A 44542-nucleotide genomic window follows, 5' to 3' on the forward strand; every position below is an offset into this window, starting at 1 on the left:
TCAGCCACCACTCCTGAGCCTTGACGTCGCGGGCCTGCGGGGAATCAGAGGAGGCGGATCCCCACACATAGGAGGCATCGCTGTGAGGATCGAAAGCCCGATCAATGCCGGCCTTGTTGGCCATCGTTGTCGCCAGACCGCCGTAAAGGCCCAAGGAGCCATCCGGGTCCTGGGCCCAGTAGCCGGGCATAGCGGCTCCCTGCCGCATGAACGGATAGCCATATGCCACGTCCGAGGCATTGCCACCGCCTATGTTGTAGCGAGCCTTGTTGAGACCAAGACCCTCCTTACCGAAGATGCTCGTATAGAAATCCTCACGAAGTTGCCGCCCATAGGCCAAAGCCTTGGCATCGGTCTGAGGGTCTCCGCTGGATTGACTGATTGAACCGGGTTCTCCATAGTTGCCTGTGGCATTGGCAAACCATGCCAGGGAAGTTCCCCAACCCTGGAAGGGGCCATCGGCATACCAGGGATTCGGCGTCACATTGATTGTTTGTTCATCCTCCGATGCCATGGCTGGAGTCGCCATCGATGCACCAGTCAGAAGAACGGCCCCTGCCATCAATCCTGCAAGGACCTTGTGGGATATGCTCATGTCCTGTACCTTCATTCTTCTCTGAATAGTTAGACTGTCCACCCAACGGCTCATCCCGGGGTCCTGGCATTTAAGGCGCCATTGCTACAAGATAAGGACCCTGTCACGAGACATGATTACGTGCACTGCTCTGTCGCATATCATGCCATGCGGAAGTGGCTAACTTCCAACCACCTACATATGAGCCGGACGGGAAGACTTCCGTTTGCCTATACGGTAAGCCCGGGAATCGGGCATTTCCCCTGCATAGCAAGAAGATGATATTTGTTGCCGAAATCCAGCAATGCCCGCCAACTGCATCCTTAGACCGGTTGAATCTTGGAACCATTCCATACGGAGCTCTGCACAAGGGATCCAGAAAAGCAGCCAAGGCGAGTCCCAGGACCACACCCGGGGGGACATCGAGATGGAATTCAACATCCGCCCGTCCACAACAAAAATCCTGCGGCAAATGGAGACAAATGGACTGGTCATCGACACGCTGGCACCGGTCTCCCCCCCCCCCCCGCTGCTCGGCAGGACCGTACAGAGGTGGGGCACCATCAACGGTTCCAGCACGCCTTGACCTGCTGCTGATCTTGACCGCCCTGCGTCAATCTCAGAAACCGCAACGTGCTTGAGTGATGGTGGCCCTCAGCCCACGTCCAGGAAAACCCTCATCTTGTTTTCGCCACGGTTGGACCAGGCAAAATAGGGGAATCAGAATGGCTTCGGACTGAGGATCATCAAGATACACCCCAGCCTGGAAAGTGAAAGGCTCGACTTTCACGCGGCTTGCATCACCCGACAAGGCGTTGCCGTCCGGATGCTGCAGGTGCAGGTTGGCCCCGTTGTCCCTTTCCTCGGCGCAGTAGACTATGGGTCCCCCAGCCACCGCCACCTTGCCCGCATCCCGGCTGACCAAAGGGTTGGCGGCAACGGCACGCAATGGCATTTCGAAGTGGATGTCGATCCGATCGCCCTGTTCCCAGAAACCGGAAGGGTGGAGGTACAGGTACCCCTAGTCCACCCGTCGGCTGACGGCATCCGAAGAACCTTGGCCTGTGTGATCTGTCACCGCATCTACGGACTGCATGGGGACGTCTATGACATACCCGAGCACCGAGGCGGTGCCCATATCATGGATCGGCCTGTCAAAGGCTATGGGGCATGATTGGCGACCCGGTCGCATCTATCTCCGCCGCCAATATCGAACGCATCACTGAGGGCGTACACCAGACCCGCTACCCCAACGAGTCCATACTGGCTCATGAATTCGGCCACACCATCCACCTGCTGGGCAACATCGAGGAGTACTTCACCACCCCGACCGCAATGTAGTTCAACGTGATGGCCAAAAGCGCCGACGACACCTGGGACGGCGTCCGAGGTCCGCTCAACACCAGGAACGAGCTGCGCGAATACGACCCGACCGGCTACGACCTGCTGGCGGACATCTATCCGCAGACCACACTGCCCTACCCTTGGAACACAAACCCGGTCAACCACGACTACAGCGGACATATGGACCAGCTACCATAAAACGTGTAAATCAACATAAGAGGAGGCAAGAATCACATGCTTGCATTGACTATCGCCAACATGTTGATCACCTATCCTCATACACACCTGTATTTGACAAATATGAAAATCAACAAGCTGGTGTATTTCGCACAGGTTGAATGCCTCCGGATACACAGGCATAGGCTTTTCGACGAACCTGTACAAGCCTGGGAAAGCGGCCCCGTGGAACCGAGCGTTTATGCAGCATTCAAAGAGTATGGCCCAAATCGGATAACTGCCCCCGCTATAATAGATGCGCATGATCAAACCGATTCTTCAGTCGGACTCCGAGCAGCGAAAAACGTAGTTCAAAGAGTTGCCACTTTATACGGGCCATTGGCAGCCTTCGAACTTGTGGACTATTTACATCGCGACGGTTCAGCCTGGAAAGCTGTATATGAATCCGGCAAGAACAAAGAAATTACTGAAGAAGCCATGCTCCGCTCTCACGATGGCATTGATCATCCTGATTTGCGGAGAACCCTAGCCGGAGGTGTTCGTGCAGTCGATGAGCGATTCCCAAATGCGCTGAAACTGCTGGAAGACACATAAGGCAACACTGCAAGGAACAAGCCGACAAAAGAGCCGTCTTGCAAGATTCGTCTTCTTAGGTTTTCAGAATGGGTATCGAATTGGATATTAACGACTCAGACGAACCTAAGCGCAATGGCATGTATCGCTGGGTACAAGAAATGGTCAGTAGACAGACAACATTCAATGAACAGGCCGCACGACTCAGAAATGCAGCCAGACTCATATGAATTTTCTAGCAATTGTTTCTGTATTGGTAAATAGCCGGTAAGAAAACAATGTGACAAGCACACGCCTTCAGAGACTTCCTCAAAGCAGATCACAATTCCTGTTGAGATTTCATGATTAAAGCGGGTAGGAACCGCATGCATGGCGCTATTCGATTAATTAGGAGAATGACGGCTAATCACATAACTATAGCCAGAATTCGACCACGAAAGATACAAACTGGCAAATATTTGTATTTCTTAAATAAAGAGCTAAACTCGTTTTATTTAATTACCGCTCATCTGAGTTATGAAACTTAAATCAATTAACACTGTTGTGAACCCTCCTCTACCTGCCTAAGGAGAACTGATGAAGAAGACAAAGGCTTTTGAGCAGACGGACTTTAATTCGACAGTGGCGCATCAGCGGGATTCCCAAGGACACTTGGTACGGCTCACGGCATCGCCAGCCCGGTTCCATAGTGAAGCAAGAACGGCTGGCGCCATCTGGAAAAAACAAATAATCGCCCTTGTAGCAGTTTTGATGAGTGTGGCCCTGTTCTCAGGCTGCCAGGGATCGAATCGGTCAGAGCCGTCCGTGGAACAGGTCTCCAATTACCTGTCATCTTTGACAAAGTACGACGTTTCTGGTGACGGCAACGTCACAACCATCTCCGCGAACAAGTCGGGAACCCTGTATGTACTCGCACAGCGGGCCGATCTTAAGCAGACAGAAGCCGGGCAATGCAAGGTGAACGGACAAGCCATGCAGCGTTCTTCTTCAAACTTGAATTATCCAGCAGGCGACGGGCAGAATTTCTTCCCCTTCGCAAAGATTGACATTAAACAGGGTAATCCGCACAAACTCTCATGCGACCAGCCGAATGGTGTCAAATTGCTTGCATTGCTCGATCCACATGTTCGGAGTTTGCCGAAGCAGGCCGCATAATTCCGGGGACAGCATCCTACACTGATCCGGCACGTCGCCCCATTGATGCAATGGAGAAAGTACGACGCAAAGCCCTGCGGGTATTCATCACATTCGCAACGGCCGTATCAGCACTCGCTCCAGCAGTAGTGGCCCGCATTCAGTGCGGATCGTCCCCGGTGACAAGCTGCTACCTAAACCCCCGTCAGTGAGATGGCATCAATCAAAAGCGATACGAATCTGAGAATAAATTCTCTCACTTGCGTGGCCTGGGGCCTATTCAAAAAGCCATTGATATCCTTATCCACACCTACAACGTTCAGACGTAGGCCGAGTCATATCGCATTCCCCAGCGAATATAGCAAAGTACTGTGAAGAAGACAGCGTCATGGGCCCCACTAGCAATGCTAGCAGGGTAGAAAATCCTCCAGGCAATCAGCACCTATGGCAGATGTTCAATGCCCAATCAATCAGCCAATGGCACACAAACCATCCGGATTACAACCATGATGCGTTGTATCTAACGGGGGCAATACGGCATGCCCGCCGGTTCCATTACCATCACCTCTTTGTGGAGATGATGGGGCTGTCGGCGCCTGCGAGGATCCGCCGCCTCCGCCGCCTCGATTCCCAGACGGCCGGTATAAAGGCCGACGGGATTGCGCGTTGCTCTTCCGACCATTGTTGGAGGATGTTGGCCGGCTTTGGACGGTGCCGTGCTGTTGCGCCTGGGCAGCGGCCTGCTGGTCTACCTGGCTCTTAGCCTGCATAGAAGCGTTCACCCGATCAGTTGCCACTTGTAACGCGCTCACTGCGTCCTGATAAGCCTTTATCTCGCCTCCCGTAACCTGGTCAGCCTGATCTATGACCTTCTGCAAATTGTCACGAACGGTATTGTCAGCCACCTTCCCATCGCTGTCCTGCAACAGTTTCTTTGCTTCGTTTATTTTGCCACTCAGAGCAGCCTTCGCATCATCGAGGGTCTTGGCGTCGCGGGAAGCCAGAACCGCATTGGCAGCCTTGTATACAGCGTGGTACCCAGCATCTAACTTCTTAGACTTGTTGGCAGTTGCTTCCAAACTCTCTGTTGACATGGATGTCTTGCATTGGAGAGTCTGCGGGCGAAGACTGCCGACAGCCTTGACGCTCCGGTTCATAGTTTTTATGGTCTTCACGTCCTTCACTTGGTCGGCCCGCACAGCTACGGCTTCATGATATCTGGCCAGCTGAGACGGTCTTGTGAGCCCATGTAAATTGCTAACAGCTTGCGAACACGAGGAAAGCGCCGAATCATGTTGGCGATGCTCATAGGCACGCCAGGCGAAAACACCAGCCAAGGCCAGCACCGACACTACTACCACTGCAATTAAGGGAATCATCCATTTCGGACGACGCTCCTTCGCTTCGTCAGAATTAGGTTTGGACTTGTCCTGATTATCCATTTCTGCGAGCCGCTCTATTCCCCGATTCATATCGTTCACAATCAATTCTGTCAATTCACTGTTACCAAATTTAACAATTACCGCAGGCTGGGTGGAGGGTACCTGCATATATCAATTAGCCAATGCCACAAGCCTCACCCTTTTTGCAAGGGCTGGGAGTTTTATGTTGTTCTATCCATTGGCCCCAATCAATACCTCCATTACCTTTTTGTGGGGCTGATAGGGCTGCCGGCACCTGGGAGGATCCGCCGCCTCCGCCGCCGCGGTTGCCGGACGGCCGGTAGGATGGCCTGAGGAATCGCGTAGATCCTTTCCGCCCATTGCTGGAAGAGGCCTGACGGCGTCGGGCGGCGCCCTGCTGCTGCGCTACCTGGGCGGCGGCCTGCTGGTCTGCCTGGCTCTTGGCCTGCATGGACGCGTTTACCTTATCAATGGCCGCCTGTAAGACGTTCGCCGCATCCTTGTACTTCTTGACCTTATCGCCCTTGACCTGGCCACCCTGATCGATGGCCTGCTGCAGGCCGTCCCGAGTGGCATTGTCCGCTACCTTTCCGTCGGAATCGCCGAACAGACTCGACGCTTCGTCCTTCTTTGCATTCAAGGCCGTCTTCGCATCCTCAAGGGATTTCGCGTCCCGAGAGGCTAGAACTGACTTAGCCGACTTGGATACGGCCGCGTATTCACTAGCAAGCTTATTGGCCTTGCTGGCTGCAGTTTTCAACTCACCGGTGGACATCGAGGCTCTGCACTGCAAGGTAGGTTGCTTCAGCTCACCGACGGCTTTCACGTCGCGCGCCATGACCTGCACGGTCTTCGCATCCTTGACCTGCTCCGTTTTCACGTATGATGCTTCACGGTAGCTGGCCATCCTGGACGGATCTGTCTTGTCCTGCAGGGTCTTCACCGCCCGGTTGCAGGAGTCGAGCGCCACACCATACCGGCGGGATTCCACCACACGCCAGCCCACAAGACCAGCCACAACAACCACCACAGCCACCACGACGACAACCACCGGAACCAGCCACTTTGGTCGCGGTCTGCCCGACGGGGCTTTCCCATGATCCGGCATGGTCGACGGAGGCGCCGAAGCCTCACCTTCAACCGAATCGGACACACTCCCCAGGCCCTCAGCCCCCTCATCTTTTTGATTCGTCATGAAACAATCCTTCTTCTCACTTGCGAGCACCATCGCCTTATCCCAGAGTAACCGACCACGTAAAGCTAGAGTGTCCTCACGTATATAAACCAGTCATCCTCAACTCAGCCACTTTCGATGTAAACAGTGATGGTTCGTGGCTGATCAGTATTCGACCAACTAGGAGTTGGGCACGAGCCCCTACCAAAGTCGAGAGAATTTCTTTTTCCCAGTCATCACGCCACCGTATAAAAATTGGGAGTACTTTTCTCAGCCAAAATGCCACACTTGCAATTCAATAAGTGACCGTATTTTGAGCTCAGACACAGAGGACAACTGGATTAGCGTCCTATCTTCCTAGTGTCATCGCTGATGTTTCCTTTTCCATTCCACTACCGTGAAGAGATGCCTTCATGTAGCGTCAGCGGGATGGGAAACCTTGCAAGCAACCGGTCCCGCTGGCAAATTCTCAATCAATCAGCCAATGCCACAAGCCTGACCCTTTTGGCAGACTGGTTTTCCTCCGTTTGTCGTATTCCCTTTTGACCATTCCTCAAACGCTTGTTCCGACCAATTGTCCTGAGCTGGAGCCGAAGCGGATCCGCTGTCTCCGCCGCCCTGGTTGCCGGACGGCCGGTAGGATGGCCGGCGGGTTTGCGTGGAGCCTCTCCGCCCACTGTTGGAGGAGGCCTGACGTCGCTGGGTGGCGCCCTGCCGTTGCGCCTGCTGCTGCGAGGCCTGGGCCTGCGCGGCCTGCTGGTCGGCCTGGCTTCTGGCCTGCATGGAGGCGTTCACCCGGTCGATGGCCGCCTGCAAGGATCCAGTCGCATCCCGGTAGGCCTTCGCCTCATCACCCTTGGCCTGGCCGGCCTGATCGATGGCCTGCTGCAGGCCGTCACGGGTCGCATTGTCGGCCACCCTCCCGTCCGAATCGGCCAGCAGCCTCGACGCCTCGTCCTTCTTTGCGTTCAATGCCGCCTTCGCATCATCAAGGGCCTTCGCATCACGGGACGCGATCACCGCCTTGGCCGCCTTGTCCACGGCCGCATATTCACCGTCCAGCTTTTTGGCCCTGCCGGCCTCCGCGTTCAGCCCGTCGGTGGACATGGAGGGCTTGCACCGGATTATCCGCTGCCTGATCCCTTCGGCGTCCTTCACGCTGCGCGCCATGGCCACCACGGTCTTCGCATCCTTGACCTGGTCGGACTTTATGCCCGCCGCCTCACGGTACTGCGCCAACCGGTCCGGGCCGGTCTTGTCCTGCAGGGCCTTCACCGCCCGGCTGCAGGAGTCCAACGCCGCACCATGCCGGCGTGATTCCACCACGCGCCAGCCCACAAAACCAGCAACAACCACCACCACAGCCACCACCACGGCGACAACCACAGGAACCAGCCACCTCGGACGCCGCCTGCCCGAGGGGGCTCCTCCACCCTCGGGCACGATCGCCGCAGGAGCAGAAACCTCACCCCCGACCGGAGCAGACACACTCCCCAGACCCGCAGCCCCCTCATCATCCTGATCCGCCATGACCATCCTCTCTCTTCATCCGCGCGGATTGCGGTTGCCCTCCTCCGGGGCAACCGCCCGCACAAAACTCAAGCCTCCTCCTGCACAAAAGCAAGCCGTTCCTATCTGAAACACTCCCTGTAAAACCAAAGATCAATCCTGACCAATGAAATCTTCTACTCGCATAGGGATTGGATATACAGCTCCGGCAAATAATAAAGAGGTCTCTTTGCCCAGCCAGTCTCACCAGGAAGGGGAGTCGGCACAGATCCTTGGCATATACAGGACCTCCAACCCGAACTCCGAGTACATTCCCGCATGCAATTTATTTCGCAATGACGGCTACAACAGCTGACAGCAACCGTCACAACCACCGCCTTGCCCACCCAGCGTCCAAGCCTTCCAGGAGTCATCAGTTATGTTTCCCCTCCACTATCATGAAGGGGACGCCCAATATGGTCGCCCACAAACAACGCCGGCGGGATGGGAGACCTCGCAAGAAACCGGTCCCGCTGGCAAATTCTCAATCAATCAGCCAAGGACACACACGCCAGCCGAATTACAACCATTGCCGCCTGTAGTATTCCCTTTAAGTCTGTCGCGCCAATTAGATCCGTCGCTTTGTGGTGCTGACGGTACCGCCGGCGCCTGTGAGGATCCGCCGCCCCGGTTGCCAGACGGCCGGGAGGCGGGCCGGCGGGATTGCGTGGAGCCTCTCCGCCCACTGTTGGAGGAGGCCTGACGGCGCTGAGCGGTGCCCTGCCGTTGCGCCGGCTGCTGTGCGGCCTGCGCCGCCTGGGCTGCGGCCTGCTGGTCGGCCTGGCTCTTGGCCTGCACGGACGCGTTCACCCGGTCGATGGCCGCCTGCAGCGCATTCGCCGCATCCCGGTAGGCCTTCGCCTCATCCCCCTTGGCCTGGCCGGCCTGGTCGATGGCCTGCTGCAGGCCGTCACGGGTCGCATTGTCGGCCACCTTCCCGTCCGAATCGGCCAGCAGCCTCGACGCCTCGCCCTTCTTCCCGTCCAGGGCGGTCCGGGCATCCTCTAGGGCCTTCGCATCACGGGACGTGATCACCGCCTTGGCAGCCCTGGCCACAGCCGCATATTTGCCGTCGATTTTTCCGGCCTGGTCGGCCGCCTCTTTCAGCTCACCGGTGGGCATGGAGGCATTGCACCGGATCGTCTGCTGCCTGATCCCCTCGGCGTCCTTCACGCTGCGCGCCATGGCCACCACGGTCTTCGCATCCTTGACCTGGTCCACCTTTACACCGGAAGCCTCCTGATACTTGGCTAACTGCGCCGAGCCGGTTTTGCCCCGCAGGGACCTGGCGGCCTGGTTGCAGGATTCAAGCGCCGAATCATGCCGGTGAGACTCCACTAGATGCCAGCCCACAAGACCAGCCACAACAACAACTACGACTACTGCCACCACTAACGGAACCAGCCACTTGGGGCGCCGCTTCCTAGACGCGGCTTTCTCATCTTCTAGCACGACCGTCGGCGGAGACGAAGCCTCGCCTTTAACTAGATCAGACGAGCTCTCCAAGTCCGTACTCCTCTCATCTCCCTGGTCCGCCATGAGGTAACCCTTCTTCCCATTTGCGCTGTCTACTGCCTTCTCCCAGGGTAACCGACCGCACAAAGCTAGAGTGTCCCCAAATACATAAGCAGCAGCTCCTACCACAAAGACCATCGGCATAAAACAAAAACGATCTTGACCATTGAGCGTTTAGCTCTCACATAATCCGTATATGTAGCTCCGGCGAAAGATGAGGGGATCTCTTTACGCATCCATTCTCCCAGGAATGGGAATCAGCTCACGTCCTTGACCTATGTGCTGGGAATACAACGCAAACTGCAGATGCCCCCCCCCCACATACAATTTATTTCTGAATAACGATCACAGCGGCCAAGAGAGGCGGCCATAGCAGGCGCTTGAGCCCACCATGCCGGAGCCCGGGTGCAAAAACTAACCAGCCTACCTTCTGATCTTTCAGGACACTTATAGAGGTTTGCATCTCCTGTTATAAAGAGGACTCCATTATGGGCGCATACAAAACGCTAGCAAGATAGGAAGCCTGCTAAGCAACCTGTCTCGCTAGGAAATTCTCAATTTTCAATGAATCAACCAATAGGGCAGAATTCCCCGGGATGACAGCGGCTCGGAGTTTTATGTTCTTCGAACCATTGGTGCCAATCGAAGCCTCCGTCATCTCCTTGTGGGACTGATGGAGTTGCAGGCGCCTGTGAGGATCCGCCACCTCGTTTGTTGGATGCTGGATGGTGGGACATATTGCTTTCCCGCTTGTTGTTGGAGGTAGTTGCCCTGCGTTGAGTGGCACCTTGCCGTTGTGTCCGCTGCTGGGCCGCTTGGGCCGCGGCCTCCTGGTCGGCCTGACTCTTGACCTGCATGGAGGAGTTCACCTGATCAATGGCCGCCTGCAAGGATCCAGCCGCATCATGGTAAGCCTTCGCCTCATCCCCCTTGACCTGGCCGGCCTGATTAATAGCTGTCTGCAGATTGTCGCGGGTCGCGTTGTCGGTCACCTTCCCGTCAGAATCGCCCAACAGCTTTGACGCTTCGTCCTTCTTCGCGTTCAAGGCCGTCTTAGCATCCTCCAGAGTCTTCGCATCCTTGGATTCGAGAACTGCCCTAGCCGACTTGGATACGGCCGCGTATTCACCGTCCAGCTTCCTTGCCCTGCCAGCCTCGGCATTCAGATCAACGGTGGACATGGGGGCCTTGCACGCTACAGTCGGCTGCTTGAGCCCGCCGACGGCCTTCGCGCTGCGGCTCATGTTCGCCACCGTCTTCGCATCCTTGACCTGGTCCCTCTTCACGCCGAATGCTTCACGGTAGCGGGCCATCCTGGCCGATCCGGTCTTCTCCTGCAGGGGCTTCACCGCCTGGTTGCAGGATTCGAGTGCCGCATCATGCCGACGGTTTTCAACCACGCGCCAGCCTACAAGACCTGCTATTACCGCCACCGCCACAATCACTATCACGACTACCGGAACCAACCACCTGGGGTGCGGTCTGTCAGACGGGGCACCCCCATCCTCCGATACAATTCTCGGCGGAGTCGAAGACTCACCCTCAATCGTGTCTGACACACCCCGCAAATTTGTAGTCCCCTCATCCCCGTGATCCACCATGACAAATCCCTTTTTCTTACTGAAACGAGCTACTGTCTTCCTCCAGCGTAACGGCCCGCACAAATCTAAAGTGGGCTCAAGCCCAAAAGCCAGCCATTCCCACCTACAAGACCCCGTCGGAGCAAATCAAAGATGACTCTTGGCCGATAAGTGTTCAATTCACACAAGGGTCGAAAATGTAGACCCCACCGTAGGCAAAACCGTGGTTTTCCTTTTCAATCGTTCTCTTCCTGTATGCGAAGCTAGGCACATGTCATGCTCACAGCCCACACTGTCGATACAGCTCCATATGCGATCTATTCCTCAAAGACGGCTATGGGAGTAGCCTTAAGCCCACCTATGCCGGAGCCCGGATACAGAATTCGGCCGACCTAACGTCCAATCTCCCCAAAGTCATCGTTTGAGATTCCCCTACATCTGAATACGAGAAGTGACAGCCCAGCGGCCTTTTACAAATAAGGCCAGCGAGATAGGAGACCTTGCAAGCAACTAGTCCCGCTGGCAAATTCTCAATCAATCAGCCAATGCCACAGGAACCATCCGGATTACAACCATGCATCGTATTATCTGGACGATGTATGAAGTCATTCCATTCATCTTCCCAAGACTTATCATTCCCTTGGTTTTGTGGAGCAGATCCACCGCCCTGATTGCCGGACGGCCGGGATGCGGGCCGACGGGATTGCGTGGAACCTCTCCGCCCATTGCTGGAGGAGGCCTGACGGCGTTGGGTGGCGCCCTGCCGTTGCGCCTGCTGCTGCGCGGCCTGCGCCTGCGCCTGGGCTGCGGCCTGCTGGTCGGCCTGGCTCTTCTGCATGGAGGCGTTCACCCGATCGATGGCCGCCTGCAAGGATCCAGTCGCATCCTGGTAAGCCTTCGCCTCATCCCCCTTGACCTGGCCGGCCTGATTAATAGCTGTCTGCAGATTGTCGCGGGTCGCGTTGTCGGCCACCTTCCCGTCGGAATCGCCCAACAGCTTTGACGCTTCATCTTTCTTCGCGTTCAGCGCCGCCTTCGCATCATCGAGGGTTTTCGCATCTCTGGAGGCGAGCACTACCTTAACCGCCTTGGATACGGCCTCGTATTCGCTGTCCAGCTTCTTAGCCTTGCTGACTGCAGTGTTCAGCTCGCCTGTGGACATGGATGCATTGCACTGAATCAAAGAAGGCCTAAGACCGCCAGCAGCCTTCACGCTTCTGCTCATGTTTGTCACGGTCTTCGCATCCTTGACCTGGTCTGCTTTCACACCTGACGCTTCACGGTAGCGGGCCATCTTTGCAGAGCTAGTCCTTTCCTGCAGGCTCTTGGCAGCCCGGTTGCAGGATTCCAGCGCCGAACCATGCCGGCGGTTCTCTACCACGCGCCAGCCCGCAAGACCAGCCACGACCACCACCACAACGGCGACAATTACCGCAACCAGCCACTTCCGATGTCGCCTGCCTGACGTAGTATCCTCATCTCCCGGCACGACCGTCGGCGGAGCCTTATCGACCTTGGCCTCTTCGTCTGCTTCCTCAACTTCTGATTCCTGATCCTTATCGCCCATAACCCTTTCTCCGATTCTCTTCGCCAAGCATCACACACAACGTACCAGGCTGAAAGATAACTACGAATTTATTATCACTCATGCAAAATCAAAATAGGCCTCGAGCTACCACTAATAAAGATATGTATGCAACTATTGCGAGCCCGTCCCCCGACAAGGTTTGCGTCTCGTGCCTGCATCGCAGATCCCCGTAATCGGTGATGCCGAAATGCGATTGTTTAAATTCCAAATTAACAGTCGGGTCCAATCACAGTTCGCACCTAGACGTACAGATGGCGGTACCGAGAGAAGCCATAGCCGGCAATTGACCTTGTTTTCCTATGTGAACATGAAAGCGTTGAAAGCGTTGACCGACTCTCTGCCCCAAACCTCTATGGTCGACAATGCCCTTACTTTGTCAGCCAAACCAAGCTATATCAACAAAGACAGAAGGTCTGAACAAGAAGACATAGATTGCATGAGAAAGGTTAACAGTTCTATTTTAGCATTTCCCCTTTCAAAGGCTTATACTTATGTATGAGAGACGGCCGTAAAGCTGTTCTGAATTTGGTACATTCATATATCTTCTGACTAAAATTTTCATATTCATTTAATCATTCACCTATCGAATTACACCAAATTTTGTATCGTCAGAGGATTCATAATCGGCTTCCTGATAAAGTATTGAATATCAATGCATCAATGATTCACTGCACAGCAGCGCACGGAAGTTGTTTGCAGCCTTGACGAGACCACGAAGACTGTGCAGCAGAGGCAGACTCTGATGGGTGACAGAGTGGCATCGCCACAAATATGCGAGGTGGCAATGCGCGCCTGCCCAATCAATCACTGATCCTGAAAAGAGACAGATGCTGAGGGAAAGAGGGAGTGTTTCATGGCGGACCATGATGGCGAGGGGGCTGCGGGTCTGGGGAGTGTGTCTGCTCCGGTTGTGGGTGAGGTTTCTGCTCCTGCGGCGATCATGCCGGATGATGGGGGAGCCCCGTCGGGCGGGCGGCATCCGAAGTGGTTGGTGCCGGTGGTTGTCGCCGTGGTAGCGGTGGTTGTGGCTGGTTTTGTGGGCTGGCGCGTGGTTGATAACCGTCGGCATGATGCGGCGTTGGACTCCTGCAGCCGGGCGGTGAAGGCCCTAAAGGGGAAGACCGGCTCGGACAGGTTGGCGCAGTACCGTGAGGCGGCGGGCATAAAGGCCGACCAGGTCAAGGATGCGAAGACCGTGGTGGCCATGGCGCGCAGCGTGAAGGACGCCGAAGGGATCAGGCAGCCGACGATCCGTTGCAAGGCCTCCATGTCCACCGGTGAGTTGAATGCGGCGGCCGGCCAGGCGAGAAAAATCGACGGCAGATATGCGGCTGTGGCCAGGGCTGCCAAGGCGGTGACCGCGTCCCGTGATGCGAAGGCCCTGGAGGATGCCAGGGCGGCCCTGGACGGGAAGAGGGAGGAGGCGTCGAGGCTGCTGGCCGATTCGGACGGGAAGGTTGCCGACAATGCTACCCGTGACGGCCTGCAGCAGGCCATCGACCAGGCCGGCCAGGCCAAGGGGGATGGGGCGAAGGCCTGCCGGGATGCGGTAGGCGCCCTGCAGGCGGCCATCGACCAGGTGAACGCGTCCATGCAGGCCAAGAGCCAGGCCGACCAGCAGGCCGCAGCCCAGGCGGCGCAGGCGCAAGCCGCGTAGCAGGCATCCCAAAGGTCAGGATCTCCGCAACGAAAGTCGGCGACCTCCAGCAACAGGCGGAAAGGCTACACACAATCCCGTCCAACCACCGGTCAACACGGCGGCGGAGGAGGCGGATCCGCCCCATCTACTCAACACAGTGGTGGATTTAATCTTCAGGACTACCCCAACCTGTGGAACCAGCTGCAGCAGGGCCACGAGGGGCCGGCCATCGACAACCAGGGGAACTGTATCGCCGATTGTTATGGATGGACAGGCTCTAATTAGGCTTTTACAGAGTCAGGTGGCTTGCCGGAATGGCTAATTCTAAAGACCCACCCTCCGCTCGGCATACACTGCAAAACCATCCCATCCATCTGTTGGTGCTCCATCTCGTTGATGCCCAACGCCAGCCTCGCCCTTTTGCTGCACTCGGCCAAATATCAGCGACCACATGGGACGACAATGGAAATAGAAGGCAAGTGAGTCGACGTGTTCAGTGCCACCTCGCTGCCCCTTTACCTGTCTCTATGTCATCTTGCCGCAGACCTTCAGACTTAAGACGAACTAGCGCCGTTGGAGTCTTGTCTCAAGAAGATCTCGGTGCAGTCCTATCTGAACGTATGAGGATAGCGCAGACCGAAAGTCTGCTCTTGGGGCCTCACACCCAAATCATCACCCTGAACGTCGCTCGGGCGCTGCTGCATACTGTTGGGCTGCCTGGCGTATAACGGCAGAAAGAGTAGGCATTTGACCAGCAAGCTTTGGCACGGAAGCATACCGAGTCGTTGCACTTTGTATCGGCATTTGCCAATACCTCAATAAATTGCTGACGCGGAAACCAGGGTTGATCAAGTAATCAACTATGACCATCTAGCGTAAGATCAACTGCAATCAGAACGTGTGTACTAGCACACGAATAAAAAAAAAACCTGGGCGATACATCAACCATGTCCTGTATTACTGCCAACATTGTCAACACTGCCAACACCGCATACTTAACACATCGACGAACCCATATCATCTCCGCCACGAATCTCTTGGTGGCCATCCTACATAGTGCTACAAGGTTCCATGGCTATCGGTTTTCCCTACTGAACTCTTAGCATACATAACACCGTTTTGAGTTTGCTCTCTTCGTCGTTGCAGTGATAACCATATCTATTCCCCTGGTATTCCTTCTGTTTCGCTTATCAGATCGGTAATGGACCCCTAGGGAGCGAAAGGTCGGCTACGAATGAAAAGCCGACGAGCGCCATTAAATCGTCAGAAAGTAAACAGAAATTTCTCAATTTTATTTGTTCTAGACCATCAGCGCTTATGCTACTGTGTCATTAGCGGCCAAAGTTGTCTTCGGCACGTGATTCGCCGGATGTTGGGGATTCTTGACAATATGGCTGCGATTCCTGGGGAAAGGGATCATACTATGCCTCGTCAGCACTCCAATATAACTGTATCCGCTCGACCGGCCTTGTTGATCAGCCTCCTGCTGGCAGTTATTCTGCCCTCAAGCCTCCTGGTCTGCACCTATGCCACGGCAGACAGCGCCACAACCCAATCCAGTGCGGCCCGCGCAGTAGCGCCGACCCCATATGGGAATAGCGGGGAGGAGGGGGATCGTGAAGCTAAGCAACAGTCCAGCAATGCTCCTGACATCACCACCCAGCCAACAGAAACAGCAACAACTCCCGTTTCTCCTATTTCCCCCTCTCCTCTGGCCACATCCTCCCCTGTGAATCCCACACAACCGACCCCCTCCATCTCCCCCACGCCGGACAAGACCGGGACTCCCGACGACAAAGACAACGCTGGACTGCAATCACGCGCCTCCACATCACACACCGTCACCTTCAGCAACCCCCAAGGCACCGACACGACGCAAACCATAGCTGACGGCGAGCGCGCGAAACGGCCAACGAATCCGACCAAAGATGGCTACCTGTTCGACGGCTGGTTCATCGGCTCAACACCTGTCGCCTACGATTTCAACCAGCCCATCACCAACGATCTGAAGCTCACCGCTCATTGGACCAAGGCGGATGCCTGGAGCATGAGCCCCGTGCAGGGACCGGTCGCCGGCGGCACGAAAGTCACCCTGACCCCGCCCGAACCCCGAGGAATACGCTTCAGCCAGGTCAGCGCTGGAAGGGGGCACATTCTTGCAGTCGCCTCGGACGGCAACCTCTACTCCTGGGGAAGCAACGATCATGGCCAACTCGGCGACGGGACCACCACTGAACGTCATGAGCCGGTCCCGGTGAAGAAACCCCAGGGCGTATCCCAGGATTTCACCTGGGTCCAGGCCTCAGCCGGATACTTGTTCTCACTAGGACTTGGGTCTGACGGCAGACTCTACAGCTGGGGCGACAATACCTATGGCCAGTTGGGGAACAACACTACAACCCCGCATTACACCCCCGAACCTGTTAACTTGCCACAAAATGCCCCATCCGGGTTCACATGGAAGCAGGAAGCGGTAGGTAGCCTGCATGCTCTTGGTCTGGGATCTGATGGCAAGCTCTACAGCTGGGGCAGCAACGATCATAGCCAACTGGGGGACGGCACTGCCACTGAACGGCATACCCCCGTCCAGGTGAAGATGCCAAAAGGAGTGCCCTCCGGATTCACGTGGAAGCAGATGAGCGGGTGGGGATGGCATTCTCTGGCCTTGGGATCGGATAACTGGCTCTACGGCTGGGGCGCAAATACCCGTGGTGAAGTGGGTACAGGATCAATCACCGATAATAAAATCACGCCCGTACGAATCGCATGGCCACAAGGGGCTCCCTCCGGATTGACCTGGGGACAGTTCCAAATGGGGGACTACTACTCGCAAGCTATCGGATCCGACGGCAACATATATACATGGGGTTACGGCGGAAACGGCAACGTTGGCAATGGGTCCACCGTTGACGTGTACGGCCCAACTCAAGCGCATAAACCCAATGGAGTGCTACCTTATTTCTCTTGGAAACAAGTAAGCCTCCTATCTGTTGCATCACTGGCCATTGGCTCAGACGGAAACCTCTACTCCTGGGGTGCCAATAACAATGGTCAGCTGGGCGACAACACCACTACGCAGCGAAACACCCCTATCCGGGTTGCTGCGCCGCAGAACGCGCCAACCGGACTGACCTGGGTCCAGGCAAGCGCCGGTTGGGACAACAACTCCTTCGGCTTGGCCTCGGATGGAAACCTGTACTCCTGGGGTAAAAACGCCAACGGCCAGCTGGGCGACAACACCACCAACGATCGGCATATCCCCGGCCGGGTGAACCTGCCCGGTACCACCACAGTCACTGCAGTCAGCTTCGGTGGAACGGCAGGCACGAACATAAGCAAGAACGCTGACGGCACATGGAGCGTCACCACACCTGCGCATGTGCGGGGAAAAGTGGACACAACCGTCTCATGGACTCTCAACGGCCAGCAGCCGAACGCCCACCTGGCCTATAGATACCTGGACTCCTATACCGTCACCTTCACCAGCACGGACAGCTCCTACCCGACACCCTCCGGCATGCCCCAAAACCAGACCGTCACCGAAGGCAAACAGGCCAAACGCCCCTTCCCCAATCCGAAAGCGGACGGCTGCCTGTTCGACGGCTGGTTCATCAAGGACGCCAGCAACGATTCCTGGATCGCCTACGACTTCAGCCAGCAGATCACCGGCAACATCACCCTGGCCGCCCACTGGACCAGAATGGACACCCACTGGGCCCTGAACCCCGACAAGGGCAACGTGCTCGGCGGCCAGCATGTGACCATCACCCCACCCACCATCAACCGGGGCATCCGCTTCAACCAGGCCAGCGCCGGAGGCTCCTTCTCCATAGGCGTCGCCAGCGACGGAAACGCCTATGCATGGGGCAACAACAAATATGGACAACTGGCTCAGAAACCGACAGATGCCGCCATGCAGAAAACTCCCGTCAGAATCCCCCTGCCCGACGGCGCGGATTCCAGCTTTACCTACACCCAGGTTGCAGCCGGCGACTCGCACGTCCTGGCCATCGGATCCAACGGCATCCTCTACAGCTGGGGACGCAACGATCACGGACAATTGGGCGACGGCACCACCACAGACCGGTACAAGCCCCAGCCCGTCAAGGACACCAGCGGCCAGCCATTCAAAGCCGTACAGGTCAGCGCCGGCGTCGCCGACTCAGCCGCCATCGACTCCGAAAGCCGCGTCTACACCTGGGGCAGCGAGAGCACCGGCAAGGGCCAGACGCCCGCGTACAGCACGACCAGGAAGAACCCGACTCCAGCCGCTGACCCGGACAATCCGGGACAGACCTTGCATGCGGTCCAGGCCAGCCTCAACTGGAGCTTCGTCATGGCCCTGGACGCCGATGGCAACGTGTACACCTGGGGATACAACACCAACGGCCAGATCGGCAACGGCACCAGCGACAGCACCAATTACGCATCCAATCCGGTCCGACTGCCAAATCAGTCCTTCCAAGCCACCCAAATCAGCGCGGGGAGTTGGAACGCCCTGGCCATCGATACGGACGGGAACATCTGGACCTGGGGATACAACGGGTACAGCCAGCTGGGGGATGGCAGCACCAGCGACAAGCACAAGCCACAAACCGTGCAGAACCCTACCAACACCAGCCAAAACCTTAAAGCAGCCCAGATCAGCTCAGGTGTGAACCACTCCCTTGTCGTCGGCCGGGACGGCAGCCTCTGGGCATGGGGATGGAACAGCAACGGCCAGCTGGGCATCGGCAGCACCGTCAATCAGAGCAAGCCTGGGACCATCAAGGACCCAGCAAACAATGCCCAAACGTTCAAGGCCGCTCGAAGCAGCGCCGGACAGCTCCATTCACTGGCCATCAGGCAGGATGGCAATCTCTGGACCTGGGGAGACAACCAGTACGGGCAGTTGGGCAACAACCAAACGGCAGCCAAAAGCACGACCCCCATGGCGGTTGCATTTGATCCGACGCCTTTGGTTCTTACTGGGGTCAAGTTCGGCGGCATCGACGGGACCAGCCTGTATCGGAACACGGACGGCACCTGGAGCATCACCAACCCGCCCCATGACGCAGGGCCCGTCGACGTGGCCGTCGACTGGACCATAGACAACGCCGCGCAGACGACCGCCCACCTGGGCTACACCTACGAGGGCATCCTGCCCAGGGCCGGCAGCACCGGACTCCTGGTCCTGCTCGCCGCAGGACTGCTCGCCGCCGCAGGCGCCACAGCAGCAGCCTCCCACCAGCGAGAAAGCAGCAGCCGCCGCCACTAAACTCTTTGCACGAGTAAGCGGGGTGGCCCCGCAAACCCCAAGATTGCGGGGCCACCCATTTCCTTATCCTGCTGTTTAACTCTCCAGCTGGAGCTGCGTAATCGCTGAACAAGGCTGATGGCGAACTATATGCAGAATGGTGTGTACAAAATCGTACCCAGTGAACGAAAAAGGCGTCCCGTTCACAGTTGAGCAATCCCACTGCATGGTCGATCAATCCCCCCGGTCTTCTTCGTTGAAGAGCAATTATCGGATTCCCAACACTGCTAACGAAAATCATACTACTTGCAAGTCAATGCAAGGCGTATATCCCTGCCACGCCACATCAGAATATCCGAAAGCCGACGCAGCCCACAATGCGGCCCATGAAAACCTCGACGAGACCAGGATGTTAACAATGTTATTATAGTTTACATTGTTAATCACCAACGATCGTTAGGAGGTATACCTTGCAACCTGCAAGAAACGACTCAGGAGAATATGCCCTGTCCTGTCGCCAGGTGCGCAAATCATACGGGAGCAAGCAGGTGCTCAAAGGTGTGGATCTTCAGATCAGACGTGGAAGCATCCTTGGCCTGCTGGGCAGGAACGGGGCAGGCAAATCAACACTGATCTCGGCACTGACCGGGCTGGGCCAGCCGGACTCAGGCCACATCACTGTCGAGGGGCACAACCCCTATCGAACCCCTTCACGCATCTTCGGCCGGGTCATCGGACTTGCTCCGCAAGACCTGGGCATCTATCCCCACCTCAGCGTCCGGGACAACCTGCGCGGCATGGCCGGTCTGCAGGGACTGAACACCAAGCAATGCAGCAAAAGGGCCGACGAACTGATAGAGCTCATGGGATTGGGATCCCAGTCAGGAACAGCAGCCGAGGATCTATCGGGAGGACAAAAGCGCCGCCTCCACACTGCCATGGCCATGGTCCACAATCCCCCGGTGCTCTTCCTGGACGAGCCGACGGTCGGAGCGGATGTAGAGGCCCGTGCCAGAATACTGGACATGGTCAAGGCCATGAGCCGGCAGGGCACCACCATCATCTACACCACCCACTATCTGAAGGAGTTGGAGGAGATGGGCGCGGACCTGGCCTTCCTGATCGACGGGCGGATCAAGGTCCAGGGCTCCCTGCAGGAGGTGCTCCACAAATACGCCAGGGCATCCCTGCGTATTAGCTTCGTCGGTCAGGCCCCAGGCCAGATCCCGGGATGGCGGACGGCAGACGGCTTCCTGGAGCCCGATCACCCGGTGTCCAGTCCAGAGCAGGAGTTGGCCCGCCTCCTGCAGAAGCCGGTCATGAAAGAGGCCCGTCTGTCGTCAGTCACCATCGTCCAGCCTGACATCGAGTCGGCCTACATGGCAGTCATGGGTGCATCCTCAAGCAATCCTGCCGGGTCACCAGCATGGGAAGACAGGTGAGCGCCATGCATTTCAACGGTTACCTGGCAGCCTTCCGACTCAATTTCAAAATCGAGCTGCGAAGCATCTGGCTGCAGGCGGTCATCGTGGCCATTCCCCTGATCATCATCCCCTTCATGCTGCCCTCCTACCGTGACTCCCTGCGGGCCCAAGGGCATCTGGGCGCGAACGGATCCGAGCAAGCGCTTCCGGGGTTCGCCATCCTTTTCTCCATGTTCTCACTGCAACTGGTCCTCCAACTCTTCTTTCAGGAGCACGAATGGCACACCTGGGACAGGATGCGGGTGTCGGCGGTCTCCCTCTTCGACCTGGTCATGGCCAAACTGAGCGTGTCCTTCATGGTGCAGGTGGTCCAGGTCTCTCTAGTCATGCTGATCGGTACGGCGCTCTACCACTATCGGCCCAATGGATCAGTCCTGGCTCTGGCCGCGGTCAGCCTGGCCATTTCGATTGTGCTGACCCTCTTCGGCCTGCTGCTCTACATCTTCTCGTCCTCGCAGAACATGGCCATGTCCTTCAACAACATTCTTGGCATGCTCCTGGCTGGTATGGGAGGTGCGCTCAGCCCTGTCTCCGGCTTCCCGGACTGGGCGCAGAAACTGGCCAAGGGCAGCCCCGTCTACTGGGCCATGGACGCCGTAGGAAAAATCAACTTCGAACATGCCGGAATGGCGGATATCTGGCCTGATCTGCGCATCCTGCTGGCCTTCCTGCTCGCCCTGGCTCTTCTGGCAACGGTATTATTCAAAAGAGGAGTACAGCGGAAGGAGTGAGGAAGGCATGGCTGACCCACCCAAGGCACCCGTCAAGACGACGCTCAACCGAGACTACATTCTGCGCTCTGCCCTATATTTCGTCGACGAGCACGGACTGGAGGCCCTGAACATCCGCGCCTTGGGCAAGCAAATGGGGGTGTCAGGACCAGCCATCTACCGCCATGTACCCAGCAAGGCCGCCCTGCTTGATGGAATCGTCGAGCTCATCTGGCAGTCAGCCACCGACCTGGACTCCATACCCCAGGGCATGGGATGGCGGCAAGCGCTTGAAGATGTCATGCTCCAGGTTCACCGGACGCTGCTTTCGCATCCCCGGGCGCTTCCGCTCATGGCCACGCATCCCATCAACACCGACCAGTCCTTCCACATGGTCAGCACCTGGCTGAATCAACTGACCGTTCACGGGCTCAAGGTCGATTCAGACATCATCCACCTGCTCAACAGCCTGGCCGGACTGACCCTGGGCAGTGCCATCGCCCAGGCCTCTCCCCCAGTCGGCGGTGCAGGTGGCCAAACCAATACGGATCTGGTCAAAAGACTGGCCGAGGATACCCAAGGATTCGATGATCTGAAAACGCTCTTCGCCTCTACGGACGACGGAATCAGTGCCCTTATGGAGACCAGCTACCGCAAGGGCCTGCACGCCCTCATCGCCGGCTGGCCCGCCTGATCAGTGGCCAATGGATCGTTCCCGGCCACGCACCCCTAAACTTTGATGTCCTAATGCGAATCGCCTTCACGACATTCCACCTGAGAGAGCCTTATCAGTACGTAGTATAGTTGAAAGTCGCTAGGCTTCCTGCTTGCACCCTCGCACAGAGGAATGGGGATTTGCGCAACGTCGGGGAAGTCTCCAAGGGTATCTCAACCGGTAGGGGGCCGGTGGGACAGCCTTTGGGGAAGGGGATTTTACTTACCATGCGTCAGCGTCAGCACACGTCTATCGGACCGGCTGCAGCAGTCTGTTTTCTGCTCTCTGTCATCCTGCCTTTAGGCCTTCTTGCCGGCACCAGCGCCGATGCCAGCGAGCCTGCTGTGGCCGGTACGAGCGCGCCAGCCACAACAGGAGGCACAGGGGGGGGGGGGTCGGCAGACCCCTGGCGTAGCTGAGCAAAATTCCGGCGTTTCCCCCAGCGAGGCAACGCCGACAACCGTACCTTCGATGCCCCAATCACCGCTGGCCACACCATCGCCTTTACACACATCGTCGCCCCTGGAGCCAATTCAACCTACAGCATCCGCTGCGCCAAGCACGAACGTCGAAAATCCCCAGACCCGCTCAGCCGCCCAATACACCATCAAGTTCACTGATACAGAGGGCGGGACCACCACACCCGATCAGACCGTCGATGAAGGCGCCCAAGCGCAGAGGCCTGCCGACCCAGCCCGACCCGACTATTCGTTTGATGGCTGGTTCATCAGCGGCACTTTGACCGCCTACGACTTCAGCCAGCCCGTCACCGGCGACATGACTCTGGAAGCCCGTTGGACCAAAAACGGTGATGTCTGGGACCTCTCACCCACCCAAGGCCCCACAGCTGGCAACACTCTTATCACCCTTACTGCACCTCCTGCCCGGACCATCCGCTTCAGCCAGTTCAGTGCAGGATACCAATACTCCGTGGCGGTGGGATCAGACGGCAGCATCTACCACTGGGGAGAAATGTATGGCTCCGACTACAACTGGCAGCCAAGCAGGGAAGACACCCCAGCCGGACTTCGCTTCATCCAGGTCAGTGCAGGTTACGATCACTCCCTGGCCCTTGATTCAGAAGGGAACCTGTACAGCTGGGGCAGCAGCAGTTATGGTCAGCTTGGGCGCGGCACCGGCACCACGCCAGCCGACACTCCAGGAAAGGTGGACGCCCCTGCAGGAGTTCGTTTCACCCAGGTCAGCGCAGGAAAGTACCACTCAGAAGCATTAACCTCGGACGGCAGCATCTACAGCTGGGGATACAACAGCGACGGCGAACTGGGACGCGAGACCATCACCACGCCGAGCGCCAGGCCGGGCAAAGTGGACACCCCGACCGGAATCCGTTTCACCCGGATCACCTCCGGATATGACTACTGCATGGCCTTCGACACTGATGGGAACTTATACAGCTGGGGAGGCAATGGTCATGGTCAGCTAGGCCGCGACACCAGCACCACGCCGGCCGACAGTCCGGGAAAAGTGGATCCTCCTGCTGCCGGAGTCCGCTACACGCAAGTAATTGCCAAAGGCATGCACTGCCTGGCCTTGGATTCGAATGGGGTGCTCTACAGCTGGGGATACAACAATTTCAGCCAGCTGGGACGAAACACCGGCAGCGCAAGGATCAACCCGCGAGGCAAGGTCAACGTGCCCACAAAGACACGCATAATCCAAATCAGTGCGGGAGACTGGAATGGCTTCGCCTTGGACGACCAAGGGATCCTATACACGTGGGGAAACAACAGCCATGCGCAACTGGCAAGGCCATATTGGAATACGACAGATCCACAACCAACTAAAATCGACCCGCCAGCGAAGAACGTCAACTACACCCAGGTTATCGGAGGCGGCGATCATGCTGTGGCAATCGGCTCCGACGGCAACCTCTACAGCTGGGGACGCAACTCCAACGGCCAACTGGGACGAGACACCAAGAAACGGGATTCCTATCAGCCAGGTACGATTCCCCTGACTAACCATGCCGCGATCACCAGCATCGAATTCGGCGGGACACCGGGCACAGGGCTGGCCGCCAACGCGGACGGCACCTGGAGCGTCACCACTCCGCCGCACAGCAAGGGATGGGTGAATGTCACCATCTCCTGGAGCATGAACGGGCCGCAGCCGGACGCATACCTGTCCTACACATACACTGGGCCCAAATACAAGGTAGGATTCACATCCACGGACGCTGCCTGTCCGACGCCTTCAGGCATGCCGGCAGACCGGTCCGTCATAGAGGGCGGGCAGGTCAAGCGCCCTTATCCGGATCCAAAAGCAGACGGTTGTCTGTTCGATGGCTGGTTCCTCAAGGATGCCAAAGGCGGTTCCAATGTGGCTTATGACTTCAGCCATCCGGTCGCCGGAGACATCACGCTGATCGCCCACTGGAGCCCAGCCGACACCGGCGGGTGGTCGATCAACCCGGCCAAGGGCAGCGCCCTGGGCGGCCAGCAGGCGACCATCACACCGCCCAAGATAAGCCGGGGCATCCGCTTCAACCAGGTCAGCGCCGGCGGCTACCAGGCCGGGGACTTCCGCGGATTCTCCGTGGGCGTGGCCAGCGACGGGAACGCCTACGCCTGGGGCAGCAACCAGCAGGGCCAGCTCGGCCAGGGCACTACCAGCAGCACCCCGCAGAAAACGCCGGTCAAGGTCCCCCTGCCCGACGGCGTGCCAGCCGGTTTCACCTACACGCAGGCCGTGGCAGGCGGCTACCACGTGTTGGCCGTCGGCAGCGACGACATCGTCTACAGCTGGGGGGCCAACGACCACGGGCAGCTGGGCGACGGCACCACCACAGACCATTCCAAGCCGCAACCCGTCAAAGGCGAGTATGGCCAGCCCTTCAAAGCCGTCCAGGTGAGCGCCGGCGCCTACGACTCAGCCGCTATCGACCAGCAGGGACGCGTCTACACCTGGGGCAGCGAAAACAACAACTACACCGCATACAGCAGGTCCAAACCGACGCCGACACTGGCCAAGGACCCCAATGGCTCAAGCCAGGGACTGCACGCGGCCCAGGTCAGCCTCGGATGGAGCTTCATCATGGCCATGGACACGGACGGCAGCCTCTACAGCTGGGGATACGACAACTACGGGCAGCTTGGCAACGGCACGGCCACAGGAGAGTACAGCACCACATACACCGCAGATCCGGCACCCGTACCTGACCCCGGGAACACCAGCAGGACCTTCAAAGCCGCGCAGATCAGCGCAGGAGCCAACCACGCCCTAGCCATCAGCCAGGACGGCGCAGCCTGGGCGTGGGGTTACAACGACCACGGGCAGCTGGGCGACGGCACGAAAACCAGCAAGCCCTCCCCCAAGCGGGTGCCAAGCCCCACAGGCTCCAGCCAAGGATTGCAGGCCGCATGGATCAGCGCCGGCGTGCATCACTCCCTGGCCATCGACCAGAACGGCGCAGCCTGGGCATGGGGATGGAACACCGACGGCCAGCTCGGCGACGGGGGCACCAGCGACCAGCCAAAGCCCACGCGAGTATCGCCGCCCGCCGGCCAAGACAAGGCCGGCAGCGGGCTCGCAGCAGCGCGCGCCAGCGCAGGACGAAACCACTCCCTGGCCATTGGCCAGGACGGTAACGCCTACGCCTGGGGCGACAACGCATACGGCCAACTTGGCGACGGGGGCACGACTCAGAGCAGCACCCCGGCCCTGATCGCCTTCAACCCGGAGCTGCTGATCACCGACGTCAGCTTCGACCAGACAGTGGTCGACGCCCTCCGGCAGAACGCTGACGGTTCCGTCACCCTGACCACCCCCGCCCATAATCCGGGCCTGGCTGACGTGATTGTGGATTGGACACTTGGCGGTACCAGCCAGACCCAGGCGCACCTGGCTTACACCTACGAAGGCATGCTGCCTCGCGCAGGCAGCAGCGGGACCATGATCCTGCTGGCCGCAGGAATGCTCGCCGCCGCAGGCGCCATCGCAGCCGGACGCCACCAGCGGGAAGCACAAAGCCTGCAAGCCTTGAAGACTTCACACGAGTAAGCAGCCAGGCCACACCCCAAGGTGGCCCGGTCAGACAGGGTGGCCCCGCAGACCCCAACTCAGCGGAGCCACCTACCCCCCCCCCTTATCTCATTCCCCTGTCACATCAACCCCAGCTGCAAAAGGAAAACAACGCAATATAGACACCCACAAGGCAGCGGCTGACACCGGCACTTCCGCCGAATTCCAGTCCCGCAGTCAATGTGTGTAGAGCGTGGTAGCATGATGAGATAGAAGCCGGGACCGTTCCCGGCGTGCAGCTCGTTTTTCTTGGGATTTTTATTAACGGGCCGTTGATTTTGAGGAAGGGGATCGCACCCATCATGCGTCATCGTCGGAAAAAGCAGATTCGGTCATCCACTGTTGCTGGCCTTCTGCTCGCGATTATCCTGCCTACCAGCCTTCTGACTGGCTTCGCTGCCACTGCCGAGCCGGTCATGAACGATTCCAGTGCAGCCAGCGCGAGCGCGCAGACTGCTCTAGAAGGCACCGGGGGGGGGGGGGTCGACCGACCGCTCGGGTAGATAAGCAAAACCCCGGCACTTCCTCCAGCACCATAATCTCGCAGAGCCCGTCAACAAAACCCGCGACACCTTCTTCACCTACAGCAACCCCAAACACCTCAGCAACACCATCAACGCCTTCCACTGCCCCAGACACATCGGAATCGCCGTCGGCTACTACCGCACCCCAGAATCCCACCAAGCCGACTCCCTCTTCCGACTCCTCCCCTGCTCCTACGGCCACCCCGTCTGACAGTGATTCCAATAATGCTGACAAGGCAAACGAAAGCAACGGAAACTCGGTCCAGCCACGCTTGGCCACAACATACACAGTAACTTTTGACAGCACAATAGGTTCGTCAACACAAAAGTCAACGCTCAGCCGTGGAAGCAGGGTGGTACGTCCCCCAGACCCCTACTGCAAAGGCTATTCCTTTGTCGGCTGGTTCATTGGGGATGTCGCCTATGACTTTACCCAGCCCGTCACCGAAAACCTCACGCTGACAGCCCGCTGGGTCAAGGGTCTCAATTCCTGGAGTCTCAGCCCCAACCATGGTCCTGCCACCGGCAACACGACAGCAACCCTGACCCCGCCGGCCATAGGAGATATTCGCTTCAGCCAGTTCAGCGCAGGAAAAGACTTTTCACTAGCCCTTGACTCGCTCGGAGTGCTATACAGCTGGGGCAACAACAGCGAGGGGCAGTTGGGACGCACACCCACCGCCAGCGAACCTGCCGATCGGCCTGGACGAGTAGACGTTCCAGGCGGCACTCGCTTCATCCAGGTCAGCGCAGGAGACGAATTTGTTGTGGCCATCGATATCAGTAACCATCTATACAGCTGGGGAAGCAATGAAAAAGGCCAGTCAGGACTAGGTCTCGTCCACTCATCAAGTCCCGTGCCAAATCAGGTGGTCCCATCTACAAATTCCTCCAAAAGCTTTGTTCAGGTCAGCGCAGGACCAAACTATGTGCTGGCCACATGCTCGGACGGAACTGTGTACAGCTGGGGAGACAACAGCAGCGGCCAGCTGGGACGCGAAACCGACGAACTCCATGGTGACTCGTCGATTTATGGGCACGCGTACCCGAACCCAATACCGCTTCCAAAAGGCGTAAAGTTCACCCAGGTGTCCGCGGGCGGCACGGCTTCCTTTGCACTCGCCTCTGATGGCAGCGTCTACAGCTGGGGAGACAACAGCAACAGCCAGCTGGGACGCACCCCCACCGCCAGCGAACCGGCCAATCAGCCATACAAGATGGATACTGCGGACGGTTTGAGCTTCACCCAGGTCAGCGCAGGATACCGCCACACACTGGCTGTTGATTCAGATGGCAATGCATACTACTGGGGGTATGGCAGCACCAGCCAGCCCAGCAAGGTAGCCCTGCCTGACGGCATCAGAACAAGGCAGGTCGGCGCGGGATACGACTATTCTCTGGCGACTGGTTCCGACGGCAACATCTACAGCTGGGGAGACAACAGCAGCGGCCAGCTGGGACGAGATACAGGTGGTGAAACCACAAACCAGCCGGGCAAAGCGAACATGCCCGATGGCATCACCTATACTCAATTCAGTGCGGGGTACAGGCACATCCTGGCTATGTGCTCGGACGGCTACCTCTACGACTGGGGAGACGACAGCAGCGGCCAGCTGGGTGCCGGGAACACCAGCAGTGTGCCAGTTACCACACCAAACAAGGCCGACTTCCCACAAGCATTCAAATTCATCAGCGCCAAGCTGGATGGAACCCCGATTACCGACTTGACCAAGAACCAGAACGGCACCTTGAGTTTCCGCACCCCAGCGCACGAAAAGGGCCGGGTGGACCTAACAGTCGCATGGATCAGGAACGGCCATCAGCCCGATGCACACCTGCCCTACAAGTATGATGGTTCCACGTACACAGTCACTTTCGACGGTGCAGGCGGTACACCAACACCAGATGCCCAGCGGGTCATGGATGGCGATCAGGCCGTCCGCCCCGACAAGGATCCGGCCAAGGACGGCTATCTGTTCGACGGCTGGTTCCTCAAAGACTCCAAGGGCGACTCCAATATAGCCTACGACTTCAATCAGCCCGTCACCGGCGACATCACCTTGGTCGCCCACTTCAGTCCCGTCTCGCACTGGACCATCGACAAGAAAGAAGGACCGCAAACCGGCGGCCAGAGCGTCAAACTCACCCCGCCGCAAGGCCCACGTGGAATCCGCTTCTCTTGGATCCAAGCGGGACAGGATTTTTCCCTGGCTCTCGGTTCAGACGGCAACCTTTACAGTTGGGGGACAAACTATAATTACCAACTTGGACACACCCCCTCAGATAAGCCTGTCGTGGTGGAAACTCCCGCCGGAGTCCGCTATACCCAGGCCGCTGCAGGACAAAAGTTCGCCTTGGCCCTTGGCTCAGACGGCTATGTATATACCTGGGGAAGCAACGATTGTGAACAGCTGGGACGCAATACCTTCGCCAACAATCGCAATCCCCCAGACAAAGTGGCACCGCCTGCGGGAATCCACTACACTCGAGTCTACGCGGGCGATAGCTTCGCCTTGGCATTAGGCTCCGATGGCAACCTCTACGCCTGGGGAGACGATAGAGAAGGCGCACTAGGGCAAGGCAGGTCAGGATTAAAGAGCAGAGACCCTCTTAGAGTCGCTGCACCCGAAGGCATCACATTCACCCAGGTTTTCACAGGTCCATTCAGCAAGCATGTCCTTGCCCTGGGCTCGGACGGCAACCTCTACAGCTGGGGATACAACAATTCGTTCCAACTGGGCCGCCAACGTAGTACGACAACTGACCTATATGACCCTCTGCCCTACAAAGTAAAGGCCCCAACCGGCGTCACATTTACACAAGCCAGCACGGGCCTGAACTTCTCGCTGGCTCTCGGCTCCGACAATAATCTCTACAGTTGGGGAGGCAACAACAAAGATCAGTTGGGAAACACGGCACTGATTTCTGCGACCCCTTCCAGGGTCGTCATGCCGTCAGATGTTCATTTCACCCGGTTTGTGGCGGGAAGTTACTTTGCCCTCGCCACAGGATCTGACGGCAACCTCTACAGTTGGGGATACAACGATTGCGGACAACTCGGACGCACCACCAGCGGCAAATCCGACTATCTGCCTACCAAAGTGGACGCTCCAGCCGGCATCACCCTCATCCAGCCTCAGGCAGGAGGCAATCACTCTTCAGCCATAGGATCGGACGGCAACACCTACAGCTGGGGAAAGAACGACCAAGGTATGTTGGGACGCGACATCAGCGGTGACCATGATCCGCATCCAGGCAAGATCATTTTCCCTGGAATCGGTATTCCCAAACTCGTTCAGTTCGGCAATACGAGCGGAATTTATCCGACAGCCAACAATGACGGCACTTGGAATGTGACTACGCCGCCTTACACACCAGGGCCGGTTACGGTAACCATCAACTGGACGCTGAACGGGGTTACGCAACTCCCTGACACCAGCAACACCTACCTGTACACCTCCATCAGCGTCCTGCCTCGGGCCGGCGGCACCGGCATATTCCTGCCCCTCGCCGTTGGTCTGCTCATCATCACAGCAACCATGGCAGCGCGACGCATGAGAAAGGCCAGAAGCCTGAATCAGTAGACTTCGCACGAGTAAGCAGGCCCGGATTACGTCTATCCCCAAATTATGACGATCCTGGCCCTACAGGGTGGCCCCGCAATCCCCCAACACAGCGGAGCCACCCTTCTTTATTCAACCGGGTGTTGCATTCACCCGGGTGTTGCTTTCACTCTTGCCCGTCCGCGCATGATAGACTGCAATACAGCTGTCGGGATGGTCCCCGGCACACGTCTCGTGAAGCGACTTGGGGATTTTCATCATCGAGCCACCTGTTTGGGGAAAGGGGTTCGCAGCCATCATGCACCATAGGGATGCTTCTGCCCGGCCATGCATTGCCGCGAGCCTTCTGCTTGCCATCATCCTGCCCGCATGTCTGATCATGGGCAGCCTCGCCACAGCCGACACCGACACCAACACCGACACAAGCCAGCCAACGCTGCAGACCACGCCGACGACACCCCGGTCCCCATTGACACCAACACCCTCGCCACTGAACACCACACCCTCGCCACTGAACACCACACCCGAACACGATCAAACACCTGACAGCCGCCCCCAGGCACGCTCAACAAGGCACACCGTCACCTTCGACAGCGCCGACGGCAGCAGCATCGACCCTCAAAACGTCGATGACGGCGCACTGGCCAGCCGGCCCGCCAAGGACCCGACCCGGGACGGCTACCTGTTCGACGGCTGGTTCACCGGCAATCTTGCCTACGACTTCACCCAACCCGTCACTGCAGACCTCACCCTGACCGCCCACTGGACCAAGGGAACCAGTGCCTGGAGCCTCTCCCCCACCTCCGGGTCAGCCGCCGGAGGCGACAAGATCACCTTGGTCCCACCCGCCAAACCCGGCGTACGATTCAGCCACATCAGCTCGGGTCTATGGCATACCTTGGCTATGGGCTCGGACGGCAACCTCTACAGCTGGGGACAAAACAAAGCAAGTCTGGGACGCGACACCAATGAGACACCAGCCACCGCACCGAGCAAGGCGCCAGAAGGCACCCCAGGCCTGGTCACCCCTCCGACCGGCGTCCACTTCACCCAGACCAGCGCAGGAATGAGCCTTTCCCTGGCCATGGGCTCGGACGGCAACCTCTACAGCTGGGGACTAAACGACAACGGGCAGCTGGGACGCAGCACCACCATCACGCCAGCTGACAGACCGGGCCTGGTCACCCCGCCGACCGGCGTCCACTTCACCCAGTTCACCGCCGGATACTCGCAATCCCTGGCCATCGGCTCGGACGGCAACCTCTACAGCTGGGGAGACAACAGCCGAGGCCAGTTGGGACGCGACACGGGATCAGCGACCTACGACGCCACGCCAGGCAGAGTGTCAATGCCGACAGGCATCACCTGCACCCAGATCAGCGGGGGAACCTTCTATTCCCTGGCTCTGGGCTCGGACGGCAACATTTACAGCTGGGGAGACAACACTCAGGGCGAACTCGGACGCAACACCAACAGCGAACAGCCAGGAACCCTGCCGAACAAAGTGATCCTGCCGAAAGACGTTACGAAATACACCGCGATTGCCGCACAGGGATGGTGTTCTCTGGCCATGGGCTCAGACGGCAACCTCTACAGCTGGGGTTACAACAGCTACGGCCAGATGGGACGAGATACCGACACACCAACACAAAACATCGATCCAGGCAAAGTGACGCTGCCCATAGGCGTCACGAGATTCACCCAGTTCGGCGCAGGAAACCAACACACCCTGGCCGTAGGCTCGGACGGCAACCTCTACAGCTGGGGGAGCAACAAATTCGGCCAGCTGGGGCGTGATGCCAACAGCTTGAGAAATGTCACACCGGGCAAAGTATCCCTGCCGGCAGGCATCAGCTGCATCCAGATCAACGCAGAAAATACCTCCTCCCTGATCCTAGGCTCGGACGGCAACCTCTACAGCTGGGGAGACAACAGCCGAAGCCAGTTGGGACGCACGACCACTGGTCGTTCTGACGCCCTCCCCGGCACAGTCACATTCCCCGAGGATCCCAGACCCGTCAGCGTCAGCTTCGGCGGGACGCCCGGCACCAACCTCATCACCGAGTCGAACGGCACCTGGAGCGTCATTACGCCCCAGCATGCAGCAGGCAAGACCGATGTCACCATCATCTGGGGCATGAACGGCCAGCAGCCCGACGCCCACCTGACCTACCAATACGTGAACACCTACCATGTCACTTTCTCTTCCGACAGTGACTCCCCTACAGCACCCTCGGGCATGCCGGGACCCCAGTCCGTCACCGAAGGCAGGCAGGCCACACGCCCGATCGCAGACCCGACCAAAGACGGCTTCCTGTTCGACGGCTGGTTCCTCAAGGACTCAAAAGGCGAATCCAAGGTGGCTTATGACTTCAGCCAGCCCGTCACCAGCAGCATCACCCTGGTCGCCCATTGGAGCCCTGTAGACATCGGCAGCTGGGCAATCAGCCCGAATAATGGCGATGCCCAGGGCGGCCAGCAGGTGACCATCACCCCGCCCAAAACCAGCCGGGGCATCCGCTTCAACCAGATAAGCGCCAGCGATAATTTTGCCGGTTTTTCTGTAGGGGTGACAAGCGATGGGAATGCCTACGCCTGGGGCGGCAACGACTACGGGCAGCTGGGCCAGGATCCGAGTACGACGGCCACACAGTACGCGCCGACCAAGGTCCCCCTGCCTGACGGCGCAGCTACCGGGTTCACCTACACGCAGGTCGCCGCAGGCGGAACCCACGTGCTGGCCATCGGCTCCGACCAGACCGTCTACAGCTGGGGACACAATCAATATGGCCAGCTTGGCGACGGCAGCAGGCAAGACCACTCCAAGCCACAGCCCGTCAAGGGCCCAGACGGACAACCCTTCAAGGCCACCCAGGTGACCGCCGGCTTCACCGATTCGGCAGCCATCGACCTGAATGGGCGCGTCTACGTCTGGGGCAGCGAAACCAACGACCAGGACACCTATAGCGCGCCCAAACTGACACCGGCCCTGGCCAAGGATCCCAGCGGCTCCGACAAGGGGTTGAAGGCGGTCCAGGTAAGCGCAAGATACAGCTTCCTCATGGCCCTGGACGCCGACGGCAACGTATACACCTGGGGATACAACAACCACGGACAGTTCGGCAACGGCCAAAGCACAGGAAAATACAGCACCGTATATGCTGCCGACCCAGCCCCCGTGCCCGATCCCAAGAACGCCGGCAAGACCTTTAAGGCCAGGATGATCAGCGTGGGCGAACTCCACGCGCTGGCCATCGGTCAGGACGGCACAGCCTGGGCATGGGGAAGGAACACATCGGGCCAGATTGGCGATGGCACGCTGACCGACCGGTCCACACCCACGCAGGTAAAAAACCCTGCCGATGCCAGCCAGGGATTCCAGGCCGCCCAAATCATCGCCGGAGCCACATATTCGCTGGCTATCGACCATAGCGGCACAGCCTGGGGATGGGGAGAAAACACCTTTGATCAGTTGGGCGGCAACCAGGGCACCTCCGAGCTGCTCGTCCCCTCACAAGTGTCACCCCCCGCAGGCCAGGACAACGCAGGCAAGGGGTTCATGGTCGCGCGGATCAGCGCAGGATCGGCTTGTTCCATGGCCATCGGTCAGGACGGCAAGAGCTACAGCTGGGGATACAACTACCGTGGGCAACTCGGCACGGGCAGCAACAACGGCACGAAGATCATTACGCCGACGCTGGTGGCGCTATATCCGCCGCCGCTGATTACCGGCGTAAGGTTCGACCAGACGGCAGCCAACAGCCTGCAGCAGAACGCGGACGGGTCAGTCACCCTGGCCACGCCAGCCCACAATCCGGGACTGTCTGATGTGATCGTGGACTGGTCCCTGGGCACCGCCAACCAGACCCCGACCCACCTCAGCTACACCTTCAAAGGCATCCTCCCCCTCACAGGCAACACGGGGGTACTCCTCCTGCTCGCCTCAGGCCTGCTTGCCGCCACCGGCGCCCTAGCAGCCGGACGCCACCAGCATGAATTCGCTTCGCTCGAGTAAGCGGTCGGGCCGCATCCCAAGAACGGCCCGGACATGATGGGTGGCTCCGCACCCCCCTGGAATCAGGGAGCCACCCATTTTCTTTTTTATCTCTGCGCCTAGAGGAAAATATCCGCATCCCAACTTGACATAATATTTTTTACTCGTTTTATCCGAGTGTTGCTCCCCTTAAGACCCGAACCTGCATGCTAGCGTTCTTTCTAGCTACCGGGAACGTGCCCGGCATGCGACCGATGAAAAAACTTGGGGTTTTCATCATCGGACCGCCTTATCTTGGGAAAGGGGTTTGTAGCGATCATGTGCCATCCGGACGCGTCTTCCCGGTCAGCCATTGTTGTAGACATTTTGAAAGTTATTGTCATTCTTCCAGCCAGCATGATCATCGGCGGCCTCACTGCGGCCGACGCCATCGCGAAACCGATCGGCCCGGCCCAGCCGACCAGACTGGAAGAAACTACAGCAGACCAGCAAACAGACGCATCCGTCGGTACGGCAGCAAGCCGTGCTCAGGCAGGTTCAACTTCATATCGGGTCGTCTTCGACAGCGCCGACGGCAGCGACATCGACTCCCAGAACGTCAAGGACGGTGCTTTGGCCAGCCGTCCCGCGCAAGACCCGACCAGGGACGGCTACCTGTTCGATGGCTGGTTCGCCAAAGACGCCAACGGCGACTCCAAGGTGGCCTACGACTTCACCCAACCCGTCACCACAGATCTCACCCTGACCGCCCACTGGACCAAGGGCACAAGCGCCTGGAGCCTCTCCCCCGCCTCCGGGAAGACTGGAGGATACGCCAAAATCACCCTGACCCCGCCCACCAAACCAGACATACGCTTCAGCCACATCATCCCGGCAGAAGAAGACGGGTCCCAGGCCATAGCCTCGGACGGCAACCTCTACCGGTGGGGGGACAACAACTACAAGTTGGGAACCCCCGAAGAAGAAAAACGCACACCGAGCCTGGTCAACCCGCCGGCCGGCGTCCGCTTCACCCAGGTCAGCGGAGGATCCTCTCATTCCTTGGCCCTGGGATCGGACGGCAACCTCTACAGCTGGGGATACAACAAACAAGGCCAACTGGGACGCGAGACAACCGGCGAACCCAAGAGAGACAATCAGCCGGGGCTGGTCACTCCTCCGGCCGGCGTACACTTCACCCAAGCCTGCGTAGGATCCTGGCATTCCCTTGCATTAGGCTCCGATGGCAACCTCTACAGCTGGGGCGCAAACAGCTACGGGGAGCTGGGACGCGACACGGGTTCAGCCACATATGATGCCAAGCCAGGCAAGGTGAACCTGCCGACAGGCGTCGCGAAAATCACCCAGATCCGCGCAGGGACCTTCTACTCCATGGCTCTGGACTCGGACGGCGACCTCTACAGCTGGGGAGACAATACTTATGACGAGCTGGGACGTTACACCGGCGACCTTGACTTCAAAGACCGCACACCGCGCAAAGTCTCCACCCCGCTTGGCGTCAAGAAATACACGTGGATCGCGATTGGAGAGTGGACATCCCTGGCCATCGGCTCGGATGGCAACCTCTACAGCTGGGGTTGGAACGAATCTGGCCAGCTGGGACGCAACACCGGATCAGCAACACAAGACCGCAGACCACGCAAGGTGAACATGCCGGCAGGCGTCAAGAAGTTCACCCAGATCAGCACAGAACGCAGGTACTCCCTGGCCATCGGCTCGGATGACAACCTCTACAGCTGGGGAAGCAACGATTGCGGCCAGCTGGGTCGCGACACCGGATCAGCCAGATATGAGGCCAAACCCGGCAAGGTGACCATGCCGACGGGCATCGCAAAATTCACCCAGGTCAGCGCCGGCTATTCCCACTCCCTGGCCATCGGCTCGGATGGCAACCTCTACAGCTGGGGATACAACCAGTACGGCGAATTGGGACGCCCCACCAGTGGCAGGTACGACAGCCGCCCCGGCATGGTCGCCTTCCCCGAGGATCCCAAGCCCGATAATGTGAGTTTCGGCGGGACGCCCGGCAGCAACCTCGACGCCAACCCGGACGGCACCTGGAGCGTCACCACGCCCCCACATGACCATGGCAGAGTTGATGTAGTCATCACCTGGAAGATGAACGGTGAGCGTCCAGACGCGCGTCTGTCCTACAGATACCTGGGCAATTACCTTATCGTTTTCGACCCCGACGGTGGCACTGGGTTCGGTTTCCAACCCGTGACCGAGGGAAACCGACTGAAACCCCCCGCCAAGGATCCAACCAAGAATAAACACCTGTTCGACGGCTGGTTCATCGGCGACACAGCCTATGACTTCAGCAGGCCGGTCACCGGCTCGGCGACTCTGACCGCCCACTGGAGCAGTGCCGACAGCAACAGGTGGAAGCTCGACAAGGACAACGGGCCTGAGACCGGTGGCCAAACCGTCACGCTGACCCCGCCACCGGAACGCGGCATCCGGCTCAGCCAAGCCGATGCAGGAGACATCCATTCCGCAGCCGTGGGCTCCGACGGCAGCCTCTACACCTGGGGGGACAACGACAGCCATGGGCAGCTGGGCCGCGACACTGCCGGCAAGCAGGACAGCCACCCGAGCAAGGCGGATACCCCTGCAGGCGTCAACTTCATCCATGTCAGCGCGGGCTACGGATTTTCCGTGGCCCTGGGCTCCGACGGCAGCCTCTACAGCTGGGGAGACAACACCCACGGCGAGCTCGGGCGCACAGTCACCAGCGGCACCCCAGCCAACAGGCCCAACAAGGTTGAGACCCCGGCAGGCATCACCTTCGTCCAGGCGAGCGCAGGAGGATCTCATGCCGTGGCTCTGGGCTCGGACGGCAGCCTCTACACCTGGGGCGACAACGGCACCGGCCGGCTGGGACGTACCGTCACCAGCGGCTCCCCCGCTGACAAACCCGACAAGGCCGACACCCCGGCAGATGTTACTTTCACCAGTGTCAGTGCAGGCCAGGGCCACACGGTGGCCGTGGACACACAAGGCGAGATATACACCTGGGGAGACAACACCCACGGCGAGCTCGGGCGCAACACCGGCAGCACCCCCGCAGACAAGCCCGGCAGAGCCGACACCCCGGCTGGCGTCACCTTCACCCAGGCCAGCGCAGGCGTAAGCCACTCCGTGGCCGTGAGCGACGACGGCAGCCTCTACACCTGGGGCAACACCGGCAGCACCCCCGCAGACAAGCCCGGCAAGGTCGACACCCCGGCTGGCGTCACCTTCACCCAGGCCAGCGCAGGAGGCAAGCATTCCATCGCCTTGGGTTCCGACGGCAGCCTGTACACCTGGGGCGACAGCGGCAAAATCTCGGCAGGCAGGCCCAACAAGGTGGATACCCCGGCAGGGATCACCTTCACCCAGGCCAGCGCAGGTGCATCGTACTGCCTGGCCCTGGGATCTGACGGCAACCTCTACAGCTGGGGGGACAACGCCAAGGGCCAGCTGGGCCGCGACACCGGCGACACCCAGTCCGCCAGTCCAGCCAAGGACAACTTCCCCGAACTAGGCATCCCCACGCATGTCCTGTTCGACAATGTTGAAGCCTCCGACCTGACCAGGAACCCCGATGGCACCTGGACGGTTGCCACGCCGGCGCATATGCCCGGCATATCAACCGTCACCATCGAATGGAGGCTGAACGGAGCAGACCAGACCCCCGACACCAGCAACACGTATCGATACAACTCCATCAGCGTGTTGCCTAGGGCCGGCGGAGGCGGCCTGGTCCCCCTGCTGATCGCCGGGCTACTCGCCTTCGCATGCGCCGCAGCAGCCAGGCGCCACCGGATGGAAACCCTCAGCCGACAACAATAAAGACTTCCCTCGTGTAAGTAGGTCCGGGTTATCACTATCCCCAAACACCCCCGGACCACACGGGTGGCCCTAACTCCCCCAACGCAACGGGGCCACCCATATTCTTCCGCCAGACAACTTTGGCATCGCATGGCAGCCTGCCGGAATGGACAATATATGTAGCGCTACAATTATCATCAGCAATGCCGCCGACTCCGCCATCGCAGGCCTGTCCGAACGGCACCGCAAGGAGGAGCCATGACCGATGCGCGCCATCAATCCCAGTCCATGCAAAACCGTCCCGGGTCGGATGCCCACTTCAACCCGTCGCAGGTCCGTCTGACCCCCGGCAGCGTCTACGCCGATGCACAGCAGGCCGGCGCGGACTACCTGCTGAGCCTGGATCCCGATCGCCTTCTGGCCCCCTACCGGCGCGAGGCAGGCCTAACCGCCACAGCGGATCCATACCCCAACTGGGAGTCCATGGGTCTGGATGGCCACATCGGCGGCCACTACCTGTCCGGACTTGCGGCCTACTGGCAGACTCTGCGAACCTGGCCCTTCCTGGAGCGCGCCACCCGCATGCTGACCGGCCTGCTCGAGTGCCAGGAGGCCTCGGGCGACGGCTTCCTGGGCGGCATGCCTCACAGCGCCGAGCTCTTCCGGAACCTGCGGGAGGGTCACGTGCAGGCCCAGTCCTTCGATCTTCTGGGCTCCTGGGTGCCCCTCTACAACCTGCACAAGCTCTTCGCCGGCCTGTTGGACTGCTGGCAGTCCTTCCAAACCAAGAGCGCCTCCGAAATGGCCCGCGTCATGGTCCTGCGCCTGGCCGACTGGTGGTGCGACCTGGCAGACAGGATCGACGAACAGGAGTTCCAGACCATGCTGACCTGCGAGTACGGGGGTCTGAACGAGGCCTTCGCCCGCCTTTATCAGCTGACCGGAGAGGACCGCTATCTTCGCCAGGCCCGCCGCCTGACCGACCGTCCCTTCTTCGAGCCGCTGGCCGCCGGCAAGGACCAGCTGACCGGCCTGCACGCCAATACGCAGATACCCAAGGTCCTGGGCTACGAGCGTCTGGCCGAAATCACCGGAGACGAGACCTTCCGCACAGCCGTGGACACCTTCTGGCATGGTGTGGTGGACAAGCGCACAGTCTCCATCGGGGCCCACTCCATCTCCGAGCATTTCAATCCGCCGGACGACTTCTCGGCCATGGTCACCTCCCGCGAGGGCCTGGAGACCTGCAACAGCTACAACATGGCCAAGCTGGCCCTACGCCTCTACGACCGCGCCGGGCAGGCCCGCTACCTGGACTTCTATGAGCGGGTCCTGGTCAACCACCTGGTTTCCACAGTGGGCATCCGCGAGCACGGCTTCGTCTACTTCACCCCCATGCGACCCCGGCACTATCGGGTCTATTCCAGCGCCCAGCGCTCCTTCTGGTGCTGTGTGGGCACCGGCCTGGAAAACCACGCCCGCTACGGTGCCATGATCTTCGAGCGCCGCCCCGAAGAGGATCCCGGCCAGAAAACCGAGTCCCTGGCGGTCAACCTCTTCATCCCCGCCAGCCTGGACTGGTCCCAGCGCGGGCTACGGGTCAACCTGGCCTACGCTCCCGGCCCTGGAACCACCAATCTGGGCCATCTGGATCTGGAGGCCGACGGGGAAAGCCAGCAGACTCTGGACCTCGACATACGCCATCCCTGGTGGGTGGAGGATGCCGACTACCGGATTGCGCAAGGCCAGGCGAACTTGACCGTCGAGCCGGCGAAGTCCGATCCGGATGGCAGCCCCCGCTTCGACCACCTGCATCTGACCTGGACCGGCCGAATGAGCCTGGAGCTGTGCCATCGGGTCCGGGTGACTGCCGAGCCCCTGCCGGATGGGTCGGACTGGGTCAGCCTGCTGCGCGGCGTCAAGGTCATGGCTGCCCGTAGCGACGATGCCGACCTGATAGGCCTGAAGGCTGACGACTCCCGTGCCGGACACATCGCCTCCGGCCCCCTGCGTCCGTTGGGCGACCTGCCCGTACTCCAGGGAGAACCCCAGGACTTCCTGCTGCCCCACCCCCAGGACGACGGTGCCATAGAGGTGGCCGTCTCCAGACCAAAGGACGGGAAACCGGGATGGACCGATTCACGCCTGCTGCTGGTCCCATTCACCTCCATCGAGGCCTCCCGATATTCGGTCTACCTGCCCTGGGCGCAGGATGGCGATAAGGACCGTGTTCACCGGGCCCTGGAAGAAATTGATGCACAGGAGCAGGCCCACGAGCTCCAGGTCTGCGACCGGGTGGACTGCGGGTCCCAGCAGTCCGAAATCGACCACGAGTATCAGGGTAGGAATGACCGGCAGGAGCTGATTGAGGGAATCAACACCCGTCACGCCCTGGCCGGAGGCTGCTTCTCGTACCGGCTGCGGGATGCCACCGGCGGTGCGAAAATGCTGGAGGTGGCCATGCGGGACCAGGGCAGCGCCGCGCCCTACTCCCTGCGGACGGAAGGCCTGGAATTGGGCCAGCCCGTAAGAAGCCGCGAAAACGGCAGAGTACTGGACCGTTACCCCCTGACCGGTCATGGATTGGATGCCCTGCCCGACCGGGCCGTCAGGGTGCAGATCCAGGCCGGAGCCGAAGGTGCCACCCCTGACCTGCTGACTCTGGCGTTGATTCGCGGTTGAAGGGCTCAGGACCGGGCTGTGCTGCCAGCCTCCACCAGCGTGAAAGGCAGGACCACCTGCTCGGGCTGATGCCTGCCGGGCGGATCCTTCATCCGAGCCGTGAGCAGTCGCAGGCACTCCGCCGCCACCCGGTCCGTATCCACGCGAATGGTCGTTAGGGCGGGTGTGAGGAAGCGGGACACTTCCAGCCCGTCGAAACCGATCAGGGCCACCTGCCCGGGCACCCGAACCCCATGCTCCCCCAGCGCGTGCAGGGCCCCGATGGCCACCACATCCGTCAGGGCGAAGATCCCGTCAAAATCCCTGCGGCGAGACAGCAGGGCGGCCATGGCCTGGTCGGCGTTGCCCTGGTCCCACTCACAGTCGACCACATCTTCGGGCCCTATGCGGATTCCGTGGCCTTGTGCTGCCTGCATGGCCCCCAAGAGCCGCTGTTCCCGCCCCAGGCTGGACCGGGCCAGCTCGTCCGGGGCTTTGTAGGCGGCGCCAAGAACCAGAATCCGCCGGCAACCACGGTCTATCAGATGCTCGACTGCAGCCTGGGCACCCTTGCGGTTAGGACTGCGCACGGTGTCTACTGATTGGTCCAGTCGAGGCCCGTCGAAGACCACCAAGGGATAGCGTCGATTGAGCGCGGCAATGGAATCAGCGGATAGGGCCGGCGCGGACAGGATAGTCCCCTCGCAGAATTGGGTGGCGATGTCTGCCACCATGGATGACTCGTAGCTGGCCATCTGCCGGGTCTGCTGAATCAGCGTCTGATACCCCATGCTGAAGGCTTGATCCGATACCGCCGCCGCCAGGGCAGCAGAGAAGGGCGAACGGTCCAGCTCCACAGTGGAGAAGCCGATGATTCCGGATCTGCCCGAGCTGAGCCGCCGGGCCGCCAAATTGGGCCGATACCCCAGTCGTTGCGCCGCTTCCAGCACACGACGTGCCGTGGAGGGTTTGACCGATGGTTTGCCGCGCAAGGCATTGGATGCCGTCATCCTCGACACCCCGGCCTCGCCGGCCACATCGTCCAAAGTTGTCACTAAAGCCGTCGCTTCCCTCGCGCCTGATCCGTCAGCCCATTCTATCGCCGGGCAGACAAGGAACTTGAAGCTGAAATACGGGTTGCAATACGATGCTTGCTTGCTTTGTCTTCAGTGAGGCGGTAAACAGAGACGCTGTGCTGGTACGAAGCCCGAGGCTGGCTTGACCTATACGGATCCGATATCACAAACGGCGTCGTGTGTTCTTGTTTTTTCAGGTAGCATGATGAGTGTAGTGGTGTTGGGGAGTTGGCTGGGTTTCGATATGGCTTGTACGCCGGCGTGGGGGCTGGCTTGAGCAGTGGAGAGCTGGACGGCATCCTGACGGATAGGACGTTGTAAGCAGGGATTCATCGGCACGTTTCTGGGGATGTTCGAGGTGACTGTGTCCGGTGCGGGCGAAAGGTTGTCGGCTTATGCATCTGGGTACCCGTCTGCGTCGCGCCTCGGCGACGACGATCCTCCTGCTGGGCCTGCTGGCAGGCCTGGCAACGGCATCCGCCAACGCGGACGCTCCCCCATTCATCGAGTGGGGTCGTCAGACCCCCCACACAGCTGAACAAACCCCCGGCATCCCCCCCGGCAGCACAACCAGCACCCCACTGCCCTCACCCTCGCCAATACAAGCCACCACATCATTAAGTCCAACAGCAAGCCCAAACACTCCGTCATCGACGACGGGAACACCCGACAACACAGGATTCACTTCAACCAAGCCGTCCGATACCGCTGATCAAACTTCGCATGTGGTGAACTTCGACCCGGCCGACGGCAACACGCCTACCCAATCAACTGTGAAAACCGGCACCCTCGCCACTCCCCCGCAGCAGAACCCGCAACGTCCCGGCTTCCGGTTCGACGGGTGGACACGTGACGGCCAGCCCTACGTCTTCCAGACTCCCATCCTCCAGGACACCACCCTGAAAGCACACTGGTCGAAAACCACGGACTGGACGCTGAGCCCGGAGCACGGGCCCGCCACCGGCACTAGGCTAACCATCAAGCCGCCCAGCCTGCAGGAGCCTTACTATGTCAACGTCCATACCGCAGGAGAGCAGGTTATCGGCCTGACAGGCAACGGCCGCATCCACACCTGGACGCAGGACCACACACCCAAACAGGTTCCTTTCCCCGCCCAGGCTCACGAAGGGTTCCACTACCAGCAGGCCACAGCCGGCAGCCACCTGCAGGCAGCACTCGGATCCGACCAGCACATATACACCTGGGACAACCAGCAGCCCGCGCCTACGCTCTTCGACACCGGACAGGATGTCGGGTTCACCAGCATCAGCATGAACGGAGACCTGCTGCTGGCCGTGGACCGGCAGGGCCGAATCCACAGCCACCAGGCCGGCCAAGATCCGAAATCCACTGAGCGGGCCACGTTCAGCCTGCCCGGGCAGGCGCAGGCCGTCACCGCCGTCGCCTCCGGCATCCAGGCCCTCATCGTGGACGCGGACGGACAAGCCTGGACCTTGGAGACGATCAACACCGGGAAAGCCAAACCAGAACGCATCAAGCAGGACCCGGGCATGCGCATCGTCCAAGTCCAAGCCCTCAACCAGGGATTCCTCCTGCTGGACACAGACGGTCATACCCATCACCTGGCCGACAGCACAACCAGCATCACAGCTTTCAGCCTGCCAAAAAGCATGAAAGCCAGCCGGATCACCACCAACGACAGCCAGGCCCTCATCGTGGACAAGGACGGCCATATCTGGGCCTGGAAGCCCGGCGAAACACCCACCAGTGCGAATAAAGAGAACCAACGCTACATGCAAGCGGTTCGCATCGGCAGCAGGATCACCGCCTGGGACAGGCAGGGCGGCATCTACAGGTGGAGCCTGGACGGGCAGGGCCAGCCCGGCCAGCCAGTAAGAATCAGCACCATCATAGAATCCACCTTGGAATCAGCCAGCATGGACAGCCAGCCGCTTAAACTCACCAGGAACAACGGCTCATGGCAGGCGGACATGCCCGCACGCAAGCCAGGGCCAGCCGCCATTCTCATCACAGGTAGTCAGGACGGCCAGCCCTTCACCAAGAGCCTGAAGTACACGGTCGACCAGCCGCTGACACGAGGCGCGGAACCAAGATCCACGCTCACGGTCCGATTCAACACGGGCGGAGGAAAACCCGAACCAGCAGACCAGCATTTCCCCACCACCAACGGCAGGGTGAAGCGGCCCTCCCCCGACCCTACGCGCCAAGGCTTCCTGTTCGATGGGTGGTTCACCGGCGAGGTCGCCTACGACTTCAGCAAGCCCGTCACTAAGAATCTGACCCTGACCGCCGAGTGGACGCCGGCAAGCCGGAACAGCACGTGGAGCATCAGCCCGGACAAGGGCAGCCAGCTGGGCAGGGAATCCACCACCATCACCCCGCCAGACAGCGCCAGCCGGGGCATCAGGTTCAGCCAAGTCAGCGGATCAAAAAACAATATCTATGCTTTTTCCTTGGCTGTGGGCAGCGACGGCAACGCCTACGCCTGGGGAAC

At 59.3% G+C, this 44542-nt stretch carries 25 protein-coding genes (1 of these 25 running past the window's edge); 16 read left to right on the plus strand and 9 right to left on the minus strand.

Features of this window, described 5'->3' with window-relative positions; all coding sequences use genetic code 11:
• A protein-coding gene (locus H3U90_RS01375; protein WP_198176746.1) for a discoidin domain-containing protein crosses the window boundary here: on the minus strand, window positions 1-595 show its beginning. The gene continues 3959 nt to the left of window position 1, outside the view; 595 of the gene's 4554 nt are visible here — the first part of the coding sequence; it begins with the start codon at window positions 593-595; its stop codon lies off the left edge, out of view.
• Window positions 596-1193: 598 nt separating this feature from the next.
• Window positions 1194-1529, minus strand: a complete 336-nt coding sequence (locus H3U90_RS01380; protein ID WP_232341289.1) for a glycoside hydrolase family 127 protein — start codon at window positions 1527-1529, stop codon at window positions 1194-1196.
• A 215-nt stretch (window positions 1530-1744) separates the two neighbouring features.
• Between H3U90_RS01380 and H3U90_RS01385 the strand changes: the two genes are divergently transcribed.
• The 4 genes from H3U90_RS01385 (at window position 1745) to H3U90_RS01400 (ending at window position 3823) form a co-directional block, all read left to right on the plus strand.
• Complete coding sequence (locus H3U90_RS01385) at window positions 1745-1915, plus strand: hypothetical protein (protein WP_198176747.1); 171 nt, start codon at window positions 1745-1747, stop codon at window positions 1913-1915.
• A gap of 9 nt (window positions 1916-1924) precedes the next feature.
• Window positions 1925-2116: a hypothetical protein gene (locus H3U90_RS01390; RefSeq protein WP_198176748.1), complete on the plus strand. Its 192-nt coding sequence runs from the start codon at window positions 1925-1927 to the stop codon at window positions 2114-2116.
• A gap of 36 nt (window positions 2117-2152) precedes the next feature.
• Window positions 2153-2689 (plus strand): Panacea domain-containing protein, encoded by a 537-nt coding sequence (locus H3U90_RS01395; protein ID WP_198176749.1) that lies wholly within the window; start codon window positions 2153-2155, stop codon window positions 2687-2689.
• Window positions 2690-3244: 555 nt separating this feature from the next.
• Complete coding sequence (locus H3U90_RS01400; RefSeq protein WP_198176750.1) at window positions 3245-3823, plus strand: hypothetical protein; 579 nt, start codon at window positions 3245-3247, stop codon at window positions 3821-3823.
• Window positions 3824-4272: 449 nt separating this feature from the next.
• Here the strand turns inward: H3U90_RS01400 and H3U90_RS01405 are convergent, their stop codons facing one another.
• From H3U90_RS01405 to H3U90_RS01430, 6 genes are all read right to left on the minus strand, one after another.
• Window positions 4273-5352, minus strand: a complete 1080-nt coding sequence (locus H3U90_RS01405; protein ID WP_198176751.1) for a hypothetical protein — start codon at window positions 5350-5352, stop codon at window positions 4273-4275.
• 7 nt (window positions 5353-5359) lie between these two features.
• The gene (locus H3U90_RS01410) at window positions 5360-6400 is read right to left on the minus strand and encodes a hypothetical protein (RefSeq protein WP_198176752.1); all 1041 of its coding nucleotides are present in this window, start codon (window positions 6398-6400) and stop codon (window positions 5360-5362) included.
• A gap of 456 nt (window positions 6401-6856) precedes the next feature.
• Window positions 6857-7909 carry a hypothetical protein gene (locus tag H3U90_RS01415; RefSeq protein ID WP_198176753.1) on the minus strand — a complete coding sequence of 351 codons (1053 nt, stop codon included), beginning with the start codon at window positions 7907-7909 and terminating at the stop codon, window positions 6857-6859.
• Window positions 7910-8419: 510 nt separating this feature from the next.
• A complete protein-coding gene (locus H3U90_RS01420) occupies window positions 8420-9316 on the minus strand; it encodes a hypothetical protein (protein ID WP_198176754.1) in 897 nt (298 codons plus the stop codon).
• 695 nt (window positions 9317-10011) lie between these two features.
• Entirely contained in the window at window positions 10012-10875 is an 864-nt protein-coding gene (locus tag H3U90_RS01425; RefSeq protein WP_198176755.1) for a hypothetical protein, read from the minus strand.
• Between the two features lie 685 nt (window positions 10876-11560).
• Entirely contained in the window at window positions 11561-12589 is a 1029-nt protein-coding gene (locus tag H3U90_RS01430) for a hypothetical protein (RefSeq protein WP_198176756.1), read from the minus strand.
• Window positions 12590-12758: 169 nt separating this feature from the next.
• On the opposite strand from H3U90_RS01430, the gene H3U90_RS01435 reads away from it, so the two are divergent.
• The 11 genes from H3U90_RS01435 (at window position 12759) to H3U90_RS01485 (ending at window position 41011) form a co-directional block, all read left to right on the plus strand.
• Complete coding sequence (locus H3U90_RS01435) at window positions 12759-13109, plus strand: hypothetical protein (protein WP_198176757.1); 351 nt, start codon at window positions 12759-12761, stop codon at window positions 13107-13109.
• Between the two features lie 354 nt (window positions 13110-13463).
• On the plus strand, window positions 13464-14267 hold the full coding sequence (locus H3U90_RS01440) for a hypothetical protein (protein WP_232340531.1): 804 nt from the start codon (window positions 13464-13466) through the stop codon (window positions 14265-14267).
• A gap of 1405 nt (window positions 14268-15672) precedes the next feature.
• Window positions 15673-19506, plus strand: a complete 3834-nt coding sequence (locus H3U90_RS01445; RefSeq protein WP_198176758.1) for an RCC1 domain-containing protein — start codon at window positions 15673-15675, stop codon at window positions 19504-19506.
• A gap of 449 nt (window positions 19507-19955) precedes the next feature.
• A complete protein-coding gene (locus tag H3U90_RS01450; protein ID WP_198176759.1) occupies window positions 19956-20927 on the plus strand; it encodes an ABC transporter ATP-binding protein in 972 nt (323 codons plus the stop codon).
• A 5-nt stretch (window positions 20928-20932) separates the two neighbouring features.
• On the plus strand, window positions 20933-21700 hold the full coding sequence (locus tag H3U90_RS01455) for an ABC transporter permease (RefSeq protein ID WP_198176760.1): 768 nt from the start codon (window positions 20933-20935) through the stop codon (window positions 21698-21700).
• 7 nt (window positions 21701-21707) lie between these two features.
• Window positions 21708-22373: a TetR/AcrR family transcriptional regulator gene (locus H3U90_RS01460; protein ID WP_198176761.1), complete on the plus strand. Its 666-nt coding sequence runs from the start codon at window positions 21708-21710 to the stop codon at window positions 22371-22373.
• A gap of 492 nt (window positions 22374-22865) precedes the next feature.
• Window positions 22866-26414, plus strand: coding sequence for an RCC1 domain-containing protein (locus H3U90_RS01465; RefSeq protein ID WP_198176762.1), 3549 nt, complete (start codon window positions 22866-22868; stop codon window positions 26412-26414).
• 817 nt (window positions 26415-27231) lie between these two features.
• On the plus strand, window positions 27232-30543 hold the full coding sequence (locus H3U90_RS01470) for an RCC1 domain-containing protein (RefSeq protein WP_198176763.1): 3312 nt from the start codon (window positions 27232-27234) through the stop codon (window positions 30541-30543).
• A 358-nt stretch (window positions 30544-30901) separates the two neighbouring features.
• Window positions 30902-34537: an RCC1 domain-containing protein gene (locus tag H3U90_RS01475; protein ID WP_198176764.1), complete on the plus strand. Its 3636-nt coding sequence runs from the start codon at window positions 30902-30904 to the stop codon at window positions 34535-34537.
• Between the two features lie 375 nt (window positions 34538-34912).
• Window positions 34913-38350, plus strand: coding sequence for an RCC1 domain-containing protein (locus tag H3U90_RS01480; RefSeq protein WP_198176765.1), 3438 nt, complete (start codon window positions 34913-34915; stop codon window positions 38348-38350).
• A 237-nt stretch (window positions 38351-38587) separates the two neighbouring features.
• Window positions 38588-41011, plus strand: coding sequence for a beta-L-arabinofuranosidase domain-containing protein (locus tag H3U90_RS01485; protein WP_198176766.1), 2424 nt, complete (start codon window positions 38588-38590; stop codon window positions 41009-41011).
• A gap of 5 nt (window positions 41012-41016) precedes the next feature.
• Here H3U90_RS01485 and H3U90_RS01490 read toward each other — a convergent pair whose 3' ends face one another.
• Entirely contained in the window at window positions 41017-42045 is a 1029-nt protein-coding gene (locus tag H3U90_RS01490) for a LacI family DNA-binding transcriptional regulator (protein ID WP_198176767.1), read from the minus strand.
• 416 nt (window positions 42046-42461) lie between these two features.
• On the opposite strand from H3U90_RS01490, the gene H3U90_RS08250 reads away from it, so the two are divergent.
• Window positions 42462-44542: InlB B-repeat-containing protein (locus tag H3U90_RS08250; RefSeq protein ID WP_232345938.1), on the plus strand; the 2081-nt coding region annotated here is incomplete at its 3' end.

Origin of the sequence: Bifidobacterium sp. W8103 (genome assembly GCF_016100775.1) — a bacterium.
Classification (GTDB): Bacteria; Actinomycetota; Actinomycetes; order Actinomycetales; family Bifidobacteriaceae; genus Bombiscardovia; species Bombiscardovia choladohabitans.

What these genes read in the sequence shown, in the direction of transcription:
- H3U90_RS01410 (WP_198176752.1), bottom strand. Translation starts at nt 6,400, where the DNA reads ATGACGAATCAAAAAGATGAGGGGGCTGAGGGCCTGGGGAGTGTGTCC.
- H3U90_RS01485 (WP_198176766.1), top strand. Translation starts at nt 38,588, where the DNA reads ATGACCGATGCGCGCCATCAATCCCAGTCCATGCAAAACCGTCCCGGG.
- H3U90_RS01440 (WP_232340531.1), top strand. Translation starts at nt 13,464, where the DNA reads ATGGCGGACCATGATGGCGAGGGGGCTGCGGGTCTGGGGAGTGTGTCT.
- H3U90_RS01395 (WP_198176749.1), top strand. Translation starts at nt 2,153, where the DNA reads ATGCTTGCATTGACTATCGCCAACATGTTGATCACCTATCCTCATACA.
- H3U90_RS01465 (WP_198176762.1), top strand. Translation starts at nt 22,866, where the DNA reads ATGCCCCAATCACCGCTGGCCACACCATCGCCTTTACACACATCGTCG.
- H3U90_RS01430 (WP_198176756.1), bottom strand. Translation starts at nt 12,589, where the DNA reads ATGGGCGATAAGGATCAGGAATCAGAAGTTGAGGAAGCAGACGAAGAG.
- H3U90_RS01385 (WP_198176747.1), top strand. Translation starts at nt 1,745, where the DNA reads ATGATTGGCGACCCGGTCGCATCTATCTCCGCCGCCAATATCGAACGC.
- H3U90_RS01460 (WP_198176761.1), top strand. Translation starts at nt 21,708, where the DNA reads ATGGCTGACCCACCCAAGGCACCCGTCAAGACGACGCTCAACCGAGAC.
- H3U90_RS01455 (WP_198176760.1), top strand. Translation starts at nt 20,933, where the DNA reads ATGCATTTCAACGGTTACCTGGCAGCCTTCCGACTCAATTTCAAAATC.
- H3U90_RS01400 (WP_198176750.1), top strand. Translation starts at nt 3,245, where the DNA reads ATGAAGAAGACAAAGGCTTTTGAGCAGACGGACTTTAATTCGACAGTG.
- H3U90_RS01415 (WP_198176753.1), bottom strand. Translation starts at nt 7,909, where the DNA reads ATGGCGGATCAGGATGATGAGGGGGCTGCGGGTCTGGGGAGTGTGTCT.
- H3U90_RS01475 (WP_198176764.1), top strand. Translation starts at nt 30,902, where the DNA reads ATGGGCAGCCTCGCCACAGCCGACACCGACACCAACACCGACACAAGC.
- H3U90_RS01405 (WP_198176751.1), bottom strand. Translation starts at nt 5,352, where the DNA reads ATGCAGGTACCCTCCACCCAGCCTGCGGTAATTGTTAAATTTGGTAAC.
- H3U90_RS01480 (WP_198176765.1), top strand. Translation starts at nt 34,913, where the DNA reads ATGATCATCGGCGGCCTCACTGCGGCCGACGCCATCGCGAAACCGATC.
- H3U90_RS01445 (WP_198176758.1), top strand. Translation starts at nt 15,673, where the DNA reads ATGCCTCGTCAGCACTCCAATATAACTGTATCCGCTCGACCGGCCTTG.
- H3U90_RS01390 (WP_198176748.1), top strand. Translation starts at nt 1,925, where the DNA reads ATGGCCAAAAGCGCCGACGACACCTGGGACGGCGTCCGAGGTCCGCTC.
- H3U90_RS01380 (WP_232341289.1), bottom strand. Translation starts at nt 1,529, where the DNA reads ATGCCATTGCGTGCCGTTGCCGCCAACCCTTTGGTCAGCCGGGATGCG.